Source organism: Hydrogenophaga sp. (assembly GCF_030656115.1).
Lineage (GTDB): Bacteria > Pseudomonadota > Gammaproteobacteria > Burkholderiales > Burkholderiaceae_C > Hydrogenophaga.
Map to the genome: position 1 here is coordinate 1 of NZ_JAUSOO010000037.1, position 55,999 is coordinate 55,999.

The 55,999-nt window shown below is 67.1% G+C and carries 52 protein-coding genes (1 of these 52 cut by a window edge); 18 read left to right on the forward strand and 34 right to left on the reverse strand.

Annotated elements, in window-relative coordinates; translation table 11 throughout:
* The first annotated feature begins 383 nt into the window (after window positions 1-383).
* The 3 genes from Q7J58_RS04430 (at window position 384) to Q7J58_RS04440 (ending at window position 2,513) form a co-directional block, all read left to right on the forward strand.
* Window positions 384-1,751 (forward strand): ammonium transporter, encoded by a 1,368-nt coding sequence (locus Q7J58_RS04430; RefSeq protein ID WP_304823992.1) that lies wholly within the window; start codon window positions 384-386, stop codon window positions 1,749-1,751.
* Between the two features lie 9 nt (window positions 1,752-1,760).
* Window positions 1,761-2,189, forward strand: coding sequence for a hypothetical protein (locus tag Q7J58_RS04435; RefSeq protein WP_304824435.1), 429 nt, complete (start codon window positions 1,761-1,763; stop codon window positions 2,187-2,189).
* Between the two features lie 108 nt (window positions 2,190-2,297).
* The gene (locus tag Q7J58_RS04440) at window positions 2,298-2,513 is read left to right on the forward strand and encodes a 4Fe-4S binding protein (RefSeq protein WP_304823995.1); all 216 of its coding nucleotides are present in this window, start codon (window positions 2,298-2,300) and stop codon (window positions 2,511-2,513) included.
* 6 nt (window positions 2,514-2,519) lie between these two features.
* Here Q7J58_RS04440 and rtcA read toward each other — a convergent pair whose 3' ends face one another.
* From rtcA to Q7J58_RS04475, 7 genes are all read right to left on the reverse strand, one after another.
* On the reverse strand, window positions 2,520-3,605 hold the full coding sequence (gene rtcA / locus Q7J58_RS04445) for an RNA 3'-terminal phosphate cyclase (RefSeq protein ID WP_304823998.1): 1,086 nt from the start codon (window positions 3,603-3,605) through the stop codon (window positions 2,520-2,522).
* A gap of 6 nt (window positions 3,606-3,611) precedes the next feature.
* Window positions 3,612-5,444, reverse strand: a complete 1,833-nt coding sequence (locus tag Q7J58_RS04450) for a hypothetical protein (RefSeq protein WP_304824001.1) — start codon at window positions 5,442-5,444, stop codon at window positions 3,612-3,614.
* Between the two features lie 23 nt (window positions 5,445-5,467).
* Window positions 5,468-6,532 (reverse strand): MoxR family ATPase, encoded by a 1,065-nt coding sequence (locus tag Q7J58_RS04455; protein ID WP_304824004.1) that lies wholly within the window; start codon window positions 6,530-6,532, stop codon window positions 5,468-5,470.
* A 9-nt stretch (window positions 6,533-6,541) separates the two neighbouring features.
* Window positions 6,542-7,381, reverse strand: coding sequence for a nucleotidyltransferase domain-containing protein (locus tag Q7J58_RS04460; RefSeq protein WP_304824006.1), 840 nt, complete (start codon window positions 7,379-7,381; stop codon window positions 6,542-6,544).
* An 18-nt stretch (window positions 7,382-7,399) separates the two neighbouring features.
* Window positions 7,400-8,623, reverse strand: coding sequence for an RtcB family protein (locus tag Q7J58_RS04465; protein WP_304824009.1), 1,224 nt, complete (start codon window positions 8,621-8,623; stop codon window positions 7,400-7,402).
* Window positions 8,624-8,691: 68 nt separating this feature from the next.
* Window positions 8,692-9,831, reverse strand: coding sequence for a slipin family protein (locus Q7J58_RS04470; protein WP_304824012.1), 1,140 nt, complete (start codon window positions 9,829-9,831; stop codon window positions 8,692-8,694).
* 236 nt (window positions 9,832-10,067) lie between these two features.
* Window positions 10,068-10,307, reverse strand: a complete 240-nt coding sequence (locus Q7J58_RS04475) for a hypothetical protein (RefSeq protein ID WP_304824014.1) — start codon at window positions 10,305-10,307, stop codon at window positions 10,068-10,070.
* A gap of 235 nt (window positions 10,308-10,542) precedes the next feature.
* Between Q7J58_RS04475 and rtcR the strand changes: the two genes are divergently transcribed.
* Both rtcR and Q7J58_RS04485 read left to right on the forward strand, forming a co-directional pair.
* Window positions 10,543-12,159 carry an RNA repair transcriptional activator RtcR gene (rtcR, locus tag Q7J58_RS04480; RefSeq protein WP_304824017.1) on the forward strand — a complete coding sequence of 539 codons (1,617 nt, stop codon included), beginning with the start codon at window positions 10,543-10,545 and terminating at the stop codon, window positions 12,157-12,159.
* Window positions 12,160-12,345: 186 nt separating this feature from the next.
* Window positions 12,346-13,011, forward strand: a complete 666-nt coding sequence (locus Q7J58_RS04485) for a nitroreductase family protein (protein ID WP_304824019.1) — start codon at window positions 12,346-12,348, stop codon at window positions 13,009-13,011.
* A 105-nt stretch (window positions 13,012-13,116) separates the two neighbouring features.
* Here the strand turns inward: Q7J58_RS04485 and Q7J58_RS04490 are convergent, their stop codons facing one another.
* Window positions 13,117-13,722: a glutathione S-transferase family protein gene (locus tag Q7J58_RS04490; RefSeq protein ID WP_304824021.1), complete on the reverse strand. Its 606-nt coding sequence runs from the start codon at window positions 13,720-13,722 to the stop codon at window positions 13,117-13,119.
* Between the two features lie 113 nt (window positions 13,723-13,835).
* Between Q7J58_RS04490 and Q7J58_RS04495 the strand changes: the two genes are divergently transcribed.
* From Q7J58_RS04495 to Q7J58_RS04510, 4 genes are all read left to right on the forward strand, one after another.
* On the forward strand, window positions 13,836-14,801 hold the full coding sequence (locus Q7J58_RS04495) for a YafY family protein (protein WP_304824024.1): 966 nt from the start codon (window positions 13,836-13,838) through the stop codon (window positions 14,799-14,801).
* A 463-nt stretch (window positions 14,802-15,264) separates the two neighbouring features.
* Window positions 15,265-15,603, forward strand: coding sequence for a hypothetical protein (locus Q7J58_RS04500; RefSeq protein ID WP_304824027.1), 339 nt, complete (start codon window positions 15,265-15,267; stop codon window positions 15,601-15,603).
* Complete coding sequence (locus Q7J58_RS04505; RefSeq protein ID WP_304824030.1) at window positions 15,600-18,494, forward strand: N-6 DNA methylase; 2,895 nt, start codon at window positions 15,600-15,602, stop codon at window positions 18,492-18,494. The genes Q7J58_RS04500 and Q7J58_RS04505 overlap by 4 nt, the downstream gene beginning before the upstream one ends.
* 206 nt (window positions 18,495-18,700) lie before the next feature.
* Window positions 18,701-19,264 carry a hypothetical protein gene (locus tag Q7J58_RS04510; protein ID WP_304824033.1) on the forward strand — a complete coding sequence of 188 codons (564 nt, stop codon included), beginning with the start codon at window positions 18,701-18,703 and terminating at the stop codon, window positions 19,262-19,264.
* A 413-nt stretch (window positions 19,265-19,677) separates the two neighbouring features.
* On the opposite strand, the gene Q7J58_RS04515 is transcribed toward Q7J58_RS04510, so the two are convergent.
* From Q7J58_RS04515 to Q7J58_RS04530, 4 genes are all read right to left on the reverse strand, one after another.
* Window positions 19,678-19,968: a hypothetical protein gene (locus tag Q7J58_RS04515; RefSeq protein WP_304824035.1), complete on the reverse strand. Its 291-nt coding sequence runs from the start codon at window positions 19,966-19,968 to the stop codon at window positions 19,678-19,680.
* Window positions 19,965-20,147, reverse strand: a complete 183-nt coding sequence (locus tag Q7J58_RS04520; RefSeq protein ID WP_304824038.1) for a hypothetical protein — start codon at window positions 20,145-20,147, stop codon at window positions 19,965-19,967. Before Q7J58_RS04520 ends, Q7J58_RS04515 begins: the two co-directional genes overlap by 4 nt.
* A 337-nt stretch (window positions 20,148-20,484) precedes the next feature.
* On the reverse strand, window positions 20,485-22,155 hold the full coding sequence (locus tag Q7J58_RS04525) for a GMC family oxidoreductase N-terminal domain-containing protein (protein ID WP_304824041.1): 1,671 nt from the start codon (window positions 22,153-22,155) through the stop codon (window positions 20,485-20,487).
* 34 nt (window positions 22,156-22,189) lie between these two features.
* Window positions 22,190-22,480 carry a DUF2007 domain-containing protein gene (locus Q7J58_RS04530; protein WP_304824043.1) on the reverse strand — a complete coding sequence of 97 codons (291 nt, stop codon included), beginning with the start codon at window positions 22,478-22,480 and terminating at the stop codon, window positions 22,190-22,192.
* Between the two features lie 198 nt (window positions 22,481-22,678).
* Here Q7J58_RS04530 and Q7J58_RS04535 point away from each other — a divergent pair, with 198 nt between their 5' ends.
* On the forward strand, window positions 22,679-23,563 hold the full coding sequence (locus Q7J58_RS04535; RefSeq protein ID WP_304824425.1) for a LysR family transcriptional regulator: 885 nt from the start codon (window positions 22,679-22,681) through the stop codon (window positions 23,561-23,563).
* A 44-nt stretch (window positions 23,564-23,607) separates the two neighbouring features.
* On the opposite strand, the gene Q7J58_RS04540 is transcribed toward Q7J58_RS04535, so the two are convergent.
* The 4 genes from Q7J58_RS04540 to Q7J58_RS04555 form a co-directional block, all read right to left on the reverse strand.
* Complete coding sequence (locus Q7J58_RS04540; protein ID WP_304824046.1) at window positions 23,608-25,248, reverse strand: diguanylate cyclase; 1,641 nt, start codon at window positions 25,246-25,248, stop codon at window positions 23,608-23,610.
* Between the two features lie 426 nt (window positions 25,249-25,674).
* On the reverse strand, window positions 25,675-26,628 hold the full coding sequence (locus Q7J58_RS04545) for an OmpA family protein (protein WP_304824048.1): 954 nt from the start codon (window positions 26,626-26,628) through the stop codon (window positions 25,675-25,677).
* Between the two features lie 53 nt (window positions 26,629-26,681).
* On the reverse strand, window positions 26,682-27,104 hold the full coding sequence (locus Q7J58_RS04550; RefSeq protein WP_304824051.1) for a DUF4398 domain-containing protein: 423 nt from the start codon (window positions 27,102-27,104) through the stop codon (window positions 26,682-26,684).
* Between the two features lie 225 nt (window positions 27,105-27,329).
* Complete coding sequence (locus tag Q7J58_RS04555) at window positions 27,330-27,890, reverse strand: sterol desaturase family protein (protein ID WP_304824054.1); 561 nt, start codon at window positions 27,888-27,890, stop codon at window positions 27,330-27,332.
* A 207-nt stretch (window positions 27,891-28,097) separates the two neighbouring features.
* On the opposite strand from Q7J58_RS04555, the gene Q7J58_RS04560 reads away from it, so the two are divergent.
* On the forward strand, window positions 28,098-28,313 hold the full coding sequence (locus Q7J58_RS04560) for a CsbD family protein (RefSeq protein ID WP_304824056.1): 216 nt from the start codon (window positions 28,098-28,100) through the stop codon (window positions 28,311-28,313).
* A gap of 129 nt (window positions 28,314-28,442) precedes the next feature.
* On the opposite strand, the gene Q7J58_RS04565 is transcribed toward Q7J58_RS04560, so the two are convergent.
* The gene (locus Q7J58_RS04565; protein ID WP_304824058.1) at window positions 28,443-29,144 is read right to left on the reverse strand and encodes a Crp/Fnr family transcriptional regulator; all 702 of its coding nucleotides are present in this window, start codon (window positions 29,142-29,144) and stop codon (window positions 28,443-28,445) included.
* A gap of 258 nt (window positions 29,145-29,402) precedes the next feature.
* Between Q7J58_RS04565 and Q7J58_RS04570 the strand changes: the two genes are divergently transcribed.
* Complete coding sequence (locus Q7J58_RS04570; RefSeq protein ID WP_304824061.1) at window positions 29,403-30,599, forward strand: OmpA family protein; 1,197 nt, start codon at window positions 29,403-29,405, stop codon at window positions 30,597-30,599.
* 17 nt (window positions 30,600-30,616) lie between these two features.
* Here the strand turns inward: Q7J58_RS04570 and Q7J58_RS04575 are convergent, their stop codons facing one another.
* From Q7J58_RS04575 to Q7J58_RS04590, 4 genes are all read right to left on the reverse strand, one after another.
* The gene (locus Q7J58_RS04575) at window positions 30,617-31,171 is read right to left on the reverse strand and encodes a hemerythrin domain-containing protein (protein ID WP_304824064.1); all 555 of its coding nucleotides are present in this window, start codon (window positions 31,169-31,171) and stop codon (window positions 30,617-30,619) included.
* Window positions 31,172-31,187: 16 nt separating this feature from the next.
* Window positions 31,188-31,913: a Crp/Fnr family transcriptional regulator gene (locus Q7J58_RS04580; RefSeq protein ID WP_304824068.1), complete on the reverse strand. Its 726-nt coding sequence runs from the start codon at window positions 31,911-31,913 to the stop codon at window positions 31,188-31,190.
* A gap of 186 nt (window positions 31,914-32,099) precedes the next feature.
* The gene (locus tag Q7J58_RS04585) at window positions 32,100-40,781 is read right to left on the reverse strand and encodes a glucoamylase family protein (protein WP_304824071.1); all 8,682 of its coding nucleotides are present in this window, start codon (window positions 40,779-40,781) and stop codon (window positions 32,100-32,102) included.
* Between the two features lie 3 nt (window positions 40,782-40,784).
* Window positions 40,785-41,027, reverse strand: a complete 243-nt coding sequence (locus Q7J58_RS04590) for a hypothetical protein (protein WP_304824074.1) — start codon at window positions 41,025-41,027, stop codon at window positions 40,785-40,787.
* Between the two features lie 279 nt (window positions 41,028-41,306).
* Between Q7J58_RS04590 and Q7J58_RS04595 the strand changes: the two genes are divergently transcribed.
* Both Q7J58_RS04595 and Q7J58_RS04600 read left to right on the forward strand, forming a co-directional pair.
* Entirely contained in the window at window positions 41,307-41,915 is a 609-nt protein-coding gene (locus Q7J58_RS04595; protein ID WP_304824077.1) for a glycine zipper 2TM domain-containing protein, read from the forward strand.
* Window positions 41,916-42,012: 97 nt separating this feature from the next.
* A complete protein-coding gene (locus tag Q7J58_RS04600) occupies window positions 42,013-42,762 on the forward strand; it encodes an SDR family oxidoreductase (RefSeq protein ID WP_304824080.1) in 750 nt (249 codons plus the stop codon).
* A 21-nt stretch (window positions 42,763-42,783) separates the two neighbouring features.
* On the opposite strand, the gene Q7J58_RS04605 is transcribed toward Q7J58_RS04600, so the two are convergent.
* The 12 genes from Q7J58_RS04605 to Q7J58_RS04660 form a co-directional block, all read right to left on the reverse strand.
* Window positions 42,784-43,602, reverse strand: coding sequence for a response regulator (locus Q7J58_RS04605; protein ID WP_304824083.1), 819 nt, complete (start codon window positions 43,600-43,602; stop codon window positions 42,784-42,786).
* Window positions 43,599-45,296 carry an ATP-binding protein gene (locus Q7J58_RS04610; RefSeq protein ID WP_304824086.1) on the reverse strand — a complete coding sequence of 566 codons (1,698 nt, stop codon included), beginning with the start codon at window positions 45,294-45,296 and terminating at the stop codon, window positions 43,599-43,601. Before Q7J58_RS04610 ends, Q7J58_RS04605 begins: the two co-directional genes overlap by 4 nt.
* Window positions 45,297-45,405: 109 nt before the next feature.
* The gene (locus Q7J58_RS04615; RefSeq protein WP_304824089.1) at window positions 45,406-45,555 is read right to left on the reverse strand and encodes a lmo0937 family membrane protein; all 150 of its coding nucleotides are present in this window, start codon (window positions 45,553-45,555) and stop codon (window positions 45,406-45,408) included.
* Window positions 45,556-45,570: 15 nt separating this feature from the next.
* The gene (locus Q7J58_RS04620; protein WP_304824091.1) at window positions 45,571-46,014 is read right to left on the reverse strand and encodes a hypothetical protein; all 444 of its coding nucleotides are present in this window, start codon (window positions 46,012-46,014) and stop codon (window positions 45,571-45,573) included.
* Complete coding sequence (locus Q7J58_RS04625; RefSeq protein ID WP_304824094.1) at window positions 46,011-46,394, reverse strand: hypothetical protein; 384 nt, start codon at window positions 46,392-46,394, stop codon at window positions 46,011-46,013. The genes Q7J58_RS04620 and Q7J58_RS04625 overlap by 4 nt, the downstream gene beginning before the upstream one ends.
* An 18-nt stretch (window positions 46,395-46,412) precedes the next feature.
* Window positions 46,413-46,769, reverse strand: coding sequence for a hypothetical protein (locus Q7J58_RS04630; RefSeq protein ID WP_304824097.1), 357 nt, complete (start codon window positions 46,767-46,769; stop codon window positions 46,413-46,415).
* 63 nt (window positions 46,770-46,832) lie between these two features.
* Complete coding sequence (locus Q7J58_RS04635) at window positions 46,833-47,069, reverse strand: glycine zipper 2TM domain-containing protein (RefSeq protein WP_304824100.1); 237 nt, start codon at window positions 47,067-47,069, stop codon at window positions 46,833-46,835.
* A 68-nt stretch (window positions 47,070-47,137) separates the two neighbouring features.
* Entirely contained in the window at window positions 47,138-47,452 is a 315-nt protein-coding gene (locus tag Q7J58_RS04640; RefSeq protein WP_304824103.1) for a BON domain-containing protein, read from the reverse strand.
* 268 nt (window positions 47,453-47,720) lie between these two features.
* Window positions 47,721-48,605, reverse strand: a complete 885-nt coding sequence (locus tag Q7J58_RS04645; RefSeq protein WP_304824106.1) for a M14 family zinc carboxypeptidase — start codon at window positions 48,603-48,605, stop codon at window positions 47,721-47,723.
* A 196-nt stretch (window positions 48,606-48,801) separates the two neighbouring features.
* Complete coding sequence (locus tag Q7J58_RS04650; RefSeq protein WP_304824109.1) at window positions 48,802-50,070, reverse strand: acyl-CoA dehydrogenase family protein; 1,269 nt, start codon at window positions 50,068-50,070, stop codon at window positions 48,802-48,804.
* 29 nt (window positions 50,071-50,099) lie between these two features.
* Window positions 50,100-50,912 carry an alpha/beta hydrolase gene (locus tag Q7J58_RS04655; protein ID WP_304824111.1) on the reverse strand — a complete coding sequence of 271 codons (813 nt, stop codon included), beginning with the start codon at window positions 50,910-50,912 and terminating at the stop codon, window positions 50,100-50,102.
* 112 nt (window positions 50,913-51,024) lie between these two features.
* Window positions 51,025-52,077, reverse strand: coding sequence for a peptidase M29 (locus Q7J58_RS04660; RefSeq protein WP_304824114.1), 1,053 nt, complete (start codon window positions 52,075-52,077; stop codon window positions 51,025-51,027).
* Between the two features lie 121 nt (window positions 52,078-52,198).
* On the opposite strand from Q7J58_RS04660, the gene Q7J58_RS04665 reads away from it, so the two are divergent.
* The 4 genes from Q7J58_RS04665 (at window position 52,199) to Q7J58_RS04680 (ending at window position 54,704) form a co-directional block, all read left to right on the forward strand.
* Entirely contained in the window at window positions 52,199-52,720 is a 522-nt protein-coding gene (locus tag Q7J58_RS04665; protein WP_304824116.1) for a flavin reductase family protein, read from the forward strand.
* Between the two features lie 205 nt (window positions 52,721-52,925).
* Window positions 52,926-53,378 carry a MarR family winged helix-turn-helix transcriptional regulator gene (locus Q7J58_RS04670; protein WP_304824119.1) on the forward strand — a complete coding sequence of 151 codons (453 nt, stop codon included), beginning with the start codon at window positions 52,926-52,928 and terminating at the stop codon, window positions 53,376-53,378.
* Between the two features lie 72 nt (window positions 53,379-53,450).
* A complete protein-coding gene (locus Q7J58_RS04675; protein ID WP_304824121.1) occupies window positions 53,451-54,353 on the forward strand; it encodes a DMT family transporter in 903 nt (300 codons plus the stop codon).
* Window positions 54,354-54,533: 180 nt separating this feature from the next.
* A complete protein-coding gene (locus Q7J58_RS04680; protein WP_304824124.1) occupies window positions 54,534-54,704 on the forward strand; it encodes a hypothetical protein in 171 nt (56 codons plus the stop codon).
* A 178-nt stretch (window positions 54,705-54,882) separates the two neighbouring features.
* On the opposite strand, the gene Q7J58_RS04685 is transcribed toward Q7J58_RS04680, so the two are convergent.
* Window positions 54,883-55,999 carry the 3' portion of a hypothetical protein gene (locus tag Q7J58_RS04685; RefSeq protein ID WP_304824127.1) on the reverse strand. 875 nt of this gene lie beyond the right edge of the window, so the window shows 1,117 of its 1,992 coding nt (coding positions 876-1,992); its start codon lies off the right edge, out of view; the stop codon is at window positions 54,883-54,885.

The following is a 55,999-nucleotide window of genomic DNA, read 5'->3' on the forward strand; positions in this document are numbered from 1 at the left end:
TGTCCATCGGCTCATGATTTGCGCTCCACGCTTCCTTCCCACACTCGGTCGCCCTCATGCGGTTGCGCTTCGCTTCGCTCGTCTTGGTCAACTTGCGGCGGGACTTGCACCCGCAGGAGTGCGCCCATGCTGGGCGCACAAAAAAAACCAACCCCGAGGGGCTGGCTTGTGATGTCTGGCATCTCTGGGGACGCTGAAACAATTTTTGAGTTGGACTGGGCTTGTCTCCTCGGTCCCCCGCGGTCACCAGCGCCGTGCGCTGTTTGCGAGTGACGGAACTGTAACGGCTCGCACCAGGTACGTGCATTGGGATTTTCCCTTGGTTTTCGCGAAGTGTGGCACGGGAAATGCAGTCACCCGGTCATCGTTGGAAAGGAACCCAAATGCACCAAAATCGTGCGGCCCTTGCGGCCCTGACTGTGGGGCTCTCACTCGCAGCCCCTTCCTCGCTCTGGGCGCAGGTGGCCCAGAGCGCCGCCAGCGCCCCGGTGGCCTTGAGTGCTCCGGGCTTGGTGGCCACCAGTGCCATCAGCGGTGCCGACACCGCCTGGCTCATGGTCAGCACTGCGCTGGTGCTGCTGATGACGCTGCCCGGTATCGCCCTGTTCTACGGCGGCATGGTGCGGCGCCAGAACGTCATCAACACCATGGCCAGCGTGGTGGGCATTGCGGCGGTGGTCAGCGTGCTCTGGTTTGCACTGGCGTATTCGCTGGCCTTTACGCCCGGCAGCGGCATCCTGGGTGGGTTCATCGGTGGCGTGCAGCGCATGGGTTTTGCGGGCATGGACTACCTGGGCGCCAGCGCCCAGGTGTCGGTGAGCCACATTGCGCCCCACGTACCCGAGTCGGTGTTTGCCATGTTCCAGCTCACCTTTGCCATCATCACCTGCGCGCTGGTGGTGGGCGCGCTGGTCGAGCGCATGCACTTCGGCGCCCTGCTGCTGTTCAGCAGCCTGTGGCTGCTGTTGGTGTACGCGCCCATTGCCCACTGGGTCTGGGAGCCGGGTGGCTGGCTCGCCAAGCAGGGCGCACTCGACTTTGCCGGGGGCTCCGTGGTGCACATCAACGCCGGCGCCGCCGCGCTGGTCTGCGCCTATGCGCTGGGCCCACGCACCGGGTATGGACGCGAGCCTTTTGTGCCGTTCAACCTGGGCCTGACCATGGCCGGCACCGGCCTGCTGTGGGTGGGCTGGTTCGGTTTCAACGCCGGCTCGGCGCTGGCCGCCGACGGCCGCGCGGGGCTGGCGCTGTTGGTCACACACGTAGCGGCGGCGGCCGGCGCGCTGTCCTGGATGGGCGCGGAGTGGCTGGCGCGCAAGCGTGCGTCGCTGCTGGGTCTGTGCTCGGGCGTGGTGGCGGGGCTGGTGGCCATCACCCCAGCGGCAGGTTTCGTCACGCCGCGCAGTGCGCTTGTGATCGGTCTGGTGGCCGGTGTCGCCTGCTACTGGGGCGCCACCACCCTGAAACGCAAACTGCAAGCCGACGACTCCCTCGACGTGTTCGGCGTGCACGGTGTAGGGGGTCTGGTGGGCGCCATGCTCACGGGCGTTTTCGCCGACCCGGACATTGCGGGTGTTCAAGGCAGCGTCGTGACGCAGCTCATCGCCTGCGTGGCCGTGCTGGGCTACAGCCTGGTGATGAGTGCCGTGGTGCTGTGGATCACCTCGCGCGTGACCGATCTCCGGGTGCGGGAGACGGATGAGCGCACCGGGCTGGACCTGGCGCTGCACAACGAACAAATTGGTCACTGAGAAAATGCCATGTCTCAGAGCGAAACCTTCGCCACCGCCGCCCACATGCACGTGTTGCTGCGGCGCAAAACTGGCCGTGTGACCGACACCGAGTGGATGGCGACCAACGCCGTCTATGCGACGGAGATCGTGCGCTTCGCACGCGAAAAAGCCGACAGCGAGGGCCATACCGACCTGCTGCCCTGGGCCGACAAACTCGAAGCCGCCATTCCAGAAATGGGTGTACCGGTGCGCAAACCCTTGTTGCAGAAAGCCCAGGAAGCGCTGCGCGCCGGGCAGGTCCCCGGCGGCGCCCGGCCAAACAGCGCGCCACGGGCCGGCGGGTTCGCCGACTCGGTGCCTGCCAGTGGCTTTGCAGAATCGACCTTGAACAACCCGGGCGGCAAACCCACCGACGGCGACGAGTCCGACACGCGCTACATCGGCCGGCTGCGCTGAAACCCGGAAGCCGCGAGCGCCAAGAGGCGCCAACCACGGCGATGGCACGCGCGCGACCAAGCTGCGCGGGGTGGGGATGTCGTCTTGCGAGCCCTCCACAATACCGGCATGGCGACCGAACGCAAGGCACTGCCCGTCATTCACAAGACCCGCTGCACCGGCTGCGGCTGGTGCGTGGCGGTGTGCCCGCCGCATGTGCTGTCACTCGACGTTGAACGCTGGAAGAAGTTCTCCCGGCTGCACGACGAGGCGGGTTGTACGGGTTGCTCGAAGTGCGCGGTGAAGTGCCCGTTTGATGCGATCGCGATGGTCAAGACGGCGTGATCGCGCCTATGCGGGCGCCAACGCGACGCGCCAGCGGCCCGGCACTTCCCGGGCCACCTCGGCACGCACCGGCAGAAAGCGCTGGATCACCTCCAGGTTGGTGCGCGTGTGTTCCGTGATCTCGCTGCAGCTGTAGGCCGCCGCCTGACCGCTCTGGTGCACCGCCAGCGCCCAGGGCAGCGCCAGCTGGTCGGCCAGGTGAGGGCCGGCCGCCGCCGTGCTGGCCTCATAGGCCTTGACCTGCCGCAGCAGCCGGCTGGCCACCTGTTCCGAACTCACCGACTTTGCGCCGAAGCTGGTGAACACCTCGGTCACGTGCTCGTGCACCAGCATGGCGATCAGCGCATTGCCCGGGCCTTCGTTCTGACGCACGTTGGGCACGCGCAGCTGTTCATCGGACCACCCCAGCGCGCCCTGGAGCAGCGACAGCTCGCGTTCGGCCACGCGGCGCGGCACGGCGGCCACCAGCGATTCGGCAAACGGTTCACCGACCGCGCCGCGCTCCAGCAAATCAAACGGGCGCAGGCCGCCCGCAGCCGGCTCAATGGTCGCCAGCATCTCACCGCCGCCAGCGGGGTAGAAGCCATGGCGGCGCAGCGTTGCCTCCACCTTCACACCCTGGCGCGCAAGCTGCGGCAGGAACGCGCGCTGAATGAAGTGGAAGTTGGGCGCCAACGGGTTGTGCGTGCCGCCTGAGAGCTTGAGCTGGCTGGCTGCGGGGGCCAGCATCAGCGCGGGCAGCACCGTCTGCAGCACCAGCAGGCAACTGCCCGCCGAACCGATGGCAAACGCGTGCTCACCCGGACGCAGCGCGCCCGGTTCGAACACCAGTGTCTGCGAGCCCAGCTCGGCCCCGCTCACCTGCGCACCACTCACCGCCTGAGCCGCCAGCACACAGGCCAGGTGTTGGCGCATCAGGCCGGGCTTGGGGCGCTTGGCGCGGATGTTCTCGATGCGCACCGGCTGGCCGGTGATCATGGAGAGCGACAGGCTGGTGCGCAGGATCTGGCCACCGCCTTCGCCGGTGGAGCCGTCGATGCGGATCGGGCCGCTGTCGCGCTGCGATGCGGGAGGGATTGAGAAAGAACGCATGGGTGTTCAAGACAAATAGAAAACATCGCCGCGCGGTCGGAACGGCAAGCGCTTTCCTGCCGGCAGCAGGAAGGCGTGAGAACGGGGCACATCGAGCACATCGCAGTCCCCGTCGGTGATGATCAGCAAAGGTCCATCCTGTGGAAAATCGGGCGCGCTGTGCAGCAGCGACACGGCAGGCTGCAACACCGTGCCGCCGCGTCCCCTGACCTCCACCCGGTGGGCGATGTCCTCGGCCGGCATGTAGCCCATGTCGTGTGCGGCCGCATCGCAGCACACCAGCCGCACGGCGGGCACCTCCTTGGCCAGCGCATAGCCGGCGATGCTGCCCAGGGCCTTGGCCAGCGTGTGCCGGTCCATGGACGAGGAGGTGTCCAGCACCACACCGAAGGTACGGCCATCGAGCCAGCGCGGATCAGGCGAGACGCGGGGTCGGGGAATGTCGGGCGTGGCCGACTGGCGGCGGCTCAGGCGCGCGTAGGTGCGCCGCGTTTCGATGGGCGGAAAGTGGTGATCGAACCAGCGCGCCAGTTCAACCTCCCAAGGAATCGGCGGTTGCAGCAGCGCCCGGATCTCCTCCAGCAAGCCCGCCGGCAGGAGGCCCCGGCCTTGGGACTCGTGCAGCATCAGGCCCTTGCCCAGTTGCTCCTTGTAGAACCGGTCCAGGTCGGTGAACGGCGTGCGTTCGGCGCTCAACCGGCGTTCGAGCATGTCGCCCTGCAGACCGGCGAGCGTGCGCAGCTTGCGCATGCGCCGCAGGTCAACCACGATGCGGTCGTACACCTCCTCGGCCGACAGGCCCCTGAGGTCCGGGTCGTGCAGCAGGCCCAGCGTCGGCGCGCTGCCCACCTGCAGCTCGATCAGCCAGTCGTTGATCACGTAGTCGCAAGCCACGTTCCAGAGATAGGGATCGCGCCCCAGGCGGCGGCTCAGGTGGCGCAGGGCCACGTGCAGGATTTCGTGCGCGATCACGAAGCGGGTTTCCTTCTCCGTCAGCCCGGCCGCCGGGTTGAGATAGATGGTTCGCAAGGTCTCGTCCACCGCCGCCACCATCACTTCTTCACGGCGGCACAGATCGGCGTTCTCCTGAATATCAAACGCCGCCACCATGCCGCCGAGCAAGGGGAAGCTGCTGATGAACCAGCTGCGCGCCCGTTCTGTGCTGCTGCGAGGCGCGCTCTGGACCGAGCCTCCGAGTGCGGTGCGTGTGCCGGCAGCGATCTCGACCGCTTGGGTGACGGACTGAGCGATGCCCGCCGCGAAGACCTGCGCCCAGCTGGTCTGCGGGGTGCGGCTGTAGCGGGAAGCGGTGGGGGCGGGCCGGGCCGGTGGCCACCAAGCCGGCGCCAGCAGGCTGGTGTGCAAGGGTCCGGCCAGGCTCAGGGCTGCGGCCCAGGGTGGCACGCCGTTGTCGCAGAACTCGCGGTACCAGCGCTCCTCGTCCCACAAAGGGGCATCGGTCGGCAACTGCATGTCGGCAGGGGCCTGGCCGAATTTCACCGAGGCCAGAAAGCGCGTGCTGACCACATCGGCGGCGGCTGACCAGGCGCCCCAGTCACCACGGTCAGGCTGAAACAACTCCAGCGCATAGGCCAGCAAGCCACGAGCCAGAACGAACGCCCATTGGGTCGCCTCGGCATGGCGCTTGGGGTGCACGTGGATGCAGCTCTCCGGCCGCACCACCAGCCACGCTGCCGCCGGGCACAGCGAGGCCGTGGCCGAACGCACCCAGGTCACGCGCAGCGCCAGCGGTCCGAAGATCGGGTGCGCGCGGACCATCGCCATGCCAGCCCCATAGGCTTCGGTGGCGGGGTTGGTTTTGGACGAGGGTCGGGCCATGGTTGCCAAAGGGCCTGAACGGCTCAGTCCGCCTTGGCCTGGCGCTCGACCAGGCGGGGCAGATCCCGCACCACTTCGATCATGTACCAGGCGGGCAGCGTCTGGCCGCCGTCTTCGGCCACCACCACCTGGGCCATCTCCAGGCTGATCTGGGCCAGGTCCTTGAGCATGCCCTTGGAGCGATGCACCAGGGCTTGCAGATCACCGCTGCTGCCGCTCTTGTCCGCTGGCAGCATCTTGAGCAGTCGAGCACGGAACGCCTGCGCGAGAAAGTACAGCACGTCCCGGTCTTCTGGCGCGTGCGGCCAGCGGGCATCGCCCTTGAAGATCGCCTCCAGCCGATGCCGATCGGCCGCCAGCTTGCCGAAGGCCTTGAACTGCGCAGCATGCTGCGGCGTGAGGCAACCATGGGCCAACGCCTCGACCATGGCGGCGGGCGGCTCGGCGCCGAACGCATGCAGGGCGTCGCTGAGCATGTGCCAGGCGCGCGGCGTGGAAAACGGCTCTTCGTGCTTGGGCGGCGCGCTCCACAGGTGGTCGGGCCGCTGCTGCACGTACTCCAGCACCATGGGGTGGATACCGTGGGACGCGGCCCAGACCATCCACTCGCTGGCCGAGACCTTCAAGTGCACGTGCACCATGCGGTTCATCAGCGCCGAAGACATCGGCTTGACGATGGCCGAGTCCTGGGCGCGGTTGCCGGCACCGACCACGATCGAACCCTCGGGCAGCAGGTATTCGCCGACACGGCGGTCGTGAATCAGGCTGTAGAACGCCTTCTGTACATCCTGTGAGCAGGCGTTGAGTTCGTCCAGGAACAGGCAGTAGGGTTCGCGCCGCGCAATCATGGCGGGCGGGCAGAAACGGCTGACGCCGTCCACGATCTGCGGCACCCCCATCAAGTCCTCCGGCGCGAGCTGACTGCCCAACAGCGACACGCAGGGCAAGCCGACGCTGCGGGCGAACGCTTCCACCAGCGCCGACTTGCCAATGCCCGGCGGCCCCCAGATAAAGACCGGGCGCGCCGTCGCGACGTTCAACAGAAACTCGCTCAGTTGCGATGGAGAAAGGGAATGAACAGCTTGCATGGGCGGGAGTCAGGCGTTGGTCGGGTGTGTGAAGCGCAGCGCGGTGTCGTGCAGCAACGCGTCGATTGCGGTCGTGTCGAAGTGCGCAGCGATCGCTGTCGCAGGTTCGGCCGCGTTGCGTGCCAGCTCGGCTTCGATGAAGGCGTGAATGCCCGGCCAGCGTGGGCTGGTCGCGGCTTCACCGGCACGCATCTTCACCTCCAGCAACGCGTTGATCTCTGCGATCAGTGCGGCGTCTGCGCTGGCGTCCAGCGTGTGCTGCGCCAGCTCGGCAAAACGCATGGGCGGCACACCGGTCCGCGTGAGGATCCAGCGCACGGCCAGCAGGGGGCGCAGCACGTAGAGGTATTTTTTGTAGCGCACCTCGTCGGCCTGCAGATGCTCGCGAAAGTTCTTCTTCGCCATGGAGGTGTAGTGGTGCCAGCCCTTGGCGTTGGAAAACACCCGTTCGGCCAGCGCGCGGAAACGGGCCATCGTCTCGGCCTCTTCGCGGTAGACGATGGGCGAACGCAGCCACTCCAGCAGCGTGGGGTTGGACTCGCGCATCAGGCCCAGCGCCTTGCGCAGGTCCCAACCGTTGATGTCCAGGTCGCCACTGATCGGCAGTTCAATCACGTCGCGCCCTGGCGCCACCGTCAGGTACCACGGCAGGCGATTCACGTAGATGAAGCGCACGTCGTAATCGCTGTCGGGCGAGGCAAAGCCCCAGCCCCGGCTGCCGGACTCGCAGGCAAACAGGATGGTCACGCTGTGCTGGGCTTCGATGGCACGCAAGTTCGGCATGACCTGCTCGCGCATGGCGGGGTCGATGGGATGGGAGGAATACAGAAATTCTTGTTGTACCGACATGGCGGATTCCTTTTTCATCTACCCCTTCACACACAACACCTGCTTGAGCACATACACCACCTCCACCAGGTCCTTCTGCGCTTCCATCACCGCGTCGATGTCCTTGTAGGCCATCGGGATCTCGTCGATCACGGCTTCGTCCTTGCGGCATTCCACGCCCTCGGTCGCCTTGATCTGGTCGGCGACGGTGAACATCTTCTTGGCCTTGGTGCGGCTCATCACGCGGCCGGCGCCGTGGCTGCAGCTCTCGAAGCTCTCCGGGTTGCCCAGGCCGCGCACGATGTAGCTGCGCGCGCCCATGCTCCCCGGGATGATGCCCAGCTCGCCCTTCTTCGCACTCACCGCGCCCTTGCGGGTCACGAAGACCTCTTCACCGAAGTGCGTTTCCTTCTGCACGTAGTTGTGGTGGCAGTTCACCGCCTCGACGTGCGTCTCAAAGGGCTTGGTGATCACCTGCTTCACCGTGGCAACCAGGTTCTTCATCATCACCTCGCGGTTCAGGCGCGCGAACTTCTGCGCCCAGCCCACGCCGCGCACGTAGTCGCCGAAGTACTGCGAGCCTTCCTCGAAGTACGCCAGGTCCTGGTCGGGCAGGTGCACGTTGTTGCGCTCGGCATCCTTCTTCGCCAGCTCGATGAAGGTGGTGCCGATGGCGTTGCCCACACCACGCGAACCCGAGTGCAGCATGAACCACACGGCGCCCGCTTCATCCAGGCAGACCTCGATGAAGTGGTTGCCTGTCCCGAGCGTGCCCAGGTGCTTGTGGTTGTTGGTGTTCTTCAGGCGCGGGTACTGCTCGCAGATCGCGTCGAACTCGTCCTTGAGCGTGGCCCAGGCCTGATCCACCAGCGAAGGCGGGTTCTCCCAACTGCCTTTGTCGCGACCGGCACGCTGGCGGATCGGCGTCATGCCGTGCGGCACGGCCTTCTCGATCGCGGCACGCAGCGGCCCCAGGTTGTCGGGCAGGTCTTCGGCGCGCAGGGTGGTCTTGCAGGCCATCATTCCGCAGCCGATGTCCACCCCCACCGCAGCGGGGATGATGGCCTTGAAGGTTGGGATGACCGAGCCCACGGTGGCGCCGATACCCAGGTGCACGTCGGGCATCACGGCCACGTGCTTGAACACAATGGGCAGGCGCGCAGCGTTGGCCAGTTGCTTCTTCGCTTCGTCTTCGACGGGCACGCCCCGGGTCCACATCTTGATGGGCACGCCGCCTTCGGGTTGTTCTTGGTTGTAGTTCATGTCTTGATTCTCCTGATGGTTTTGGTGAACGCGAAGGGTTTTCACCCTCCGCATACTTTCCACAACATTCAACGCAGCTTCACCAACCCATTCAACACCTGGTCGAGGCCGCCGAACACCGAAATCTTGTCGATGCGTTCGGCCACACGTTCCAGCGTCTCCAGCTCCTTCATGCGCAGCGCCACGGGGTTGTCTTCCATCACCTTCGCGGTGTTGAGCAGCGAACGGGTCGCGGCCGTTTCTTCGCGGCGGCGGATCACGTTGGCTTGCGCCAGCTTTTCCGCCTGCACCACCTGGGTCAGGATGGTCTTCATCTCGCCGGGCAACACGATGTCTTTCACACCCACGCTCTCCAGGGCGATGCCGTAAGGCTGCAACTTGGGCAACATGTAGGCGCTCACCACATCGTCGATCACCGTCTTGTTCTCCAGCAGCTCATCAAGCGTGCGGGTGCCCACGGCGGCGCGCAGCGCAAACTGCAGCTCGCGGTACAGGTGCTCCGCAGGCTTTTGCAACTGGGCAAAGGCGCGCTGCACATCGGTGTAGCGAAAGGTGGCGCTCAGGTTCAGGCGCAGGCCCACCTTGTCGCGGGTCATGATGTCCTGGCCCGACACTTCCACCGCCTGCAGCCGCAGGTCCACCAGCTCCACCGCGATACTGCGGCCAAACTTCCAGAAGGCGTAAACCCCCGCAGGCAGCAGACGCTCGACCTTGCCGTCGATGCTCAGCAGTGCGCTCATGCCCTCGGGCACCTGAACCTGCAACACGCCCTCCAGGCCCGTCACCGCGCGTTGGCGCAGCTGGGTCTGGGTCAGGCGGGCCACCAAGGCGGCGGGCAGCTCGGTACCGGCCTGCAGATCGATCACTTGCACCGCCACGTCCACCAGGCCCTTCCAGAACAGGCGGCGCGTGCCGGGCGGCAGGATCTCGACCAACACACCGTTTTCGCTGCGCAGGCCCACCTGGTGTTCCAACAGCTCCACCCGCACGAACTCGGCCGCCACCACGTCGGGTTCCTTGGCCATCAGGTAGTCGGCCAGGGCGTGGCGAAACGCGGTTGGGTCCATGGGGAACACCTCAATGCGCAGCTGGTCCAGTCCGGCAAACAGCCAGTGGGTGCCGCTGCGCAGCACGCGGTCGAAATCGCCGTTGCGCAGCAGCAGGGCGCGTTCGTTTTTCTTCACGGTGAAACGTTCGATCTTCAGCATTTTCTTTTTCTCACTTCACTTCGGTTGGCCGTTGCGGCTTCTTGCAATGGGGGTGCCGTTACAGCGATGACGGGGCACCAGGGAGCACAACCGCGGGCCTTGCAGTGCGCCGTGCGTGCTGCCCCTTGCGGGGCGGCAGCGGGCTGGCTGCGGGCGCGGGCTGTGCCCGGGTCTGGCACGAACCGCCACCGGCTGACGGGGCATGGGCTTGGGGTTGCAGCGCAACCGGTGCTCCCTCACCCCGCGTTCGGCGGGTGGTCTTTCGACCGTCTCTTCTTCAAGCGCTCCAGCCTTTCGACCGGAGCAATGGACAGGAGTCGAACCTGCGGGTCTTTTTCAAGACTGCTCTTCCTCTGAGCCACCAGGGTGACCTGTCTGGAGTCGAACCAGACGCTTCCTTTCGGGGCGGTTTCCACAACCAGGCCGAACCAGACGTTCGCGCCGCGCGGCATGCAGGGCATCGACAGAACCTCCACGGCTCCGGACTTCCTGCACCGGCAGGGCGGACCTTCGTCCCAACCCTGGCCTGTGAGCGTTCGACGCTGGCGTCTGGTGCTTCATGTATCGCCAGATGCGTGCCAATCCGTATCAACGGGACATCTCTTTTGCAAGCCATTGATTCAAAAGCATTTTCCCGAGGCGTCTGTTTCGACACCTCTCTCAGCTTCCACAGAACCAAGCTCAGCAGCTAGCCAAACTAGAATGCTAGCTATGCCCAAAAAAACCGTCGTCATCGGATTCCTAGGCACCCAGCTCGACAGCGGGCGTGGCGCGGGGCGCTGGGAGAAGTGGCGCCCCACGGTCTCGCTGGTGCAGCACGAGGACATGCAGGTGCACCGCCTGGAGCTGCTCTACACGCGCCAGCACCAGGCCCTGGCCGACCAGTTGAAGCAGGACATTGAGACCACCTCGCCCGACACCGCCGTGCGCCTGGTGCCGCTGGAGATGGCCGACCCCTGGGACTTCGGCGAGGTCTACGGCGTGCTCTACGACTGGGTGAAGCAGTACCGCTTTCAACCCGAGAAAGAGCGCTACTGGACGCACATCACCACCGGCACGCACGTGGCGCAGATCTGCATGTTTCTGCTCACCGAGTCGCGGTTGATTCCGGGTGTGTTGCTGCAGACCTCGCCGCCCAAGAAGCAGACGAGCGCCAACCCGGGCAGCTACGCGCTGATCGATCTCGACCTCTCGCGCTACGACGGCCTGGCGCAGCGCTTTGACCAAGCGCAGCGCGACGCGCTGGATTTCCTCAAGAGCGGCATTGCCACGCGCAACGCCGATTTCAACGCGCTGATCGAAGAGATCGAACGCGTGGCCCTGCGCTCGAAGGCGCCGATCTTGCTGACCGGGCCGACGGGCGCGGGCAAGTCGCACCTGGCGCGGCGCATGTTCGAGCTGAAGAAATCGCGCCACCAAGTCGCTGGCGATTTTGTGGAGGTGAACTGCGCCACCCTGCAGGGCGAGGGCGCGGCGTCCACGCTGTTTGGCCACAAGAAGGGCGCCTTCACTGGCGCCGCCAGCGACCGCGCGGGCCTGCTGCGCACGGCGCATGGGGGCGTCTTGTTTCTCGACGAGATCGGTGAGTTGGGGCTGGACGAGCAGGCGATGTTGCTGAAGGCCGTGGAAGACAAGCGCTTCTACCCCGTGGGCAGCGACCGCGAGGTGAGCAGCGACTTCCAGCTGATCGCGGGCACGAACCGCGACCTGCGCGTGGACGTGCTCGAAGGGCGTTTTCGCGAAGACCTTTACGCGCGCATCAACCTCTGGTCGTACACGCTGCCCGGGCTCGCGCAGCGGCCGCAAGACATCGAACCCAACGTGGACCACCTGGTGACGCGCTGCGCCGCCGAGCTGGGCCGCGCGGTGCGCTTCAACGCCGAGGCCAAGGCGCTGTACCTGCGTTTCGCGCAGTCGCCCGAGGCCTTGTGGAGCGGCAACTTCCGCGACCTGGCCGCGAGCGTGACGCGGCTGTGCACGTTGGCCGAGGGCGGGCGCATCGCGGTGCCGCTGGTCGAGGCGGAGCTGCAGCGTCTGCGCTGGCTCTGGCAGATGAACCAGGCGCCGGATGACGTGGCCCGCCTGGCCGACGACGCTGTCGAGCTGGCCGACCTGCTGAGCGCCGACGCGCTGGGCCAGCTCGATCTGTTTGACAAGCTGCAACTGCTGGCCGTGGTGCGCGTGTGCCGCGCCTCGCGCACGCTCTCGGAAGCCGGTCGCACGCTCTTCGACCGCTCGCGCACCCAGCGCTCGGTCGTCAACGACGCCGACCGCCTGCGCAAGTACCTGCAGAAACACGACCTGCGCTGGGAGCAGGTGTCGCGCTGAGCGCGCGCCCCGCACGCAGGCGCTGAGCGCATGCGTATACCCGATCCCGCCAATCCGCGCTGACCGCTGCGCACATGCCGTGAGCCATGCCGCCGTCGGCGCTGTCGCCAGCACAGTTCGCTGCGCGGCGACAAGATGGCCCATCCGCCCGCGCCGTGTGGGCGTCACCCCCCTTGGAGAACACCCATGAGCGACCTGTCGTTACCCATTCAAGCCCCCGTCCTGCTCGACAAACTGCAGTGGCGCTACGCCACCAAAAAGATGGACGCCACCAAGGCCGTGCCGCAAGACAAGGTGGACCGCATTGTCGAAGCCGCGCGCCTGGCGCCCACCTCCAGCGGCCTGCAGCCGTACGAGATCATCGTCGTCACCAGCAAGGCCGTGCGCGAGCAGATCCAGCCCATTGCCTGGAACCAGGCGCAGATCACCGACGGCTCGCACCTGCTGGTGTTCGCCGCCTGGGAAAACTACACCGCCGAGCGCATCAACCACATGTTCGACCTGACGAACGAGCAGCGCGGCGGCACCAACGAAGGCTGGGAAAACTACCGCCAGATGCTGCTGAAAAGCTACCCGCAGCGCGATGCCGAAGTGAACTTCCAGCACGCCGCCCGCCAGGCCTACATCGGCCTGGGCGCCGCGCTGATCGCCGCCGCATTTGAAGCCGTGGACAGCACGCCCATGGAAGGTTTCGACCCGGCCAAGCTGGACAACATCCTGAAACTGCGCGAGCGCGGCCTGCGCAGCGTCGCGATCTTGCCGCTGGGCTACCGCGCCGACGAAGGCGACTGGTTGGTGAACCTGAAGAAGGTGCGCCGCCCGCTGGAGCAGTTTGTGAGCGAAGTGAAGTGATCTGAAGCGGGCCGGCGGCATGCAGGTGCGCGGCCGGCCCGTCAGGTGGCGCCTTGATCGTCCACCAGCTTGCTGCGCCGTTCCGAGGCCCGTGACCAGCACCCGTCAGGCGTCGATCTGCATCGCCGGACGCGCCTGCACCTTCTCCAGCCAAGCCAGCGTGGTCGGGTGCCCGGCCAACGGAGCACCCAGGTAGACGCTGTAGCCGATCACCGAGGCCACGATCAGGTCGGCCAGCGTGTAGGCATCGCCGAGCAACCAGGGCTTCTGGTTCAGGCGCCCGTCGAGCACGGTGAGCAGCCCGTCAAGGGCTTTGTGCGCCGCGGTTCCGTGCGCGTCGTCGGGCGTGCCCATGTCTTTCGCGGCCTGCAGACGCACCAGCTGCGCGCCGTAGGTCACGTAGGACCAGGTGCTCCATGACATGGCCTGCAGGTGTTCCGGCGTGCCGCCGGCCGGCCACAGGCCGCTCTGCACGCCATACGTGTGACCCAGCCACAGCTCGATCGCCAGCGCCTCGAACATCGGCGCGCCGTCCACCGTCAAGGTGGGCACCTTGCCATTGGGGTTCAGGGCCAGGAAGTCGGGTCGGCGCTGCTCACCGGTGGTGATGTCGACCTTGACGCGCTCGTGCGGCACGCCGAGTTCGGCGAGGGCGCAGGCGACGGGGGTGGCGCTGGACATGGGGTGCCAGTAGAGAACGATTTGGGACATGAAGGGCTCCTTTGAGATGTGGGTGGCGGGCTCGACACCGTGCCGAACCCGTGGCCACAATGTCGCGCCCATTGCGGACAGATTCGGCCCTCAATAAAAGCTAGAGTGCACACATGCTTTCATCGTCCTCGCGCCTGCTGCGCGTCCTGTCGCTGCTGCAAACGCGCAACCACTGGGCCGGCCCCGAGCTGGCCGAGCGGCTGGCGGTGCACCCGCGCACGCTGCGGCGCGACATCGACCGGCTGCGCCAGCTCGGCTACCCCATTCACGCCAGCAGCGGCGTGGCGGGCGGCTATGCGTTCCGCGCAGGGCAGTCGCTGCCGCCGCTGCTGCTGGACGACGAAGAGGCGCTGGCGGTGGCCATTGCCCTGCAGATCGCCGCGGCCGGCACCGTGAGCGGTGTGGAAGAGAGCTCGCTGCGCGCGCTGGTGAAACTGGAACAGGTGATGCCCACCCGCCTGCGCCGCCGCACGCACGCGCTGCGCTCGGCCATCGTGCCGGTGCAGCGCATGGGGCCCACCATCGACGCGGGCGTGCTGGCCACGTTGGCCACGGCCTGCCGCGACCAGCTGCAGGTGGGCTTCAGCTACCGCGACCTGCGCGGCCAGGCCAGCGTGCGCCAGGTGCAGCCGCACGGGCTGGTGCACACCGGCAACCACTGGTACCTCGTGGCCTGGGACCCGGCGCGCGACGACTGGCGCACCTTCCGCATCGACCGCGTGCAGGGCACGCCCCGCAGCGGCGCGCACTTCGCGCCGCGCCCGGCGCCGGCAGGCGACCTGCGCGCCTACGTCACCGGGGCGATGGCCGGCGTGCACCAGGGCGACCAGGCGCGCGTGGTGCTGCACCAATCGCGCGAGGTAATGCTGCGCACCATTCCCCCCTCCGCCGCCACGCTGGAGGCCATCGACGACGCCCACTGCCTCATGCGCTGTGGCGCGGGCCAGCTGGACTCGCTGGTGTACTGGCTCATGGCGCTGGACGTGGACTTTGATGTGCTGGAGCCACCCGTGCTCAAGGAGCGGCTGCGCCGGGCGAGTGAGCGGGTGGGGCGGAGTTTGGCGCGGGGTGGTGGGTGATGGTGAGGAAAACAAGAGGTCGGCGGCCTGATGGCGGCACAGGGACTGCAGCCGGTGAGCGGCGGCAACTGGGCTTCGAGCCCCCAGAACCCAGCCGACGACGACGCTTCGCCTACCCCTACCTCGACTGGTCGGAGCGGCGCGATCACCTCGCGGGCCAGCTGGCCAATCAGCTTTACCGGCACCTGGTGGCACGGGACTTGGTGCGGCGAGGGGCGGGATGTGACGGTGACGCCGTTCGGGCTGAGGGTGTTGATGTCGATGCTGGAGTGAGAGGGCTGTAGCGCGGTGGTTGGTCGGGGGTGCCTCCGTGCGCTCACTACATATCGACCTGGTTCGTTGTTGTCCCAGGCAAGGAAAACCCGAGCTTCACAACCCTGTATAGTTCTCATAAAATTCTGAGACATTCAAAGGAGAATCAGTGCTCTACGCGGAGTTTCGTCGCCATCTTGGCAAAGCCGGAATGACCATCAATGACTTCGCAGCGTACCTGTGCATCCGACCTGCGTCGGTATCGAACTATTCGAAGTCTGGCTCGGTCCCGCGCACCTACGCCATCATCGCAATCCTTCTCGGCGAGGCCGCAGACCGTGGCGTCAATGGCGTCCAGCTTTTGGGTAATTACGGTGTTACGCCTCGCACCGTGCCAACCGGCAGTAATGTCAAGCAACTTGACATGTTTCGTGCGTCGCGAGTGCCATCGGCTTCGGCAGAGGAGCGCAAGAAGCAGTCTGGCATAGGCAAGGACTCAGGCGTTAACCACGGCGCTGCTGGTGTTCATCAGGCGGGGAGGCGACCGTGAGCAGTCGTATCGATCTGCTTGTCGACACGCTCGGTTACTCCAGCGATGAAGGACTACTGCAGGGGCCGTCAAACTTCACCCGCGCAGTTGGTAGTGCCCATGCGTTGCACGCTGCTGCGGACGCGGTCAAGCTGCAAGCTTGTTTCGGCGCATGGGAGCCTGGGTTTGGTGACCGGGTCACCGGCCGATTCGTTCCCATCGTCTACCTCGCTCACGCCGACAGCGTCGAGGAAGCACGGCGACACCATCGGTGGGTCTGGAGTCAAGGCCTCGCCCCCTGGCTCATCATCGCGGTCCAAGAACGTTTCATTATTTGCCCCGGTTTTGATTTTTCGTCTGAGGATGATTGGGCAGCACTCGTGGTTCTCGTCGAGGCTGACGATCTGCAGAAGAGCGGTGCAGACTCCGCCCTCAAGGATTTCGCTGCAGTGCGCCTGCGGTCCTCGCTGCAGTGGCGAGATTTCAGACTGCAGTCAGCAGGCACTGTGGACAAGCGCCTGCTGCGAGCACTGGAGCACCTTCATGAACGCCTAGCCTTCGCGAACGCAGGCGGCGAGCTTCCTGCAGCGATCATCAACCGGCTGATCGGGCGTGTCCTCTATACGTTCCTCTTATTGGACCGAGGGATTGTGCCTGGAGCATGGGCACAAGGGCTGGTCTTAGACGACAGCTCGTTGCACGTCGTCCGACCGACAATCAATCTTGCCCAGTTTTGGGCGCTGCAGGATCGGATCGACGACATCTTCAACGGTGCGGTCTTCATATTGGATCCCGATCAACGACTAAAAATCCAACAAGAGCACCTTGATCTGGCGATCGATTACCTGCGTGGGGGCACAACGCGGCACAAGGGAGGCGAGCAGACCGAGCTCTTCGAAATTGATCTGACAGCGATCCAGATCGAGACACTGTCAGCGGTCTACGAAGAGTTCCTGAGGAGCGAGAGCCCCGCTAGCGCGCGCAATGATGGCGTGGTCTATACGCCGCCGTTTCTCGTGGACTTCGTACTCAATCGCATTGACGATGAGCGGGAGTTCTCAAAGGACTCACGCGTTCTGGATCCCACTGCCGGATCCGGTGTTTTCCTTGTAGGCGCCTTCCGGCGGATTGTTGAGCGTGTGCTTGTCGAGCGTCGAATGCAACGCCTTCCCATGGAAGAACTGCGCCAGATCCTGGTGCAATGCATCTACGGCGTCGAGAAAGCTTCATCGGCAGCGGCGGTTGCTGCGTTCAGCCTTTATCTACAGCTTCTAGAGTACGCCGACCAGGTCGAGTTGCTGGGTATTGTCAACGAGAGGCGTCGACCGAAGGTATTCCCGCCCCTCATCGGCTCGAACATCTTGGTGGCGGACTTCTTCGGCGCGCCAAGACATTTCGAAGAGATCGAGTTCACCTGTGTGGCAGGTAACCCGCCTTGGAAACCACTAGAGAGAGTCACAACTTGCACAGTCGACAGCGATGATCCAGTCGACGGTCGGGAAGTGTCCGAGCATGTCACGTGGATGAGCCTGAGGCGTTACTTGGATCCTGACGGAATACTTGGCCTTGTCATGCCGTCGAAGTCGATTTCGAGCCCTTCCGCCAAAACGTTCCTGACCGCGTTGGGGAGGGAATTTCATGTTCGCGCGATCGTCAACCTGTCGCAATGGCGTCGACATCTTTTCGAAAACGCCGAACAGCCCGCTGCTTTGCTGTTTGTCTCCGCACGTGCGGTGACTCATGCAAGCCGCACCGCGTTCTATTCGCCTGCACTGTGGACGCAACCATACACGCCCAAAGCGATGTGGATGCTGGCGATCGACCGCTCCGACGTCCAATGGATGCCCAGCTTTCTTGTCTTTCGCGATCGGGAGCAGGTCTTCGATGCGTACGCACTTCGCCCTCTGGATCGCGCCGCGAAAAACAGGCTTCGCCAAGCGGTGTCGCGAGGTACGGCGACCACCTTTGCCAAGCTGCTGACCCAACTGGGACTGGTGTCTGCAGTTGGCGACTCTCCGGCACGCACACTTATAGGCACGGAAGAGCTCTGCGGCACCCGCGATTTCGCCGGATATCAAGACGGATTTACACGGTTAGAGGCGCATCCGAAGCAGCTTTCTGAGCAGCGACTCCAGGCTTGCAATGCCCAACATCGACGGATGTTCCAGGGCCAGCGGCTGCTGGTTCCGCGAAGTATGGCCAGGGCCTTGGCGGTTGATTTTCCGCTTGCCGTCAACTCGTCGATAAATGTGATTCGCTGGAAGGACACGCCGACCGGCTTGACGCTCAACGAGCAAGCTGTCTTGCTTTCCAAGCTTGGTCGCTTCTTGATGAGCGACTTTGCGAGCTTTCAATTCGCCTTGTTCGGGCGGCTGTGGCAAGTGGATCGAACTCGCTTTGAGCCGAAGGAATTGGGCGAAATTGTGGTGCCACAGCCGGAGTACTTCCTGCAACCTGAAGATGATGCCCCTGTCGCGCAGGACTACATCGCAGCGATGCAGGTACAAGATGTCGCAGCTGCCATGCAGGACTACCTTGACACGCGCCGCCAGTTTGAAAATGGCCTCACGCCGACCAATGCAAACGAACGCATAGACAAGGTGCCGAACGACTACTTGACGGTATTGAGTACCTCCTTGCGCGGCAGCTTTGGGGCCCTCTTTCGGCACTGTGATGCGGGTTGCATAAGCGATTCTTCGGCTCGAATCGTCATTGACATGGCAGAGCCGCTACCGAAGTCACCGGCAGCTTGCGCGGCCGCGTTTCAGTTCTACGACTCAGCGCATGTCACGTGGGCTGAAGGTGGGCGACAAATACGAGTCGACAAACCAGCCGGACGCCTCAACTTCTCGCTTGACCGAGCGTACGGAGACGCACTGCGAGTTGCGAACCTTCTTTTAGCCGCTCAATGACTCTCCCAGAAGATTTTTTCGAACGGCTTCATCAGTCCCTGGTCAATACGGGAATCAACACGTATCGCGCATCTGCGGTGGCAAGCTTCGTCACCCAGTGCTACGACGTTCTCCTGTCGGCGCATCACGCTCTTGTGCAGCCCACGAGGTGGGGGCAATTTTGCGCGACACGCGGAGCTACAACAAAGCGAAAGCGAGCTACCGCGTTGCCAGCCAACATCTCGGAGACAGCCATCACTGCCGACCTGTCGAAGGAAGCTCAGCGACTGCTCAAAGAGCGCGGTGGAGCCACTACGCTGGTGCCGGGGATTGGTATCGCTTGCGTCATTGCCGACCATACGGCACCCAGTGACATTGCCACAGGGTCGAGCTCCAAGCGTCCAGATCTTGTGTTCTTCCCGGCCGATCCAGCGCTACAGCTCCAGTTCGCCATGGAAGCCAAGATCATCCGCTTGGCCACTGGTATTGCAAACGATCTGCTGGGTGAGGCAGGCTTTGGATGCTTCGTCCGTGCGATCGATCCCTACGAGACCAATGGTGTGGTCGGACTGCTGGGCTACGTCGAACCAACGCAGACCCTAGCGATGGTGAACGAAACGGAACGTTGCATGCAGGCGGACGTGCGCTTCAATCAGGTGGCTGCGCATGACTTGGTCGTCAACTCCATAGGGCCCAACCACCGGCCTCATATGGTTGTCGGACACATCGTCAATGCAGGGCCGAAGGTGTGTATTGCCAACATGCTGCCGATTGAGCTGACGACGTCGTAGTCACCAGGGCTTCGAAATACCTTTCATTTCGCAACTCGGAGCGCTTGGCCGAAGCGAACCTTCGGTCACCTGTGGGTGGCCGCGAGCTACGGCAACGCGCTGACCGAAACGATCAATGAGCTGTGCAAGGGGCGTAGATTAGCCGCTGGGACCTTGGAAAAAACCAGGGAGTACGTGGAACACAGCGCCCCTGCGATGGGTGCACTGGTTCAAACACTTCGGACTGCTTGGGCCGATTGGTCGAAGGGCCGCAGTGGGTTGAAATTCGCCATTGGTCTACAACCCACTTTGGTCACTGAAAATCCCTCTCGGGTCCAGGCGGTCAAAGCACGCCATCGACGAGGGCGCACATGCAAGCGCTCACCCGCTCCCCTCCGAGTCGGCGGAGGGTTTAAAGGACCATTGGACGCGGGTCACCGCGCCAACCAAGCCCGCCAACTCCCCAACTCCGGGATCTCGGTCCCGCCCTCCACCCCGATCGCCTCGCACACAAACCCGCTCACCCACGCCCCATCGGCCAGCTTTACCTTGCCGATGCCCAGCGGCGCGGGGATGCCGTCGACGAAGCTGCCGAAGTGTTCGGCGGGCAGCTCCCAGACTTCCATGTCAATGGCGGCGCCTCCTTCGGCCACGCGCACCATGCCGGGCCGCTGCACCGGGCCGCCGGCGAGTGCGTAGAACTTGTATTCGGGCGCGGACTTCACCGCGCCGAGCAGACGCGCGCCGCGTTGGGTGAGCTGCCAGTTGAGGGCAGGCCGCTGAGGTGTGCGCCGCAGACCGCGACCTTGACGGTGCCGGCGGTGTTGCTGCCTTTGGGCAGGACGGCAGTGCCGATGGCCGGGGTGTTGACCAGCGGCGTGGCCGTGGCGCCCAGTGACAACACCTGCGCGCGGTAGAAGCGGTCGGCCAGGCGCAGCAGGGGCAGGTCCTTGAACGCGGGTGCGGCCAGGGTGGGTCAAATGCAGTTGGTCGGGCAGCTTGAAAATTTGCCAAATACCAGCTCGGAAAATCCCGTGTGTCGGTCAAGACACATGCGTCTATTTACCTTGACCGGTAACGATAGGCCGGTGGGCCCAATCACAGTAAACCACCTCTGGCTGCATACGTCAGAACCCTGTGAGCAGTCCCGTTGCAAAAACCGCCCGTCACCTTGCAGCAAACCCCACGACCATGAAGCGGCCAGCGCAGCGGCGCGAGCGCCAACCGCAGGCGCCCCAGCTTCACCCGCCCTGCAGCATCCAGCGCGCTGCTTTCTCCGCCACCATCAGCGTGGGGCTGTTGGTGTTGCCGCTGGTGATGGTGGGCATGGCGCCCGCATCCACCACGCGCAAGCCGGCCACGCCGCGCACGCGCAGGTGGCTGTCCAGCACGGCCAGCGGGTTGTCGGCGCGGCCCATCTGGGTGGTGCCCACGGGGTGGAAGATGGTGCTGGCGATGTCGCCGGCCAGGCGGGCCAGTTCTTCGTCGGTCTGGAACTGCACGCCGGGCTTGAATTCTTCGGGCCGGTAGCGGGCCAGCGCCGGTTGCGCCACGATGCGCCGGGTGACGCGCAGGCTGTCGGCGGCCACTTGCCGGTCTTCGGGGGTGCTGAGGTAGTGGGGTGCAATGGCGGGCGCGTCTTGCGGGCGCGGGCTGGTGATGTGCACATGGCCCCGGCTGGTGGGGTTGAGGTTGCACACGCTGGCGGTGAACGCGGGGAAGCTGTGCAGCGGCTCGCCAAAGGCGTCCAGGCTGAGCGGCTGCACGTGGTATTCGATGTTGGGCCAGGGCTGGGCCGGGTCGCTGCGGGTGAAGGCGCCGAGCTGGCTGGGCGCCATGCTCATGGGGCCGGTGCGCTTCAGGGCGTATTCGAGCCCAATTTTGGCCTTGCCCCAGAGCGAGCTGGCCAGGGTGTTGAGCGTGGTGGCGCCCTGCACCTTGAACACGGTGCGGATTTGCAGGTGGTCTTGCAAATTGGCGCCCACGCCGGGCAGCTCGTGCTGCACCGCAATGCCGTGGCGCTGCAGCAATGCCGCCGGGCCGATGCCCGAGAGCTGCAAAATCTGCGGCGAATTGATGCTGCCCGCGCTCAACACCACCTCGCGCGCCGCGCGCACGTGCACCACCTGGCCTTCGCGCAGCAGTTCGGCCCCGATGCAACGCAGTTCGCCGCTGGCCGTGCGTTCCAGCATCAGGCGCTGCACCTGGGTTTGTGTCCACACGGTCAGGTTGCGGCGCCGCTGCGCCGGGCGCAAAAAGGCTTTGGACGCGTTCCAGCGCCAGCCGGCTTTTTGGTTGACCTCAAAGTAGCCCACGCCTTCGTTGTTGCCGGTGTTGAAGTCGGTGCTGGCGGGTATGCCGGCGTGCTGGGCGGCCTGCGCAAAGGCGTCGAGCAGGTCCCAGCGCAGGCGCTGTTTTTCAATGCGCCATTCGCCGGTGCTGCCGCGGTTTTTGTGGCCGTGCAGGGCGACAAACGCGGGGTCGATGGCGGGGTCGTTGTGCAGGTCCAGGCGGTGGTGGTCTTCGTGCGCCATGAAGTCGGGCAAGCAGCGGTCCCAGCGCCAGTCGTCGTCGCCGGTGCGTTGCGCCCACTGGTCGTAGTCGCGCGCCTGGCCGCGCATGTAGATCATGCCGTTGATGCTGGAGCAGCCGCCCAGGGTTTTGCCGCGCGGGTAGCGCAGGCGGCGGCCATTGAGCCCGGGGTCGGGCTCGGTTTGGTACAACCAGTCGGTGCGCGGGTTGCCAATGCAATACAGGTAGCCCACGGGAATATGAATCCAGTGGTAGTCGTCTTTGCGGCCGGCTTCCACCAGCAGCACGCGCATACCCGGGTGGGCGCTGAGCCGGTTGGCCAGCAGGCAACCGGCGGTGCCGGCGCCGATGACGATGAAGTCGAAGGTGGTGTCGCTCATGGGCGTGCTCCTGTTCGGTGGATCTGCGGATACATCAAGGATCAAGGGGTGGGGGTTCGTCATCGGGCAAGGCGAAGTCGCCACGGTGGTAGGCCGCCACCACCGCTTCGGCCTCGGCCAGGCGGTGCGCGGGCACCATCACGCGCACCGGGATGGCGCTGGCCAGCAGCGAGTGGGTTTGCACCAGATGGGCGTCGGCCACCACCGCCGGCACGCCGCCGGCTTGCAGGCAGCCGCGCAGCACATAGGCTTCGGTGGGGCTGAAAAAGGTCACCAGCGTCTGCCAGTCGCCTTGGTCCGGGTCGTAGGGGCTGTCGCCGTGCATGGGTCTCCGATCGTTATTTGTCTGCCTCATGGTCTTGCGCCATTGACGGGTGCAGTGTGAAAGAGTTTTAACCAAAAATCCAATGAGATCGGACCGCGCTCGGCATAAGCCGGGCAAATAATGGCCGCCATGACGAAGCCCGAATCCCAGCGCCCCCACCCGCCCAGGCAAGCCACACGAAGCGCTGCCCTGCCCACGGTGGAGCCGCAAACCCTGCGCGCCTTTGCCGCCGTGGCGCGCGAAGGTCATGTGTCGCGCGCCGCCCAGCGCCTGCACCTGAGCCAGCCGGCGGTGAGTCTGCAGCTCAAAACCCTGGCCGAGGCCACCGGGCTGCAGCTGTTTGCCCGCACGCCACAGGGCATGGCACTCACCCGCGACGGCGCCGCCCTGCTGCCGCTGGCCGACAAGGCGCTGGCCGACTTTGGCCAGGCCGCTGCCGCGCTGCACACCACGGTGCGCGGCACGCTGCGCATCGGCACCATTCTCGACCCCGAGTTCACCCGCCTGGGCGCTTTTTTGAAGCAGCTGGTGGAAACCAGTCCGCAGGTGGGCACCGAGCTGAGCCAGAGCATGAGCGGCGATGTGCTGGCGCGCCTGGGGCGGCGCGAACTGGACGTGGGCTTTTTTCTGGATCTGCCGCACGACCCGCTGGACGCCACCTACCGCCTGCGCCCGCTCACCCGCTTCACCTACTGCGTGCTGGCCCCGGCGGGTTGGGGGCCGCAGGTGCGCGGCAAAGACTGGAAGGCGCTCGCCGCCCTGCCCTGGCTGGCCACCCCGCCCGCCAGCGCGCACCACCGGCTGCAGCGCCGCGTGTTCGGCCCCGGCTCCCTCACCGGGCTGGAGCCCCGGCGCGTGGCGCTGGTGGACCAGGAAGCTTCGATGCTGGACCTGGTGAAAAGCGGGGTGGGCCTGAGCCTGGTGCGCGACTCGATTGCCATGCGCGAAGCGCAGGCGCGCGGCCTGGTGGTGGCCGACCAGGTGGCGCTGGAATGTGACCTGAGCTTCATCTGCCTGGCCGAGCGTGCCGGCGAACCGGTGCTGGCCAGCGCCTGGGCCGCGCTGGAAGCGGTGTGGGGCTGAGGAACTTCGATATCCAGACGGTGGTTCTGCTGGGCAGGCCCACCTTACCCGGCGCGCTCTTTCTCAGCGTTTTCTGGCGGCGACTGCCGGACCCACACCACCCGGTTGCGACCGCCTTGTTTGGCGGCGTACAAAGCCGCATCGGCGCAGGCCAGCATCGCGTCTACCCCATGCACAGAGCCCGCCTGCGATGGAACACCACCGATGCTCACCGTGATGGCGATGCGGGTGGTGCCGAACAGGGCGGGCGAGGCTTCCACCGCAGCGCGCAGGCGTTCTGCCATCATCGCGCCGCCGTCTTCCGACGTTTGTGGCAGCAAGATGGAGAACTCCTCGCCACCCAAACGGCCCAGCAGATCGGTACCGCGCAGATGGCTCTGGATGGTGGCCACAAAGTGCCTGAGCACCTCGTCACCGGCGGCATGGCCGTAGGTGTCGTTGACCCGCTTGAAGTGGTCAATGTCCGCGCTCAGTACACAGAAATCCACCCCATAGCGGCTGGATCGGTGGAACTCCTGGTTCAGCGCGTGCATGAAATGGCGCCGGTTGGCGCAACCGGTCAAGGCATCGGTGTTGGCCTGGTGGGCAAGAACCTGGTTGAGGGTCTGCAGGGCAATCTGCTGTTGCTGCGTGGTGATCACGTACTGCGCTGCACCGGCGGCCAGGGCTGCGCTGAGCCACACCATCGCGCCGACCAGGCCAAACCACCACAGCTGATCGCGCTCGCTGCGGGCCAACAAGGCACCCAGGTCTCGCAGCACGTAAACACGCAGGGCGCCGTCGCTGGTGGGGTGGTTTCCCATGACGTGTGGCCGCCCGAGGTAGTGCCATTGGGCCCGCGACGGCGACCCGTCCGCCGCTGTGGGGATCAGGTCCACGGCCTCGAACTGTTGGCGCCTGTAGCGCAGATCCCGCTTCCCGGCCGGAAGGGCGCCGACGGTGGCGCCCGGCATGGTTCGCATCAGGAGCGCAGGGTCATGGGCCAGCACGACCACGCCCAGGTCGTCCGTGACCACGGCGTTCAGTTCCTTAATATCAATGACAGGGCTGAGTTTGGACACGGCAAGCCCCGCACCGACGATGCCGACAAACTGGCCATCAACCAACACCGGGGAGGAAAAAAACAAGCCATACAGGTTGCTCACCCGCCCCACCGCAAATTGGTGCCCGTCCAGGCCCTGCTGAGCGGCTTTGAAATAGGCACGGTCTGCGTAGTTGGTTCCTGTGAAGGGGTGAATATCCGGGATGTGGCCTTCCATCACGGTATCGCCAGCGGCGTTGGTGACCCACAGCATGGTGAGGCCAAACTTTTCCACCGTCTGCGCCAAGCCCCGGGCCAAGGGCTGAAGCACCGGATCTGCGCGCCACCGGTCACCGCGTTCTTGCAACGGCAAAGGGGATGGCTGGACGTGGGGACCGAACCGACCCAACACGGCCTGAATGGTTTGGTACTGGGCCAGCGTCGAGGCGATGCTGCGCGCCTGCACCAACCGCTGGCTCAGGTTGGCGCTGGCGAGCTCCGCCTTTGCCTGGGCCTGCGCTTGCTCCCGTTCAATGAGCTGCGCCAGACGCGCCTCGGCAAACTGCACCGAACCCACCCAGGCCAGAGCGCAAGCGGCCATGCTGCCCACCAGCAGCAGCCACAGAATCGGGCGGATCCCAAAGCGAATGATCAGAGGCGTCATGTGGCAGCCGGTGGGAACGCTGCGCGCGCCACGCAGCGTTCAAAGGCAGACAAGTCTGGGGCACACGTGCACCGTGTGGCTCGGTTGTTTTGCTGCACAGATTCACGCTGCAGAGTAATGAAATGATATTACAGCGGACGGCGGTCTTGTTCCGGTGCCCGGCTACCGCCTTCACCTCCGCGCCTTCACCACCGCCCCTTCACCCGTTCTCAGCCTCTCAGGCCAGCGCCATGGGTTCGCTGGCAGACGCCGATGAGGTGGTGGCCACGCTGCGGGTGGTGGCTGTGTGTGATCCGCATCGCACCGGTGCTGGTGGACGGGGCGCTCGGTGGGCGACGTGGTACACCACGCCAGCACATGATGGCAGGCACACAAGAAAACCACCGGGCGCGCGGCCTGGTGCTCCCCTGGTGCCTGGCGGTCCGATCAGCGCGCCACGGTGCGGCCGCTGTCGTCCGAGAGCACGATCTCGACGCGGCGGTTCATCTGGCGGCCGGCGGCGCTGGCGTTGCTGCTGACGGGCGAGGACTCGCCGTAGCCGCGGGCGGTCACGCGGGCGCTGTCAATGCCCTGGCGCAGCAGCGCGGTGCGCACGGCGTCGGCGCGCTGGCCCGACAACACCAGGTTGTGGCTGTCGGCGCCGGTGCTGTCGGTGAAGCCTTCCACCAACACGTTGCGCTGCGGGAACTCGTTGAGCACCGCCACCAGTTGGTCCACCTTGCGCAGGCCACCGGGCTTGAGTTCGGCGCGGTTCACGTCGAACAGCACATCGCCCAGCGTGACCACCAGACCGCGCGGGGTCTGCTGGGCGTTGAGTTCTTTCAGCTGGGTTTCGAGCTGGCGGTTGCGCTCCATGGCCAGTTGGGTTTGTTGCTGGGCCTGTGCCGATTCGCTGCGCGCCAGCTCGGTGCTGCGCTGGGCTGCGGCCGCGTTGCGTTCGGCGGTGGCCGCTTGCACTTCGGCGGCGGTGGCGGCCTGCTGGGCCGCGCTGGCGCTGCGCTGCGCGGCATCGGCCTGCTGGGTGCGGGCCTGCAGCTGCACCTGGGTGCGGTCGGCGCCGGCGCTGGCCACCATGGCTTCGGCGGTTTTCATGTTCATGGTTTCGCGCACGATGGCCACCCGCTGGGACGCCAGGTAGGCCAGGTGGTTCACCCGGGCTTCGTCTTCATCGCGGCCCCAGGCGGCGTTGGCCTGGCTCATGGCATCGCTGGCCAGTTTCATGTCGGTGCCAGCGTGGCTCTGCGCACGCGGGTCGGCCTGCACGGCGCGGTAGTCGGTGCGCGCCTGTTCCAGCTGGGCGTTGCCCTTGGGCACGCTGCTGCAGCCGGCCAACACGGCCAGGGCCACGGCAGACAAGGCGATCAAATGGGATGTTTTCATGGGACGTTTCTTTCAGAAGAGGGGGCTGGGCGGTGTGGCGGGTGAACGGCCCTTCACTGGGCGGCGCGTTCCATTTCCTGGCGCAGCACCCGGTTGCCTTCGCGCAGCTCGGTGGCGGCTTGGGCGGCCTGCGCGTTGCGGGCCTTGGCTTCGGCCAGACGGGCATCGACCAGGGCGGCCTCGGCCAGCATCTGGGCACGTTCGTATTTTTCTTCCACCATGGAGGCGTTGGCGCGGGCCAGCTTGTCGCGGGCCAGGGCCATTTCGGCGGGTGCCAGCGCCACGGCGCCGGCCCGTTCGGCGCTGGCCACGGCGGCGGTGGTGACCGCCATTTGTTCGGTGGGCGCGGGCAGGCTGGCACAACCCATTTGCAGCGCTGCGGCCACCAGCACCACCAGGGACAACCCCGGCAGGGTGTGGCGGGCGGCAGCGGGCAGCGTGGCAGGGCGGGCGGCGGGCTTGAAAGAGGCGTTCATCGTGGGGGCTCCGTGGCCATCAATAAGGGGGATGGGTTTCGGTTGCGGATGGCCCGCAGCGTCAAGGAAACCCACCCGCGGAGCTTGCGCGCTTGCGGCCTGGGCGTCGGTGCTCTGGCGCACATAGAGCGCCTGTCGGGCCGGACAATCGTTGGCGGCACAGCGGTTGCACGGGCGCGCGGTCCGGCACGCCCTGCGGTGGTTCGGGCCGTGGGCGGGTGGGGTTCAGCCCCGCAGCCAGCGGCTGGCCGCGGTCCGGAACACGCCGTCCCAGACCCGGGTGGTCACGCCGTAGCCGCTCACGGGGTACACATGGTGGTGCTGGGCGTGCCAGCGTTTGCGCTGGCGCAGCCAGGCGGTGTCCAGCGTCCAGTGGTGGATGGCGTGGTGCACCGTGGAATACAACAGGTAGCCCACCAGCAGCCCCAGCGTGAACGCGGCCGCCGGCCACGGGCCCAGTGCCCAGCGAGCGGGCAGGTACACCCCGCACAGGAAGAGCGTGGCGCTCACCAGCGTGGGCGTGCTGATCAGGGCCTCGGGGCGGCGGTGGTGCTCCTGGTGCCAGCGGTTGAAGGGCGGCAGCCCGTGCAGCACAAAGCGGTGCAGCGCGTATTCAAGCGCCGTCCAGGCCAGCAGCCCCCACAGCGCCCAGGCCGCCAACGGCCCCCAGGCGCCCACCGGCGCCCGCACCCCCAGGTAGGCCAGCAACGCCAGGCAGGCGGCGCCGTAGAGCACAAAGTCCAGGACATAGGCCAACGGGCTGTGCTCGGTGTTCAACAGTTTCATACGCTCCCTTGAATGGGCCGGGCCAGCCGCCCCAAGCGGCCAACGGGTACGCCCGGTCTGCCCAACGACCCATCGTGACGGGTGGTGTTGCCAGGGTCTGTGCGCTGGCCCACGGTGCGCGTTCGATAGCGCACAGACGCCCGACAGGGCTTGGCCTACAAAGGGCTGTGGCGGGCGTTTTCTGCCCACCCCAACCAAAGGATTCACATGAACTGGGACACCATTCAAGGCAACTGGAAGCAACTGACCGGCCAGGCCAAGCAGCAGTGGGGCAAGCTGACCGACGACGACCTGGAAGTGGTGGCGGGCCACCGCGAACAGCTCGCCGGCAAGATCCAGGAGCGCTACGGCATTGCCAAAGACGAAGCCGAGAAGCAGCTCAAGGCGTGGGAAGACCGCGCCGACGACAGCTGGCTGAAATAAGCCACCGTTCGACCGCTGAAGACGGCAAGGCCCTGGGTGGGCAACCCCCCAGGGCCTTGCCATGTGGGTCGGGTGCGTCGCGGCGCTGGGCCGATCAGAACGTTCTCAGCCTCTCAGCCTCTCAACCTCTCAGTGCCGGTGCGCCGTCAATTCGGCGTGAATCTGTTTGTCCGCCACGTAGCAGCTGCAGGCCTCGGCCTCCAGGGCGGTGCGGTTGAGCACCGTCACCTCACCGCGGTGGTATTCGATCAGGCCGCTGTCCTGAAACCCGCCGGCCGCCATGGTGATGCCCACGCGGCGCACCCCCAGCATCAGCGCGATGAACTCCTGGGTGACGTGGAAGGTGTCGGACTGCGCGCGGTCCTGGCTCATGAGCAGCCAGCGCGCCAGGCGCGGGCCGATCGGGTGAAAGCGCTCGCACGCCGACGCCAGCGCTTGCTGGTGCAAGCGCACCAGCAAGCTGGCCTGCACCACGTCCAGCAACGCGGGCATGTCCGCCAGACTGTTGCGCAGCGCCTCGGCACCGATGCGCCAGCCGCTGCCCGCCCCCTGCACCAGCGCCCGCCAGGGCGTTTTGGCCAGCCCCAGCACCAACTCGGAACCCAGCATCGACTCGCGCCCGACCATGCCCACCTCCAGCGGCGGGTGGCTGTCCACATCGATCACCAGCGAAATAAAGCCCGTGCGGGGAAAGCAGGCGTGGGTCAGCGGCTGGCCGCGCACGCTGAGTTCGGCGGACAGCACCAGGTCAAAGGGTTCGCAGCGGTCCAGAAAACGGCGGCGCACCTCCACGGGCAGCTGCTGGATGAGGCGGTTTTCGGCGGAAGCCATGTGGGGGTGTCTCGGTGAATACGAAGGGCCAAGAACTCCACAGCACCCAGACCGAAGCGGGCCACAGGCGCCATAGAGGCTGAAAAACATGATGGCCTGTTTGGGTCTGCCCGACCGTCTGCCAGCGCACATGGGGAGCGGCTGCAGCCTGAGCGCCACATGTTCGTCAGCGCACGGACGCCTGCATGCCTCAGGCCTAAAACCCATAGGTGCATTTCGCGCAAAGCGTCTCCCCCTCAGAAAACCCGAAAGACCGTCATGAAAAACCATTCGCTTCCCCGCCCCACCCTGCGCCCCACCATCGGGCTGCTGTGCCTGGCCGGCCTGGGCACCTTTCTCGCTGTGCCCGCCTTGGCGCAGGACACCAGCCACTACTACGGTGGTGTGTCCGTGGGCCAGTCCAAAACCCAGACCGATGCGGCGGGTCTGACCTCGGGCCTGCTGCCGGGCGTGGGTGTGCTCAACAGCACGACGGACGAAAAAGACACGGCCTACAAGCTGTTTGGCGGCTACCAGTTCAACCGCAACATCGCGCTCGAAGGTGGTTATTTCGACCTGGGCAAAAACAGCTTCAACGCCAACACCGTGCCCGCCGGCACACTGGCCGGCGAGTCCCGGGTGCACGGCCTGAACCTGGACCTGGTGGGCACCCTGCCCTTCACCGAGCGCTTCTCGGCCCTGGCCCGCGTGGGTGTGCAACACGCCTGGAGCAAAAGCACCGCCAGCGGCACCGGCGCCGGCGCACTGGTGGCACCGAACAGCAAACACAACGACAGCGGCGCGAAGGTGGGCTTCGGCTTGCAATACGAAATGAGCCCGGCGGTGTGGATTCGCGGTGAGGTCGAGCGCTACCGCATCAAGAACGCGGTGGGCCAGCGCAACAACGTGGACGTGGCCACCCTGAGCCTGGTGTTCCCGTTTGGCCGGGCCCCGGTGCAGCGTGTGGCCGCAGCACCGGCCTATGTGGCACCGGCACCCGCTTATGTGGCGCCCGCACCGGTGTATGTGACACCGGCACCGCAGGTGGTGATCGTGACGCCGCCACCCGCACCGGTGGTGGTCACACCGGCGCCCCAGCGCGTGAACTTCTCGGCCGACACGCTGTTTGGTTTTGACACCGCCAACGTGCGCCCCGAAGGCCGCGCCGCGCTGGACAAGTTCAGCAACCAACTGGCCGGCACCCGGTACGACACGATCACGGTGGAAGGCCACACCGACCGCAAGGGTTCGGCCGCCTACAACCAGACGCTGTCCACCGAGCGCGCCGAATCGGTCAAGGCCTACCTGGTGAACAGCGGCCGGCTGGACCCGGCCAGGATCAGCGCCGTGGGCAAAGGGGAAAGCATGCCCATCACGACCGCGGCCGACTGCTCGGACAAGCTGCCGCGCGCGCAGCTGATCGCCTGCCTGCAGCCCGACCGCCGGGTGGACGTGGAAGTGACCGGCACCCGCTGACCCAGGCGCTCAGCCTCTCAGCCCCTGCACAGGGGCTGTGGCCAGCCCGAAGCGGCCAGCCCGGTTGAACCAACGGGGTGGGTCGCGCGGCGCAGCACCGGGGTCTGCGCCTGTTGTTCCCGGCGCCACTGCGCCATGTGCCGGCCCAGCGCGAGCGTGTCCAGCCCGGCCAGGCGCACCGCCAGAAACAGGCCGCCCGGGGCAGCGTTCATCCACGGCACCACGCAGCCGTCCATGTCGGCCACCAGGGCGTCGCAAGCCCGGTCGCCGGGGGGCATTTCGTCGAGCTGGGCGATCAGGCTGCGCAGCTGGGCATGGTCGCAAAAATCCGCCGGTGTCGGCGGGTTGTCGCGCAGCACCTGCCACGCGGCGGGGTAAAAAAAGCGTTCTTCCAGGTGCGCGAGCAGGGTGAGCGCGTCGCACAGGCTGTCGAGCAATGCCGCCCGGTCTGCGGCCCGTTCGTCCACCAGACGCACCCGCTCGTATTGGCGCAGCAGCGCACGCACGCGCCCATGCTCCAGCAACAACTGGTCGAGCGCGTCGCGTGCGCGAGGAAGGCACTTGGGACGCATACCGGCACCCAGGGGTTCAAACCGCCTGCGTGGGGGGCAACAAGCGGTCGTACTCGCTCTTCACCACCTGGTAGCACTCGCAGGTGCGCTGCTCCAGGCCCGGCCGGTCCAACACCTTGATGTGGCCGCGTGCGTAGCGGATGAGCCCGGCCTTTTGCAGGCTCAGCGCGGCCTCGGTCACGCCTTCGCGGCGCACACCGAGCATGTTGGCGATCAGCTCCTGCGTCATGACCAGGTTGTCGCCCGGCAGACGGTCCAGGCTCAGCAACAGCCAGCGGCAGAGCTGCTGGTCCAGCGAATGGTGGCGGTTGCACACCGCCGTTTGCGACATCTGCGTGATGAGCGCCTGGGTGTAGCGCAGCAGCAGGTGCATGACCGGGCTGGAGCGGCCGAACTCGTCTTTCATGGCGCCCGCGCGCAAGCGCAGGGCTTTGCCGGCGCTTTGCACCACCGCCCGGCTGGGGGTGGAGCCGCCGCCCATGAAGATGGAAATGCCCACAATGCCCTCGTGGCCCACCACGGCGATTTCGGCCGACGCACCGTTTTCCAGCACGTACAGCAGCGACACGATGGCGGTGGTGGGAAAGTACACGGCGCTCATCTGGGAACCCGATTCGTACAGCACCATGCCCAGCGGCAGGTCCACGGGTTCCAGCTGCGGTTGCCAGCGCAGCCATTCGGCGTCGGGCAGGACGTCCAACAACTGGTTCCCGCGTGTCGGGTGGGCGGCGGCGGCGGTCATCGGCGGTCCTTCATAGGTCGTGTGTATTGGAGATTGCAGGGCAAAGCCTTATGGTAATTTGTGAATTTTTTCACGCAGAGGCGCCTGCGTCTGTACGGTATCGCACCAACGTCGGTCCCGGTCGGCCCACCCAGCAGCGTGGGTGGGCGCCGTACGGCAGGGCCTTTCAGCCTCTCTCGCAGGCAGCTAGGCGCTGGGCGGTAGCGGGATCACAAAGCAGCCGTCCCCCGGCCAATCGGCCCAGCGCAGCCGCTCGGCCACGGGCAACAAGCGCCCGCCCATCTGGGTGCAGGCCGCCTGCGCGGCCGCCGGCGTGGCCCGCAGCAGCACGAAGCGCAGGGTGCGCCCGTCGCGCGTCAGGCGCAGTTCGGCGCGGGGCCAGTGCGACGGCAGGCACGGCACGAAGCGCAGCCCGTCGGCGCGCAGTTGCAAACCCAACAGGGACTCCACCGCCGCGCGGTGCATCCAGCCGGCGGCGCCGGTGTACCAGCTCCAGCCGCCGCGCCCGGCGTAAGGGGGCTGGCTGTACACGTCGGCGGCCATCACATAGGGCTCCAGGCCGTAGGCGGCGCCTCCATCCGCGTGCTGGGCCCGGTGGGCCGGGCTGAGGTAGGTGAAGTAGCGGTAGGGCGTGTCGCCGGCGGCGTGGTCGTGGCCGGGCTCGGTGGGGCCTGGTGCGCGCTCGCGCACCGCCAGGGCGGCGGCGGCCATCAGGGCCCACACGCCTGCGTGGGCGTATTGGCCGCCGTTTTCACGCACCCCCGGCGGGTAGGCCTGGATGTAACCAGCGCTGGGCGTGGCCTGGGCCAGCGGGGGTGCAAGCAACTGGATCAACCCGTTCTGCGCGTCCACCAGGTGGTGTTCAACCGCGTCCATGGCCAGGCGCTGGCGCTCCAGCAGCCGCCTGGAATGCGACATGCCCGACAGCACCGACCAGGCCTGCGCGATCAGGTCGATGCGCGCTTCGGCGTTGCGGTGGGAGCCGAGGGCGCTGCCGCCGTCAAAGTAGGCGCGCGCGTACCAGCCGCCGTCCCAGGCGGTGGTTTGCAGGGCGTCGCCCCAGCACTGCAAAGCAACGTGCCAGCGCGCGGCGCGCAGGTGTTCACCGCGGTGGCGCGCCAGCGGTATCCAGTCGGTGACGATGGCGCACAGAAACCACGCCAGCCACACCGATTCGCCGCGCCCTTCGTGGCCCACGCGGTTCATGCCGTCGTTCCAGTCGCCCGTGCCCATGAGCGGCAGGCCGTGCACGCCCACGGCCAGGCTGCGGTCGATGGTGCGGGCGGCGTGTTCGTACACGCTGGCCGTGGCTTCGCTGGTGCGCGGCGTGTCGTAGGCGTCTTCGGCGCCCTCGGGCACGGGCGGGCCGTCCAGAAAGGGCACGCGGTGGTCCAGCACCGCCGTGTCGCCCGTGACGCGCAGGTAGTGGGCGCAGGCAAAGGGCAGCCACAGCAGGTCGTCTGAGAAATGGGTGCGCACACCGGCGCCGCCAGGGTCGTGCCACCAGTGCTGCACGTCGCCGGCCTCGAACTGGCGCGAGGCGCAGAGCACGATCTGGTCGCGCAAGATGCCGGGCTGCGCCCACACCAGGGCCATGGCGTCTTGCAGCTGGTCGCGAAAGCCGGTGGCGCCGCCGGCCTGGTAGAAGCCGGCCTTGGCCCACAGGCGGCTGGACACGGTCTGGTAGAGCAGCCAGCGGTTGACCAGCGCATCGAGCAGCGGGTCGGGGGTGCTGACCTGGGTGGCGCCCAGCAGCGCGTCCCACTGCGCCCGCACACAGCGCTCGCGCTCGGCTGCGGTGGTGCGCACGGCTTGCAGCGCCAGCGCCTGGGCCTCGGCAGGGCTGGCGGCGTAGCCCAGCAGGAACCGCTGCTCCTGGCTCGCGCCGGGTCGCAGGGTGATCAGGCGGCTGATGGCCGCGCAGGGGTCGAGCCCGTCGCCGCTGCGCTGGCCCAGGTGCTCGGGCAGCACCAGTTGGCCCTGGGGGTCAAAAAAGGCGCCCCGGTCGCAGGTCCAGTCCAGGCCGTCGTTGAGCCCTGGGCTGTCGGCGTCGGGGGACCCATTGGCGGTGTGTGCTCCGGCGGCCACGGCGCAGAAAAAGGCGGTGCCGCCCCCGAAGCCTTGGCCGGCTTCGGTCTGGGTGCACAGCAAGCCCAGCAGGTCGGTGCTGGCGGGGTCGGTGTGGTGGGCCTGGGTGTGCAGCGTGGCGCGGTCGCTGCGCTTCTCGCCCATCATCCATTCCACCAGGCCGGTCAACCGCAGGTAGGCCGTGCGGGTGCCGTGGTTCACCAGCCGCACGCTCACCTGCTTCACGGCGGTGTGGGCGTCCACACACCAGCGCAGTTCCACCGCCAGCGGCCCGTGGCGGTGGCCGATGCGGGTGTAGCCCTGGCCGTGCTCCACCTGGTACACCGCCTGCGGGTGGCCCCAGGCCGAGGGCGCGAGGCTCCAGGCCTCGCCGGTGCGCCGGTCTTGCAGCAAAAACCACTCGGCGGGCGGGTCGGCCACCGGGTCGTTGGACCAGGCGGTGAGCTGGTTCAGCCGGCTGTTCAGGGCCCAGGTGTTGCCGGCACCGCTCTCGGACACCTGCGTGCCCAGGGCGGGGTTGGCGAGCACGTTGATCCAGGGTTTGCCAGGGCGCTGGGCCGGGCCCACGTCAAAACGGAAGGCCCCGCTGTCGGGATCAAAGTGGCCCACGGCGGCGGTGCGGGTGTCTGGCTGGTGGCAGGGCACCCGCACCGCCGCAGCGCCATGCCAGCGCAGCGACGGAGGCCTTTCGTGCTGAGCACACCAGGCGGTGATCTGCGGCAGCAGCGGGTGGCCATCGGTCCTGATCCGCACCCGGGCCAGGGCTTGCAGCGCGCCGAACTGCTCGGAGGACAAGGTGTCTGCCCGCAGCAGGTGCAGGCCGGTCACCGCCGGGCCTTGGCGGCCCAGCTGGTCGTTCGCGTGCTGCGCTTGCAACGCCACCAGTTCGCGCTGCAGGGGCATCAGGTACGAATGGGGTTCGCTGCTGAGCAGCACCAGGTCGCAGGCCACACCGCAGCGCGACCACTCGCGCAGCGCTTGCACCAGCGCGCGCAGCACGGCCAGGCCTTCGGGCACGCCGGCCGTCACCAGCAGCAGCGGTCGGTCGCCCGAGATGCCGAGCGGCCACAGCACGCGGCGGTCGCAGGCCGCGGGGGGCGTGGGCTTGCGGTGGCCCGCAGCCGGCCCCTGCTTGGGCAGGGTGAGCACCATCGCGGTGGTGAGCGCCTGCAGCGCGCACAGGTGGTCCGCATGCAGGCGCTGCGAGGGCGAGGGAATGCCCGCCACCGTGGCCGACATCACCGAGGCCCGCTCCACATAGCTGGGCTGGCGGTACTTGTCGAGCACCGCCATGAGGGTGGCGGCGTCGTCGGAAACGGCGGTGGCGAAGGTGACGCGGGCTTGCGCACCGGGCGCCACGCGCAGCGTCACGCCCAGGGCGGCCACCGGGTCCAGACCGGTGGGCAGCACCCCGGCCGCACCCGGCACCGGCACCAGGTGGGCGCGCGGCTGGCTGGGCGCGTGGTTGCGCCCCAGCCAGGCCAGGCGGTCGGTCTGGCAGCGCAGGCCCAGCACCTCGCCCTCGGTGTCGGCCACAAAATGCACCGCCTGCACGGTGGTTTCGGTGGGCAGGCGCGGGCGGCGTTCAAAGCGCAGCGCCTGCTGCCCGGGCAACCAGTCGGCCTGCACAAACAGGTTGGAAAAAGCCGGGTGGGCCTCGTCGGCGGCGTGGCTGGCCAGCGTCACCTCCCAGCAGGCGATCAACTCCACCTCCACCGCCCGGTCGCTGAGGTTGGTGAACACGAGCTTGCGGAATTCAATGTCGTCTTCGGGGCTCACCCACACGGTGCACAGCGTGTGCTGCTCGGGCCAATGGGCTTCGAAACACACGCGGTCGGTCTGGAACCGGCTCTGGTAGGTGGCGCCGGGGTCGGGCGCCGGGTGGCTGGTGAGCGACACCGGGGTACCGGCCTGCCCCTGGCGCAGGTAGACGAAGTGGCCACAGGCGTCGCGCAGCGCGTCGTCGCGCCAGCGGCTGATGCCGGTGCTGCCCCAGCGGCTCCAGCCCGCGCCGTTGGCCCGCAGCGTGACGCTGTAGCGCCCGTTGGAAAGCAGTTGCGTGGGCTCCAGCGCCTGCGCGCCGGGCACCACGGTGCGGCTGGCTTCGTGGCGGTGCCGGTGCGATATGGGCAGCGGCCGCTGGGGGTGCTCTTGCAGCCGGGGCAGGTCGCGCGGTGCGCGCTCGTGCAGCAGCGCGGCCACGGCTTCGATGCGGGCGTTGGCCGCGCCCCAGCGCTGTGCCACGCCGCCCAGCAACACATTGGCCAGCGCCACGATGCTCATGCCCTGGTGGTGCGCCATGTAGGTGCTCACCAGCGTGAAGCCCTGGCCGTGGCTCTGGCGGGTGTGGGTGTAGTCCAGCGCTTCCACAAAGCCGTAGCGCCCGCGCGCGGCCAGCGCGCTCAGGGCGCGCAGGTTCTGGCACGCCAGAGCGGGGTCGATCTGGGCGGCCAGGGCGGTGGCGTAGGGAGCGATCACGCACTCGGCCGCGGGGGTGGTGCGCAACGCCAGGTTGGGCACGCCCTGCGGTGCGTACTGGTAGGCCAGGGTGTGGTCGCGCCCGGCGTGCGCGCTTTCGGAAATGCCCCAGGGTATGCCGCGCTCGCGCACAAACGCCCGCTGCGCCTGCAGGGCCGAGCGCCCGGCCTCGTGCAACACGCTGCCCTGTGGCTCGGCCAGCACCAGGGTGGGCATGAGGTATTCGAACATCGAGCCCGACCAGGAACGCAGCACCGCCAGGGTGCCGCTGGCAAAAAACGGGCGGCCCAGCGCGCTCCAGTGGCGCACCGGCACATCGCCTTTGGCCATGGCCAGCAGGCTGGTGGTGCGCGACTCGGACGCCAGCAGGTCGTAAAACGAGGTGTCGAGCTGCTGCTCCAGCACCCGGTAACCAATGTGCAGCAGGTGGCGCCGGGGGTGGTACAGAAACCGGAAGTCGGGCGCCCAGGCCAGTTGCTCCAGCGCGTCGGCCATCGCCAGCAAACGCTGGGTGGTCTGCGCGCTCTGCCCGGCATGGGCCGCCAGCGCGTCCAGGCTGGCCGATTGCACGGTGGCGATGTGGTCGCCCAGCAACCAGGCCAGCTCGTCGCAGTCGGTGGGCTCGGTGCCCACCGTGAGCGGGTTGTGCGGCGGCGTCACCGCGTCCAGCTCGCCACGGGCCTGGCGCAGCAGGGTCTGAACGTGCTCAAACGCGGGCGTGCCGGGCACCATGGCGGGGGCCAGGGCCAACAACCGGCCGGTGGCCGACTCAGGACCCGCCCGGTGCAGCAGGCGCGGCAGCAGGCCCACCTGCGGCCGCAGCCGCGCCAGGGAGCACTGCACCGCCCGCTCGTTGGCCAGCGCCGCAAAGGGGTCGCGCGCCAGCGCCGCGCAGGCCTGCGCCACCGCCAGCAGGTGGGCGCTGAGGTTGCCGCTGTCCACGGTGGACACGTAGCGCGGCAGCAGGGGCTGCAGGGTCTGGGTGCCGTACCAGTTCAAAAAATGGCCGTGGTGGCGCTCCATCTGGTGCAGCGTGGCCAGCGTGGCGTCCAGCCGCGCCAGCAGGTCCTGGGTACCGATCCAGCCGAACTGGCGCGCACACGCGGCGCTGAGCAGGTAGAGCCCGATGTTGGTGGGCGAGGTGCGGTGCGCCACCGTCTCAAACGGTACGGTCTGCAGGTTGTCGGGCGGCAGGTGGTTGTTTGGCGCGTCCACGCAGCGCTCGAACAGCCGCCAGGTGTCGCGCGCCACACCGGCGAGCAGGTCGCGGTCGGCGGGGGCCAGCGCCGCACCGGGCTGCGCTGGCCAGGGCCGGTTGGCCAGCCACACCAGCAGCGGTGTGACGGCCCACAACGCGAGCAAAACCAACGCCAGGGCACCGGGCGCGGGGGTGCTCAGGCCCAGCACCAGCAGCAACACCAGCGCGGTCACCGGTGCGCTGCGGTGGCGCACCAGGGTGGCGCGCAGCGCGGTCTTCAGGCTGGCCTGCGCGGCGTCGGCGGTGGTCCATTCGAGCAGGTGGCGCCGGCTCACGGCCAGGCGGTAGAGCGCGCGCACGGCGGCGTCGGTGAACAGCACGGCCTGGCGCGGCAGCAGCGCCAGCTGCCACAAGCCCCCGCCCAGGGCACGCAAACCGTCCAGCGCGCCAGCGCGCACAAAACGCGGCCCCAGCACCTGGGCGCGCGCGGGCACACACCCGGCCAGCGCGCCCATGATCGGACCACCCGCGTAGGCCGCCAGCACCAGCGCCAGGGCGCTCCACAACGGCAGGCCCTGGCCGGCGCTGGCCAGCCCGATCAACAGCAACGAGGCCGGCGCCACCAGCGAGCGGCGCAGGTTGTCCAGCAACTTCCAGCGGTTGATGGGCGTGAGCGGCCAGCGCCGGCGTTGCAGCAGAAACGGCAGCAACTGCCAGTCGCCCCGGGCCCAGCGGTGCAACCGCGCGGCGGCAGCGTCCACATGCTCGGGCTCGGGCTCGATCAGCGTCACGTCGGACACCACGCCACAACGCACCAGCGCGCCTTCGAGCAGGTCGTGGCTGAGCACCTGTTCGGTGGGCAGGCGCGCACCCAGCACGGCGTGCAGCGTGGCCACGTGCAGCAGGCCCTTGCCGGTGAAGCTGCCTTCGCCCAGCAGGTCCTGGTACACGTCGGAGGTGGTGGCGCTGTAGGGGTCGATGCCTTGCTGCCCGGCCATGAGCCACTGCCACGGCGTGGGCCGTGCCTGCGCGGGCAGCGGTGCCACCACGCGCGGCTGCAAGATGCCGTAGCCCTGCACCACGCGCTGGCCGCTGGCGTCCAGCCGGGGCTGGTTTTCAGGGTGCAGGGCCACACCCACCAGCGCGCGCAGGCGCCCGGGGGGCAACTGGGTGTCGCTGTCCAGCGTCAGCAGGTAGCGGGTGTCGGCGGCCATGTGCGAGAGCGCGCCCAGATCCAGAAACGGGCCTGGCGTGTGGCTGACCAGGGCGGCCACCAGCTGCTCCAGCTTGCCGCGCTTGCGCTCCCAGCCGATCCACTGGCGCTGGGTTTCGCTGTAGCTGCGGGCGCGGTGCAACAGCACAAAGCGGGGAGCGTCGCCGGGCAGCGCGGGGTAGCGCTCGTTCAGCGCACTCAGCAGGCTGTGTGCCTGCGCCAGCAGCGCGGCATCGCTGGCTTGCTCGGGGGTGTCGGCGTCGGCCCAGTCGCTCAGCAGGGCGAATTGGGCGCAGGGTTCGGGGTTGGCCAGGTAATGCAGGTGCAGCCGGTGCACCGCTTGCGCGATGGCCTGGGAGTGGCTCAGCAAGGCGGGCACCACCACCATGACGCGGGCCGTGGCCGGTATGCCCTGGGCCAGCGCAAAGCGCGGCAGGTGCACGGGCCGGGCCGACTCGGTGATCAGGCGGTTCACCACCGAGCCTACCGCTTCGGACGCGGGCAGCAGCATCAGCGCGCCCACCAGCAGCCCCAGCCAGGTGCTGGCAGCGGAGAAGGCGGGGTTCGAAGGGTCCACGCGCCAGCCGGCCGCGTGCAGCAGCCCGGCCACCAGCAGCACGGTGCCCAGCGCCAGCGCGCCGAGGTAGCCCGGTGTGCGTCCCCTGCGCACGGCCAGGCGCCAGACACGGGCGGCCACCGATGCGCGGTGCCCCATGCCCAGCGCCTGCTCCAGCGCAGGGCGGCCGTCACCGGCCAGCGCGTGTTGGGCCAGGCCGGCGGGGCCGCTGGCGGCGGTCATGGCGGCGAGCAGCACCCGGGCCACGGTGGCTTCGTCGTGGCCGCTGCGCAGCGCCAGCCGCTCAATGCCGTGCAGCGTGGCGCTGCGGGTGGCGTCGTCTTCGGCCACGAACACGGGCGAGGCCAGCATCACGCGCATCACCCGGCTGGTGCGGGCGATGGTGTCGGGCCAATCGGCGGCCCCGATCAGGCGCAGCGCCGTCACGGCGTTGCCCACGCTCAGGCTGTCGGCCGCCTGGTCGGCGTGCAGCTGCATCTGCAGCGCCGCCCAGTCAGGCAGCGTCTGTTGCAACCAGGCCTGGATGTTCGCCAGCGGGGCCTGCTCGGGCGTGGCGCGCTGGGTGGCAAGCCCTTGCGCCAGGTGCGCCAGAAACACCAGCCCCACGCCACGGCGGTTCATCAGCTTGTGCATGGCCTGCACCGCCTCCAGATCCAGCGTCTGAATGCGCTGGACACACAGCGTGGCCAGCGCGCGTGCGGCTTTGTGGCTGGCCAACCGGTCGGCCAGGCGCCGCAGGTTTTCCACCAGCACCACGCGCAAGGTGGTGGGCAGCGCCCACAGCTCGCCCTGGGTCAGGGCGCGCTCGTCCTGGTAGGCGTTCAGAAAATGGATCAGCAGGGCTTCGTCGAACGCGCTGTCGGTGTGGGCCACAAAGGCCCAGGCCACGCCGTAAATGCGCGGCAAGCCCACCAGGGGCGCGTCTTGCAGCACCGGCAAGCTGGCGTAGTAGCGGGCGGGCAGACCTTCGTGGATTTCCCGCAACTGGTCTTCAATCAGGTGGAAGTTGTCCAGCAGCCACTCGGCCGCCGGGCTGAGGTCGTGCCCGTCGTCGGCCTGTGCGGCGATGTAGCGAAACGAGGCGCGCAGCGTGCGGATGTTGCTTTGCAGGCGGGGGTAAAAGGTGGCCCGGCCAAAGGCCGCCTTGCCGGCGTGCTGCGACAGCGCCAGGCAACGGCCGTGCGCCTCCAGTCGGGTGGGGCCCAGAATTTCAGCCCGGATCGGGTCCAGCGCAGAGCCTTGCCGCGCATCCAGCATGCGCTCGATCTGCTGCGGAACCCAAGCCCAGCGGGCGCGCAACAGATCAACGGCCATGCGTTACAGCGCCATCAGAGAAGCACCCACCAGCAGCGTGACCACCAAGGCGGCGGTGACAAAGCGCCCGGCCACCAGACGGCGCAGGGAGCCAGCCCCGTTTTCCAGGCGCTGCAGGCGGCCCCGCTGCGCGCTGCACTGCGCCAGGTGGTCGCCCAGCGCGGCATGCTGGGGCGCTGCGGCATCGGCCGGGCAGCCCAACGACGAGGTGACCCAGTGGGGCGCAAGTGAGGCGTATTTGGACATGGTGGGCTCCGGTGGCAGCCGGCAGGCAAGCCAGCAGGCGGGTGAAAACAGCAGGCTTGTTTATAGCGGCGGGCTCGGTGGGCGTCTGTTCGCTGACGAACATTCGCACCCGACGCCGGCCCCGCGACCCAGGGCGTGCACGGCCGGTGTGCGCGCCAGCGAACAGACGGGGTGCAGCGGGCCACGTAAGGTGGGTTTCCACCCGGTTTTGGGTGCAGGGGCCCAGCGCCCCCAGCACCCAACCCCACGCACCACCCCGCTGCCACGCTCAGGAACCCCATGCACCACACCCCCACCCGTTTCCCCTGGACCCTCAGCCTCACCGCCGTGGCGGTGCTGGCCCTGGCCGGCTGCGCCGCGCCCTACCCGGTGTACGACCAGCCGGTGGTGCAGGCCGCACCGGCACGGGTCTACACCCACCCCAGCCAGCCGGCACCCGCACGCGACTACCGCCGCCGCAACAACGAGCCGCTCTACCAGGCCGACGTAACGTCGGTGCGCGCCGTGATGGGTGCGCCCGAACAGCGTTGCTGGATCGAGCGCGAAGCCGTGCCGGAGCGGCCCGCGGCGAACGTGCCGGGGGCACTGATCGGCGCGCTGATCGGCGGCGTGCTGGGCCACCAGGTGGGCGGCGGCAGCGGGCGCGACCTGGCCACCGTGGGCGGTGCGGTGGCGGGTGCCGCCATCGGCTCCAGCGTGGGCACCGACCGCTACGGCAACACCGTGGGCACGCAAGATGTGCAACGCTGCACGCCAGAAACCGGCCGCAGCACGCCCGCTTACTGGGACGTGACCTACACCTTCCGGGGCATCAGCCACCGCGCGCAGACGACCTCGGCACCGGGACGCACCATCACCGTGAACAGCGCGGGCGAACCCCGCACCTGAGCGGCTGACATATTCATGGCCTATGCTGCGTGGGCCCACCCCTGTGCGGGTGGCCCACGCGGCTTTTTTCGTCTCCCTGTTTTTCAGGAAACACAACATGCTCAAGAACAAAGTGGTTTTGATCACCGGTGCCGCCTCCGGCATTGGCCGTGCCGTGGCGCTGGCCTGTGCGCGCGAAGGGGCGTCGGTGCTGGTGTCCGACCGCGACGACGCCGGCCTGCAAGAAACCGCCGCTCTGGTGCGTACCGAGGGCTGCGAAGCCCTGGCCGTGACCGCCGACGTGGGCAACCCCGCCGACTGCCAGAACCTGGTGGACCGCTGCTGTGCCCACTTTGGGCGGCTCGATGTGGCGGTGAACAACGCCGGCATTGGCGGCCCCAGCGCGCGCACCGCCGACTACCCGCTGGACGGCTGGGCGCAGGTGATCCAGGTCAACCTCTCGGGCGTGTTCTACGGCATGAAGTACCAGATCGAGGCGATGCTGCGCACCGGCGGCGGCGCCATCGTGAACGTGGCGTCCATCCTGGGCGCGGTGGGCTTTGCGTCGGCACCGGCCTACGCGGCGGCCAAACACGGCGTGGTGGGCCTCACGCAAACCGCCGCGCTGGAATACGGCGCCGAGGGTGTGCGCATCAACGCGGTGGGGCCGGGCTTCATCCGCACGCCCATGATTGCCGCGCTGGACGAAGACCCGGCGGTGCACGGCATGCTGGTGGCGGCCCACCCCATGGGGCGGCTGGGCGAGTCGGAAGAGGTGGCCGAGTTGGTGGTGTGGCTGGCCTCGCCCCGGGCCTCGTTCGTGACCGGGGCTTATTACCCGGTGGACGGCGGCTACCTGGCGCGCTGAGCGGCTCAACCCCTCAGCGGCTCAGCCCAGAATCTCGACCCCGAAGCCCCGGTAGCCGACAAAGTTGCAGGCGCCATCGAACATGGGCGTGCCGCTGACGCGGTATTCCTTGTGCAGACCGTCGGCACACCGGCGGCTCAGGCGCACGTCCAGAAACGGCGTGCGCGCACTGATGCGGGCCTGCAGCGCCTGGCGCTGCGCCTCGTCCCAGCCGTCGTCGGCAGGCGCCACGGCATCGTCGGCCAGTGCGTCCACGCGGATGCCCAGCATCTCCAGCACCGGGCCCGACACCTTGGTGAAGTGCCCTTCGCGGTCTTGCTCCCAATACCAGTCGGTGGCCAGCTCGGTCAGGCTGCGGTAGCGCGCTTCGCTCTCGCGCAGTTCGGCGGTGCGCTCCAGCACCTCGGCTTCCAGCAGTTTGTTCTGGTGGGCCAGACGCTGGTAGAGCAGGCGCACCTCCACCAGGTTGTGAATGCGCGTCTTCACCTCCACCAGGTCAAACGGCTTGCTCACAAAGTCTTTGGCACCGGCCTGCAGCGCACGCAGTTTGTGGCCCGGCTGGGCCGTGATCACCAGCACCGGCAGGTAGTCGTTGGCGTTGTTGGCTTTCAGGCCTTCCATCACCTGAAAACCGTCCATCACCGGCATCTGCAGGTCCAGCAAGATCAGGTCAAACGGCTGGCGGCGGTGCATGGCGCACACGGTGGTCGGGTCCTGTGTGCTGAACACCTGGGTGTAGCCCGCCGCCGCCAGCATGTCTTCGAGCAGGAGCACATTGGCGGCCTGGTCGTCAACGATGAGAATGCGGGCGCTGAGCAGGTCGTGGGCGGCAAGGGTCATGCGGGTTCCTGGGTCGGTGCCGGTTCGTGACCGGTCTGTGCAAAGGCCAAGGCTTGGTCCAGCGCTTCCATGAACTGGTTGACCTTGATCGGTTTGGTGATGTAGTTGAAAAACCCGGCGGCCAGGCCGCGCTCGATGTCGCGCGGCACCGCGTTGGCGCTCAGCGCAATGATGGGAATGTGGGCGGTGGTCGGGTCGGCGCGCAAAATCCTCAGCGCCTCCACACCGCTGATGCCGGGCAGGTTGATGTCCATCAAAATCACCTCGGGCTGGTAGACCCGGGCAAATTCAATGCCCACGCTGGCGTCGGCCGCGCCCAGCAGGCGCAGGTCGGTGCGCCGGGCCACGATCAGCTCCACCAGCTCCAGGTTGGCCGGGTTGTCTTCCACGTAGAGCACGGTGTGTTGCGGGGCGCCCTGAGGCACCTCGGCGCGGGTGGACTCCAGGGCCAGGGGGTCGCTGGCCAGCGGTTGCGCGGCCATGCACAGCGGCATGTCCACCCAGAACACGCTGCCCACGCCGGGCGTGCTCTCCACCCCAATGACCCCACCCATCAGCTCCACCAGGCGCTTGGTGACCACCAGGCCAATGCCGGTGCCCTCTTCGCCGCCGGACTCCTGGCCCAGCCGGTTGAAGGGCTGGAACAGTTGCCCCTGTTGCTCGGCGCTGAGACCGGGGCCGGTGTCGCGCACGCTGATGCGCACCCGCTCGGGCGCGCTCAGGGCACAAGCCACGGTCACGTGCCCGCCCGGGTGGTTGTATTTGATGGCGTTGAACAGCAGGTTGATCAGCACCTGCTTGAGGCGCGTGCGGTCGGCCTTCACAAAATGGCGCATTTCCAGACGCGAAAACACCATGCCGATGCTGCGCTGGCGGGCCTGGTCTTCCACCATGGCGCGGCATTCCTGCAGCACCTCGGCCAGCGACACCGGTTCGCCCGAGAGGCTCAGCGTGCCCGACTCGATCAGGGTCAGGTCCAGAATCTCGTTGATCAGCTCCAGCAGGTACCAGCCGGCTTTCAGAATTTGTTTGATGCCGCGCTTTTGCGTGGGCGTGGGCGCGGGCGTACCCGACTCGACCAACTGCGCAAAACCCAGAATCGCGTTGAGCGGCGTGCGCAGCTCGTGGCTCATGCTGGAGATGAAGTCGGTCTTGGCGCGGTTGGCTTTTTCGGCGGCGTCCAGGGCTTCGTTGAGCTGCAGCTCCACCCCTTTGCGCACCGAGTTGTCGGTACCGATCAGCAGGTAACCAATGAGTTCGCCGTGGTCGTCGCGCAGCGCGGTGATGGACACGATGGCCGGGAACGAGCTGCCGTCTTTGCAGATGTAGGTCAGCTCGTAAATGTCTTCCATGCCGCGCGAGGCTTTGAAGGCCAGCGCCTCAAAGCCGGGCGCAATCGGCGTGTCCAGCTCCTGGCTCAGCTGCAGCGCGCGGGCCCGCACCTCTTCGGGATCGTGCATGTCGCTGGGGCGGATCTGGTTGACCACCTCGTCGGCCCGGTAGCCCAGCATGTGCTCGGCACCCACGTTGAAGAGCTGGATGATGCCCTTCTCGTCGGTCGCAATGATCGAGAAGTTGGCGCTGGTCAGGATCGCGTTTTGCAACGCGCCCGCTTTCAGCAGGGCGTTGCGCCGGTCTTGCTCGGTGGTGTCGCGTGGACCGTCGGCGCCGAGACGCGGGGGGTTTTCGTGCATCGTGTGTGGGGTTTGAGGTCAGCGCCCAGATCCGTGCGCAGCCTGCTACCGTACATTGGGCCCGTGTGCGGCGTCTGTGCGCCAACCCACACAACAGGTTACAAAAAATTCAGAACGGCTTGCGCCCGCTGATCACGCGCAACAGGACCACCACCACGGCAATGACCAGCAGCACATGGATGAAGCCGCCCAAGGTGGTCGAGGTGACAAGGCCCAGCAACCACAAGATGAGCAGCACGACGGCGAGGGTGTAAAGCATGGGATGGCTCCAGGGTCAGGTGGGGGGAGATGAAGGCGGGGTGCGCTGGCGCCAGCGCGCCCAGAACACCGTGGTCACCGCGAGTGCCGCCGCGACCAACACGGTTTTGGGGTGGCGGCGCAGCACCGACGCTGCCGTGCCCAGCACCAGCACCTGCAAGGCCGGCGCCGTGCCACCGGGGGCGGGGCGCAGCCAGGCGCGCGCCAGCGCACCCAGGGCCAGCACAGCCAGCGGGTGGTGGCGCCAGCGGTTGAGCACAGGCAGGGCGGCCAGCGCCTCCCAACCCGCGCCGGGTGCGGTGCGGGTGGCACGGTCGTGGTCCAGCCAGCTGGCCAGTTGCGCGCGGCTCAGGGCCAGACGTTCGCTGGCGCTGAGCGCCACCGGGGCGGGCCAGACGGCAGGCGCGTGCAATGCTGGCGCGGCGGCTTCGGTGGCGGGCGTGTGCGGCGCCGTGCTCATGGTGTGCCCGTGCGGCGCAGCAAGGCGGCGTCTTCGGCCAGTTGCAGGCGCAGCACGGCGAACGGTTCACCCGGGTGGCGGTTTTGCCCCAGCCACAGGCTGCCAGCGCCCAGCAGCGCGGGCACCAGCGGCGTGAGCAGCAGCGGCCAGGGGTTGCGCGTGGCCGCCTCGGGCAGCGCGGCCCACAGCATCACCGCCACACCCGCCAGCACCGCAGCGACCGCCAGGCAGGCCGCACCGGCCAGCAAAAATGCCGCCCGCTTCTGCCAGCGGGCGCTGCTGGCCGCGAGGGCTTCAGACAGCAGGCTGGCGTAGCCCGCAGCATGCTCGGCCAGCAATTGGGGCTGCGCCGCAGCCAGACGAAACACCGGGTGGATCATGCGCGCGGACTCCAGCGCTCAGCGACCCGGGCCGCTGTGCTTGCTCAGCAAGGCCACCAGGCCCATGAGGGCCGCGCCCACGGCAGCAGCCATCAGCACCGACTTGATCGGCTCGTGCTGGATGTAGTGGGTGGTGGTGTCTTTGGCGTGCAGCGAACGCTCGCGCAGCTGGTCGGCACCGTCGCGCACGGCGTCCATGCCGCGGTGGGCCAGCGTCTCGGTGTCGTGGGCGAACTGCTTGAGCGCGGCGCTGGTGTGCGAGCGGGCGTCTTCCAGGCTGTCCAGGCCTTGCTGGGCCGCACGCTCGGTGCTGTGGGCCACCGAACGGGCCAGGGCGGTGGCGTCGTCGCTCAGATTTTGAATGGGGTTGCTCATGGAAAGCTTTCGAAAAAAAGGAAGCAGTGGCACCGCAAAGCAGCGCCACCGCCGGTTGTTTTGTTATTTCTTGGTGTCCACCTGGTTGCCAATGAGGCCACCAATGGCCGCACCGCCCAGGGTGCCGATGGTGCTGCCACCGGTCAGCACAGCGCCACCGACGGCACCAGCGCCGGCACCGATGGCCGTGTTCTGGTCCTGGCGCGACATGTTGCCGCAGGCACCCAGGCTGGCAGCCAGGGTCAGCGCGGCGGCCAGGGCCAGGCCGCGAGACAGGCGTTGCGTGTGTTGTGTGTTCATGGAGAAACCTCTGAGCAATAGGGGAGCTGAAACCGTGCGGCACCGGTTCGGGCGCCGCCTGGGGCCGCTTACTTCAGGCGCATGTCGTTCTTGACCGAACGCACACCGCTCACGGCCTGCGTCACGACCACGGCCTTGTTGATGTCGGCCTGGCTGTTCACAAAGCCGCTCAGCTGCACAGCGCCTTTGAAGGTTTCGACGTTGATCTCGGCCGACTTCAGGGTGGGCTCGTTGAAAATCGCGGCCTTCACCTTGGCGGTGATGGCGGTGTCGTCCATGTACTGGCCGGTGCTTTCCTGCGTGGCGCTGGAGGCGCAGCCACCCAGCGTGGTGAAGGCAGCAGCGGCGAGCAAGAGAATGGAGAAACGGTGGTTGATGCGCATGGTGAACTTTCTTGGGGAGTTGAACGGACGGTGCGGCCCAAGGCAACACCGCTTGGCGAACCGGTTCAGTGTCCAGCGCCAATGGGCCAACAGTAGGGCTTGGGGCGCGGCGCGTCTGTGCGCTGGCGCACGTTGGTTGTGCGGTGCGGTCCCCGCCAGCGTGCCCGATCAAGGCGCAACGCACCGCCACAGCGCGGGCCAGTGCAGCGCCTTTGCAACGCAGAGCGGCTGCGTTTGGGGGGGGTGAGCAGGTAGGCGCGAAAGACGCTCAGCGCCCCGATCCGCCCATGCCCTGGCCCAAACGCTCGCTCATCCAGCGCAGCAGGTCGATCCACATCTGGCGCATTTCGGCGTCTGACGGCGTGACCAGCGCGCTGGTGAGTTCAATGGTGACCACCGGCATGCCTTTGTGCACGCCACCGTAGTTGCCCAGACTGCCCGGAAAAATGCCCACCTGGTCGAGGTACAGCCGGCCCAGCTGGGGTGGCGGCACGCCGGGGCCGTCAAAGTCGAGCATGCCATAGGGCGCATGGATGCTGACGATCAAATCGGGTTGAAAGCGTTGCATCTCGTCGTGCAGGTATTTCGATTCGGGCTCCGAGAGTGGGCTGGGACCGGGCCAGCGGCGCGGGTCTTTTTTGGTGCGTTGCTCCCAGTACACCTTGGCATCGCGCGCCCAGTTGGGTGTGGGAAAGTTGCGGTTCAGGTCCACGCCGCGGGCGTTCATGCGCCGGGCCGGGCGGGCCATCAGGCCGTCGGGGTTGAGCGCGGGAATGAAGCGCCAGTGCGCGTTGGACGGTGTTTCGGTGGCGCGCTGAATCCAGTGCAGCGCCAGCGAGGCCGACGACAGCTCGTCGCCGTGCATGGCACCCACCACCAGCACGCGCAGCTTGGCATCGGACGCCACCACGTCGCGGTGGTACAGGGTGCGGCCCTGCACCGAACGGCCCACGGTGGGCTTGAGCTGGGCCGCTGTGCACAAAGACGCCGTCACATGGGGCAAGCGGGCCACCCACTCGCGGCACGGGCCGCTGCCCGGCACATCGGCCAAAGGATGGCCGGGCCCACGGGGCATGGGCGACAGGGCCAGGGCCGGTGTCAGCCAGGCCAGGGCCAGGGCCCACAGCGCCAGGCGCCAGGGAAATCGGGGCATGAAAGTTCCAAACATGCCGGCATTCTAGGAGCCCGCCTGGGCAGCGTTTTTTCGCGAACCCGACACAGAGTGAGCCATCAACCGCTGGCTCAGAGTCGGTGAGTTTTTCAGGCGTGCCTCATCCAGGCGTACAGCGCAGCCATTGCCGGGCTGGGGCTTGCGGCCCCAGGGGACCGGAGCTGCCACCGCAACCGCTTCAAGCGTCTTTCTCGCCCGCCTCGTACAGCGTCTCGCGGCCCATGCGGTCCAGAATCAGCTCGGCCGTCCAGGGCAGCATGAGGGCGCCGCAGCGGCTGTCGCGGTACAGGCGCTCCAGCGGCAGGTGCTTGAGCATGCTCTGGCCGCCGCAGGTGCGGATGGCCAGGCGGGCGATGTCGTTGGCGCCTTCCATGACGCTGTAGTGCGCGGCGTACAGGCGCAGCTTTTCGTCTTTGCTGGGGTTGGGCTTGGCCTCGGCAATGGCGCGGGCAAAGATGCTCTTCATGTTCTCCAGCTGGATGCGCATTTGCGCCACCGTGATCTGTTTGGTGGGGAACTGGCGGCGCTTGATGGGCGGCTCGCCCTCCACTTCACCGCGCAGGTACTTCACGGTGAAGTCGTAGGCCGCGTTGGCCAGGCCCAGGTAGGTGGGCGAGAGCGTGAAGAACATGGCGGGCCAGGTTTGCGCGCCTTTGAAATAGATGCCGCGCGGCATGAGCTGTTCGGCGTCGCTCACGAACACGTCTTTGAACGCCAGGTTGCGGCTCACCGTGCCGCGCATGCCCAGCGGGTCCCAGTCGCCGCTGATGCTGAAACCGGCCGCCGTGGCGGGCACGCTGATGTAGAGCGTATCGCGCGCGTCGGGGTGCTGGTCGCCCTTGTCTTCGGTGCAGAGCACGCCGTAATAGTCGGCCGCGCCGGAGAGGCTGGCCCAGATTTTCCGGCCGTTGACGAGCCAGCCACCGTCCACTTTTTTGGCGGTGGTGCCGAAGGGCGCGCGCCCGGCGGCGGCGGCCGTGCCTTCGCTGAAGGGCTGGGCGTAGATGGCGCCGTCGTTCACGATGCGCTTGAAATGCAGTTCGCGCCGGGCCAGGTGCTCAGTGCGCTGCTCGTCGGTCATGTCAATGCCGTCGGCCAGCACACCGGTCCATAGGGTGCTGCAGATGTGCATGTTCCAGGTGAGCGCGGTGGCGCCGCAGAAGCGGCCGATTTCGGCGGCCACCATCATGTAGGTGGTGTAGTCGGCGCCCAGGCCGCCGTGGGCGGTGGGCACGCAGAGTTTCAGAAAACCGGCGTCGCGCAGGTCGTCGTAGTTGGCGAACGGAAAGCTGGCCTCGCGGTCCCACTGCGGGGCGCGGGCGGCAAACTGGTCGCGACCCAGGGCGTGCGCCTGGGCCAACAGCTCGCGTTGCAGCGGGGTGAAGGGCATGTCGCCCACGGCGGGGGTGAAGTCCAGGCCGGTGGTCGGGTTGATGGGCTGGTTCATGGGGCTTGTCTCCTCGGGTTCGGGTGTGGTCAGTGGGTGTCTGGCAGCGGCTTGGGCGTGGGCTCGCGCAGAAAGTCGAGCAGCAGCGCATCAAACTCGTCGGGCGCTTCCAGGTTCATCAGGTGGCCGATGCCGGCGAGTTCGGCGTAGCGCGCGCGCGGGATCGCCGCCGCCATCTGGCGCATCACGGCGGGCGCGGCCACGCGGTCGAACTCGCCGCCGATCAGCAGCGTGGGCACGCGGATGTGGGCCAGATCGGCCTGCCGGTCGAACGTGACCAGGCATTCCAGCGCACGCCGGTAGGTGGCTGCGGGCACGCTGGCCATGCAGTGCTCGGCCAGCTTCAGCCCCTCGGGCAGCGAGCCGGGGCCGACCATCTGCGGCACCAGCCGGGCGGCCATGTCGGCCATGGTCTGGCCCGCGTCCAGCGGCGCGGTGCGCTGGGCAATGAACTGCTGCGCCCAGGCCTCGGCGCTGCGCCCGTCGGTGCGCTTGCCGAACGCGGCCGAAGTGCCGCACAAGATGAGCTTGTTCACTTTGTCCGGGCGGCGGGCGATGACTTCTTGCGCCACCATGCCGCCCATGCTGTGGCCCAACAACGTCACGTTGTCGCACTGCAAGGCGTCGATCAAGTCCACGCAGCGCTGCGCCAGGCCTTTGAAGCCGTACGGCTCAATGGGCGCGCTGCGGCCATAGCCGGGCATGTCCCAGGCCACGGCGCGAAAGCCCAGGCTGGCCAGCGTTTCCACCTGCGGCGCAAAGGCGCGGTGACCGCCGCCAATGCCGTGCAGCATGAGCACGGTGGGGCCACTGCCCAGGGTGGTGAATTTGGGCAAAGTCATAAGGCCCCCTTGCGTTCCGGGCTTCCGCCCGGCCCGGGGCTGGTCGCTTCGCGTACTGCGCTGCCCCCCGAGGGGGCTGGCCTTGCTTGGGGCGGCCCGGCGCGGCGGCTGGTCATGCTGCCACCACCCGGCCCGCGTCCACCACCACCGTGCCGTCCAGCGTCACGGTGCAGCCGCGCAGGGGCCAGTCGAAATGGCCGCGGGTGTAGCGGCCGGCGGTTTCGTTGGCGCCGGTGCTGTAGAGAAAGTTGCCGGCAAAAGCGCGCAGTTCGGTGCCGTTGAAGTCGCGCTTGTCGTACAGCGCCATGCTGTCCCAGCGCGCGGCGTCGTTCAGGCCGTAACCCACGTGCGACACGGCGTAGGCCTCTGGCTCGTCCCAGGCGGCGAAGTGCGAGCGCAGCAACTCGGCGTCCACGCCCGTGCCGTCGATCCGGGTCACGTAGTCGTTTTCAATCGTCAAGGTGATGGCGCGTTCGATGTAGCGCTTGAAGGTCAGGTTCACGTCGCCTTCGGCCAGCACCAGGGTGCCGTTCACGCTGCCCGCCGCCGGGAACGCCAGCACCAGGCCGCCGGGCCAGTGGGTGAGCGTGCCGGGGCGGGTGGTGCTGCCCCAGTTGCCGCCAGCCACCGCGCCGGGCAGTGCGATCGACAGGTCGGTGCCCGCCGGCGAGGTCACGCGCATGGCCTGGGCCGCGCGCAGGCGTTTCACATGCGCTTTCACGCGGGCTTCGGTGGCGTCGTCGGGCAGCAGCCGGGCCAGCGCTTCGGGGTGTTCGTTGCTGATGTACACCACGCGCGGCTGGGTGATGCCGTTGCCCTGCAAAATGGCGGGCAGCTCGGGCGCGTGCATGAGGCCCTCCACCGTGCAGTCCACCACCAGGGTGCAGGCGGCCAGCGCGGCCACCACCGGCGCCAGTTGCTGAATGGCGGGCGTGGCGCCGGTGGAGCGCGTCACCGGCTCACCGGCGCTGAACACCGAGGGCAGCGTGAGCGTGAAACTGTAGGCGCCCACCCGGGCCACGGCCAGGCGCGCCAATTCCATCAGCACCGGGCGGCTTTGGGTTTCACCGAGAATGGCAACGGTGTCACCGGGTTGCAACGCACAGCGGCACAACACGGTCTCAAACGCATCGATCCAGGCGGGTTCGGTCCGCTCTTGCAACATAAAAGGCTCCTTGAGAAATGCACGCCCCACGCACCGGAGCGTTGACCGGGTGGTGCCCCGCTGGCTTGATGCCGGGCAGGACACCGCCTATTATTGATGAATTTTCATATAAATAACACCCATGTCCCCTGCCCGTTCTGCCGGCCACCAGGCCCGACCCCCCGACTTTTCATCGCGCGAATTCCGTGCCTCGCTGGGCATGTTTGCCACCGGCGTCACCATCGTCACGGCGCGCACCGCGGCGGGTGAGCTGGTGGGCCTGACCGCGAATTCGTTCAACTCGGTCTCGCTGGCCCCGCCGCTGGTGCTCTGGAGCCTCGGCCGCGCGGCGGGCTCCATGGCCGCGTTTTCCAACGGCAGGCACTACGCCATCAACGTGCTGGCGGCCGACCAGCAAGCCCTGGCCGAGCAGTTCGCCGCCAAGGGCACCGACCGCTGGGCCGGCGTGGCGTTCACCGAAGGCATCAGCGGCGCACCGCTGCTGGCCGGCGCGGCCGCCACGTTTGAATGCTTCAACCGCAGCCAGTACGCCGAGGGCGACCACGTGATTTTTGTGGGCGAAGTGGAGCGCTGCGCCCACCGCGCCGAGGCGTCGCCCCTGCTGTACCACGGCGGCAAGTTCTACACCGAGCACCCCCTCTGAACATGGCCATTCTCCGAAACGCGCGCAGTGCCCCCATCCCCACCTGCCCCCAGCGGGGGACGGGGTCAGACATCCTCACGGTCAAACGCCTGGGTGCGCACATGTCTTGGCTCCCTCCCCCGCTGGGGGAGGGCTGGGGTGGGGGCCTGCGTCACCAGACGGCGGTTGATCGTGATGTGTTTTGGCGGCCCTTTTCAAAATGAGGATGGCCGCTCTGAACTCGCCCCCTACCAGCAGCCCCCGCTTTGTGGACGACTACCTGGGCTACCTGCTGGGCCAGGCCAACCACGCGCTGTTCAAAGACTTTGAGGCCGTGGTGCGCGCTGCCGGGCTGGGCTCGCTGGAATGGCGCGTGCTGGCCACACTGAGCGGCCAGGCGCCCATGCCCGTGGGCCAGTTGGCGCACGAGGTGCTGAGCCAGCAACCCACCGTCACCAAACTGCTGCAGCGCCTGAGCGCGCAAGGCTGGGTGCACCTGAGCGACGACCCGCAAGACCAACGCCGCACGCTGGTGGCCATCACCGCCGAGGGGCTCGACAAAGTGCTCCCCCTGATGGCGCAAGCGCGCGAACACGAAGCCCAGACCCTCAGCGGCCTGAGCGCCGCCGAGGTGCGGCAACTCAAAAACCAGTTGCGCCGCCTCGCCCGCGCGGGTTGAGCGCCCAACGCCCGCTCATGGCGTTCCCGCCAGCGACAGCCTGCGCCGGGCGCGCCGCCTACCATTGCAGCCATGACCGCCGTTCAACGCAAAGACCACCTCGACACCTTCGCCATCACCCTGCTGGTGGCGTGCTGCGCCTTCTGGGGCTTCCAGCAAATTCTCATCAAATTCGCCAGCCGCGAAATACCCCCGCTGTGGCAAGCCTCCATCCGCATGTGGGGCGCCACCGCCCTGCTCTGGCTGTGGTGCCAATACCGGGGCGTGCCGCTGTTCAAACGCGACGGCACGCTCTGGGGCGGCCTGCTGGTGGGCCTGCTGTTTGCGGGCGAGTTTTGCTTCATCTACCTGGGCCTGCAGCACACCAGCGCCTCGCGCCTCACGGTGTTTTTGTACACCAGCCCGTTCTGGGTGGCGCTGCTGCTGCCGCGCTTTGTGGCCGCCGAAAAGCTGCGCCGCATCCAGTGGGTGGGCCTGTGTGTGGCCTTTGGCGCGGTGGCCGTGGCCTTCAGCGAAGGGTTTATGCACAGTTCCCCCGTGGCCGGGCAGTGGATGGGCGACGCCATGGGCCTGGCCGCCGGCATGCTCTGGGGCCTGACCACGCTGGCCATTCGCACCACCAAAATTGCCACCGTTTCAGCAGAAAAATCGCTGTTTTACCAACTCGGCGTCACCGCGGCCGTCACGCCCTTGCTGTCGCTCGCACTCGGCGAAACCTGGAGCTTGAATTATTCCGCCTTGGCCTGGGGCTCGATTTTTTTACAAACCGCCGTGGGCGCCTTCGCCAGCTACCTGGCCTGGATGTGGATGCTGCGCCACTACCCGGCCACGCAAATGGCCACCTTCACCTTTTTGACGCCGGTGTTTGCGCTGGTGTTCGGCGTGGTGCTGCTGAGCGAGCCGCTCACGCTGCAACTGGTGCTGGCGCTGCTGGGCGTGGCGGCGGGGATTGTGTTGGTTAGTCGGAAGGGGTGAGGTGTTTGACGCATGCGCCTGCGTGGCGGCAGATATAGGCTGTTATGCGCAGGCCTCGGTTATGAACAGTTGCCGAGATCGATTGAGCTGAGTGCTTTGATTTGTCTATGCCACTGACAGCAGCAGCCCTGGTGAACTGGACATAAGCTCGGTGCTGCGGCAAGACTGGTGATCACATATTTGAAGATCACAGCACACCGTGCGTCACTCGACAACAATGCATCTTGGTTGCAGTCGGGCGTGGACATCAGCGGGATCACGCTGTGGCTCAGCCACTGGTGTCCGACGATGACCCAGCGGTACATCGAAGCCGATCACGCGATGAAGGAGAAGGCGCTGTCCCGGCTGTAGTATCCCGGCGTCGTCGCATGCCGGTTCCGAGCAGATGACTCGCTCTTCGACTTCCTCAGGACCAACCTTTATGTAAATCTCTACATAAAGGCTGATAGCAGCTCTTCAGGTTTCGGGAAGGAAAGGCAACAGATCCTGTTACTAGACATCGGGCTACTTAAGCGTGTTCACAATCCGACTACTGGGTTTGCGAGGTGCTGCCGTAACCCTTGACAAGGCGTGGCGCCATTTCAGGAAAAAGCACGCTTATCACAGGGTCGTAGTGCGCAGGCCGCAGGTGTGTCTCGTCGCCTGAGTTCACCTTGTTGATGACGCCTTGCCGCCAGGAGGCATAGCGCTCGGCTTGCTTTGGGGTGAATTGGGCCTCCAATCTATAGGCCTTGACGCCCATGAGGTACAGCGAGTGCCACTGCTGGTGGCCGTGCGTGCTTTGCATGATGGCATTGAGCACTTGGTAACCGGTATTGAATGCATAGCCGATACCTCGATTGTGTTGGATCGACAGCAATCGCGAGATGATGCCTGCCCCCCCCACCATCTCGGGGTCGGCGGCGCCCGGGTATCCGTGCGCAGCTAGGGCTTCTGCAGCTTCCACGAGTTGCAGCCAAGGCTTGCTGCTATTCCCAAGTAGCTCGGGTTTCGGGTCAGGACCCCGATGTGCCCGCCGGGCTTTGTCGATGCGGGTGTTGGCGTCGTGGAACTCTGTGGCGGCGACAAGATAAATTTTGGCCCATTCCGATGCCGGCGTCGCAAGCAAACGGGGACGCCTCAGTTCGGCGAGGCGCGCTTGAAACCGAACCGATACCGGATGCTGATCCAATTCCGTTTCGAGTAGTTGGCGGCGCAACCGCAAGGCCGGGTGATGCAACCAGCGCTTGCCGATGGTTTCGTCTAATACCAAATGGCGTAGACCTTCCCGAGTTACGCGTCCGCCGAGCGAGCCTATGTCGATTTCCAGCGTCGGCATGTTGAGTTCTTGAATGCGACGCAGCTTCTCCTGATCGATGCCATGGGTTACTGTGACCTCAATCAGTAAGGTCCGTGGCCAGCTCTGGCTGCTGTGGGTGTCTTCGACCAACTCTTCGAAGGCATCATCGAGCCAGGTTTCGGTGACACCGAAGATAAAAGGCTGAGGTTCGCGGAGGGAACAGATCACGTCTGGGACGATGCTGCCCTTGTGTTGCTCCAACTGGATCTTCTCCAGCGACAGCATTGTGGATTCTGTCCACCACTCAATTCGAAGGGTATTGCCTTCCCATTCGCCGCTGAACTCGTCCGGGGCATTGCGGATCACT

Bases quoted from the DNA above. Each gene is read 5' to 3' on its own strand.
- Q7J58_RS04430 (WP_304823992.1), top strand. From the start codon at position 384: ATGCACCAAAATCGTGCGGCCCTTGCGGCCCTGACTGTGGGGCTCTCA.
- Q7J58_RS04435 (WP_304824435.1), top strand. From the start codon at position 1,761: ATGTCTCAGAGCGAAACCTTCGCCACCGCCGCCCACATGCACGTGTTG.
- Q7J58_RS04440 (WP_304823995.1), top strand. From the start codon at position 2,298: ATGGCGACCGAACGCAAGGCACTGCCCGTCATTCACAAGACCCGCTGC.
- rtcA (WP_304823998.1), bottom strand. From the start codon at position 3,605: ATGCGTTCTTTCTCAATCCCTCCCGCATCGCAGCGCGACAGCGGCCCG.
- Q7J58_RS04450 (WP_304824001.1), bottom strand. From the start codon at position 5,444: ATGGCCCGACCCTCGTCCAAAACCAACCCCGCCACCGAAGCCTATGGG.
- Q7J58_RS04455 (WP_304824004.1), bottom strand. From the start codon at position 6,532: ATGCAAGCTGTTCATTCCCTTTCTCCATCGCAACTGAGCGAGTTTCTG.
- Q7J58_RS04460 (WP_304824006.1), bottom strand. From the start codon at position 7,381: ATGTCGGTACAACAAGAATTTCTGTATTCCTCCCATCCCATCGACCCC.
- Q7J58_RS04465 (WP_304824009.1), bottom strand. From the start codon at position 8,623: ATGAACTACAACCAAGAACAACCCGAAGGCGGCGTGCCCATCAAGATG.
- Q7J58_RS04470 (WP_304824012.1), bottom strand. From the start codon at position 9,831: ATGCTGAAGATCGAACGTTTCACCGTGAAGAAAAACGAACGCGCCCTG.
- rtcR (WP_304824017.1), top strand. From the start codon at position 10,543: ATGCCCAAAAAAACCGTCGTCATCGGATTCCTAGGCACCCAGCTCGAC.
- Q7J58_RS04485 (WP_304824019.1), top strand. From the start codon at position 12,346: ATGAGCGACCTGTCGTTACCCATTCAAGCCCCCGTCCTGCTCGACAAA.
- Q7J58_RS04490 (WP_304824021.1), bottom strand. From the start codon at position 13,722: ATGTCCCAAATCGTTCTCTACTGGCACCCCATGTCCAGCGCCACCCCC.
- Q7J58_RS04495 (WP_304824024.1), top strand. From the start codon at position 13,836: ATGCTTTCATCGTCCTCGCGCCTGCTGCGCGTCCTGTCGCTGCTGCAA.
- Q7J58_RS04500 (WP_304824027.1), top strand. From the start codon at position 15,265: ATGACCATCAATGACTTCGCAGCGTACCTGTGCATCCGACCTGCGTCG.
- Q7J58_RS04525 (WP_304824041.1), bottom strand. From the start codon at position 22,155: ATGAGCGACACCACCTTCGACTTCATCGTCATCGGCGCCGGCACCGCC.
- Q7J58_RS04530 (WP_304824043.1), bottom strand. From the start codon at position 22,480: ATGCACGGCGACAGCCCCTACGACCCGGACCAAGGCGACTGGCAGACG.
- Q7J58_RS04540 (WP_304824046.1), bottom strand. From the start codon at position 25,248: ATGACGCCTCTGATCATTCGCTTTGGGATCCGCCCGATTCTGTGGCTG.
- Q7J58_RS04545 (WP_304824048.1), bottom strand. From the start codon at position 26,628: ATGAAAACATCCCATTTGATCGCCTTGTCTGCCGTGGCCCTGGCCGTG.
- Q7J58_RS04550 (WP_304824051.1), bottom strand. From the start codon at position 27,104: ATGAACGCCTCTTTCAAGCCCGCCGCCCGCCCTGCCACGCTGCCCGCT.
- Q7J58_RS04555 (WP_304824054.1), bottom strand. From the start codon at position 27,890: ATGAAACTGTTGAACACCGAGCACAGCCCGTTGGCCTATGTCCTGGAC.
- Q7J58_RS04560 (WP_304824056.1), top strand. From the start codon at position 28,098: ATGAACTGGGACACCATTCAAGGCAACTGGAAGCAACTGACCGGCCAG.
- Q7J58_RS04565 (WP_304824058.1), bottom strand. From the start codon at position 29,144: ATGGCTTCCGCCGAAAACCGCCTCATCCAGCAGCTGCCCGTGGAGGTG.
- Q7J58_RS04570 (WP_304824061.1), top strand. From the start codon at position 29,403: ATGAAAAACCATTCGCTTCCCCGCCCCACCCTGCGCCCCACCATCGGG.
- Q7J58_RS04575 (WP_304824064.1), bottom strand. From the start codon at position 31,171: ATGCGTCCCAAGTGCCTTCCTCGCGCACGCGACGCGCTCGACCAGTTG.
- Q7J58_RS04580 (WP_304824068.1), bottom strand. From the start codon at position 31,913: ATGACCGCCGCCGCCGCCCACCCGACACGCGGGAACCAGTTGTTGGAC.
- Q7J58_RS04585 (WP_304824071.1), bottom strand. From the start codon at position 40,781: ATGGCCGTTGATCTGTTGCGCGCCCGCTGGGCTTGGGTTCCGCAGCAG.
- Q7J58_RS04590 (WP_304824074.1), bottom strand. From the start codon at position 41,027: ATGTCCAAATACGCCTCACTTGCGCCCCACTGGGTCACCTCGTCGTTG.
- Q7J58_RS04595 (WP_304824077.1), top strand. From the start codon at position 41,307: ATGCACCACACCCCCACCCGTTTCCCCTGGACCCTCAGCCTCACCGCC.
- Q7J58_RS04600 (WP_304824080.1), top strand. From the start codon at position 42,013: ATGCTCAAGAACAAAGTGGTTTTGATCACCGGTGCCGCCTCCGGCATT.
- Q7J58_RS04605 (WP_304824083.1), bottom strand. From the start codon at position 43,602: ATGACCCTTGCCGCCCACGACCTGCTCAGCGCCCGCATTCTCATCGTT.
- Q7J58_RS04610 (WP_304824086.1), bottom strand. From the start codon at position 45,296: ATGCACGAAAACCCCCCGCGTCTCGGCGCCGACGGTCCACGCGACACC.
- Q7J58_RS04615 (WP_304824089.1), bottom strand. From the start codon at position 45,555: ATGCTTTACACCCTCGCCGTCGTGCTGCTCATCTTGTGGTTGCTGGGC.
- Q7J58_RS04620 (WP_304824091.1), bottom strand. From the start codon at position 46,014: ATGAGCACGGCGCCGCACACGCCCGCCACCGAAGCCGCCGCGCCAGCA.
- Q7J58_RS04625 (WP_304824094.1), bottom strand. From the start codon at position 46,394: ATGATCCACCCGGTGTTTCGTCTGGCTGCGGCGCAGCCCCAATTGCTG.
- Q7J58_RS04630 (WP_304824097.1), bottom strand. From the start codon at position 46,769: ATGAGCAACCCCATTCAAAATCTGAGCGACGACGCCACCGCCCTGGCC.
- Q7J58_RS04635 (WP_304824100.1), bottom strand. From the start codon at position 47,069: ATGAACACACAACACACGCAACGCCTGTCTCGCGGCCTGGCCCTGGCC.
- Q7J58_RS04640 (WP_304824103.1), bottom strand. From the start codon at position 47,452: ATGCGCATCAACCACCGTTTCTCCATTCTCTTGCTCGCCGCTGCTGCC.
- Q7J58_RS04645 (WP_304824106.1), bottom strand. From the start codon at position 48,605: ATGCCCCGATTTCCCTGGCGCCTGGCGCTGTGGGCCCTGGCCCTGGCC.
- Q7J58_RS04650 (WP_304824109.1), bottom strand. From the start codon at position 50,070: ATGAACCAGCCCATCAACCCGACCACCGGCCTGGACTTCACCCCCGCC.
- Q7J58_RS04655 (WP_304824111.1), bottom strand. From the start codon at position 50,912: ATGACTTTGCCCAAATTCACCACCCTGGGCAGTGGCCCCACCGTGCTC.
- Q7J58_RS04660 (WP_304824114.1), bottom strand. From the start codon at position 52,077: ATGTTGCAAGAGCGGACCGAACCCGCCTGGATCGATGCGTTTGAGACC.
- Q7J58_RS04665 (WP_304824116.1), top strand. From the start codon at position 52,199: ATGTCCCCTGCCCGTTCTGCCGGCCACCAGGCCCGACCCCCCGACTTT.
- Q7J58_RS04670 (WP_304824119.1), top strand. From the start codon at position 52,926: ATGGCCGCTCTGAACTCGCCCCCTACCAGCAGCCCCCGCTTTGTGGAC.
- Q7J58_RS04675 (WP_304824121.1), top strand. From the start codon at position 53,451: ATGACCGCCGTTCAACGCAAAGACCACCTCGACACCTTCGCCATCACC.